The 55,384-nt window shown below is 66.2% G+C and carries 54 protein-coding genes and 1 tRNA gene (2 of these 55 cut by a window edge); 29 read left to right on the top strand and 26 right to left on the bottom strand.

Features of this window, described 5'->3' with window-relative positions:
- Positions 1-796, bottom strand: the 5' portion of a protein-coding gene (locus L2I41_RS14865; protein ID WP_237154355.1) for a helix-turn-helix domain-containing protein. The gene continues 86 nt to the left of window position 1, outside the view; only the first 796 of its 882 coding nucleotides appear in the window; its start codon is at positions 794-796; the stop codon falls past the left edge of the window.
- Positions 797-857: 61 nt separating this feature from the next.
- On the opposite strand from L2I41_RS14865, the gene pobA reads away from it, so the two are divergent.
- Entirely contained in the window at positions 858-2,027 is a 1,170-nt protein-coding gene (pobA, locus tag L2I41_RS14860; RefSeq protein ID WP_237154354.1) for a 4-hydroxybenzoate 3-monooxygenase, read from the top strand.
- Positions 2,028-2,047: 20 nt separating this feature from the next.
- Here pobA and L2I41_RS14855 read toward each other — a convergent pair whose 3' ends face one another.
- The 5 genes from L2I41_RS14855 to pcaD form a co-directional block, all read right to left on the bottom strand.
- A complete protein-coding gene (locus L2I41_RS14855) occupies positions 2,048-3,388 on the bottom strand; it encodes a lyase family protein (protein ID WP_237154353.1) in 1,341 nt (446 codons plus the stop codon).
- Between the two features lie 74 nt (positions 3,389-3,462).
- On the bottom strand, positions 3,463-4,080 hold the full coding sequence (pcaG, locus tag L2I41_RS14850; RefSeq protein ID WP_237154352.1) for a protocatechuate 3,4-dioxygenase subunit alpha: 618 nt from the start codon (positions 4,078-4,080) through the stop codon (positions 3,463-3,465).
- Positions 4,081-4,083: 3 nt separating this feature from the next.
- The gene (pcaH, locus tag L2I41_RS14845) at positions 4,084-4,809 is read right to left on the bottom strand and encodes a protocatechuate 3,4-dioxygenase subunit beta (protein ID WP_237154351.1); all 726 of its coding nucleotides are present in this window, start codon (positions 4,807-4,809) and stop codon (positions 4,084-4,086) included.
- Positions 4,810-4,831: 22 nt separating this feature from the next.
- Positions 4,832-5,215, bottom strand: coding sequence for a 4-carboxymuconolactone decarboxylase (pcaC, locus tag L2I41_RS14840; protein ID WP_237154350.1), 384 nt, complete (start codon positions 5,213-5,215; stop codon positions 4,832-4,834).
- Positions 5,208-5,990, bottom strand: coding sequence for a 3-oxoadipate enol-lactonase (gene pcaD / locus L2I41_RS14835; protein ID WP_237154349.1), 783 nt, complete (start codon positions 5,988-5,990; stop codon positions 5,208-5,210). The genes pcaC and pcaD overlap by 8 nt, the downstream gene beginning before the upstream one ends.
- Before the next feature lie 77 nt (positions 5,991-6,067).
- Here pcaD and L2I41_RS14830 point away from each other — a divergent pair, with 77 nt between their 5' ends.
- Entirely contained in the window at positions 6,068-6,985 is a 918-nt protein-coding gene (locus L2I41_RS14830; protein WP_237154348.1) for a LysR substrate-binding domain-containing protein, read from the top strand.
- A gap of 13 nt (positions 6,986-6,998) precedes the next feature.
- Here L2I41_RS14830 and pcaF read toward each other — a convergent pair whose 3' ends face one another.
- The 3 genes from pcaF to L2I41_RS14815 form a co-directional block, all read right to left on the bottom strand.
- Positions 6,999-8,198 carry a 3-oxoadipyl-CoA thiolase gene (gene pcaF / locus L2I41_RS14825; RefSeq protein WP_237154347.1) on the bottom strand — a complete coding sequence of 400 codons (1,200 nt, stop codon included), beginning with the start codon at positions 8,196-8,198 and terminating at the stop codon, positions 6,999-7,001.
- Positions 8,199-8,429: 231 nt separating this feature from the next.
- Positions 8,430-9,212, bottom strand: coding sequence for a CoA-transferase subunit beta (locus L2I41_RS14820; RefSeq protein WP_237154346.1), 783 nt, complete (start codon positions 9,210-9,212; stop codon positions 8,430-8,432).
- A gap of 15 nt (positions 9,213-9,227) precedes the next feature.
- Complete coding sequence (locus tag L2I41_RS14815) at positions 9,228-10,073, bottom strand: CoA transferase subunit A (protein WP_237154345.1); 846 nt, start codon at positions 10,071-10,073, stop codon at positions 9,228-9,230.
- Between the two features lie 128 nt (positions 10,074-10,201).
- Between L2I41_RS14815 and L2I41_RS14810 the strand changes: the two genes are divergently transcribed.
- Complete coding sequence (locus L2I41_RS14810) at positions 10,202-10,978, top strand: IclR family transcriptional regulator domain-containing protein (RefSeq protein ID WP_237154344.1); 777 nt, start codon at positions 10,202-10,204, stop codon at positions 10,976-10,978.
- A 94-nt stretch (positions 10,979-11,072) separates the two neighbouring features.
- Here the strand turns inward: L2I41_RS14810 and L2I41_RS14805 are convergent.
- Positions 11,073-11,148 (bottom strand) — tRNA-Ala (locus L2I41_RS14805).
- Between the two features lie 289 nt (positions 11,149-11,437).
- Positions 11,438-11,815, bottom strand: a complete 378-nt coding sequence (locus L2I41_RS14800) for a TIGR02300 family protein (protein ID WP_237154343.1) — start codon at positions 11,813-11,815, stop codon at positions 11,438-11,440.
- 204 nt (positions 11,816-12,019) lie between these two features.
- Here L2I41_RS14800 and aroA point away from each other — a divergent pair, with 204 nt between their 5' ends.
- The 7 genes from aroA (at position 12,020) to L2I41_RS14765 (ending at position 20,072) form a co-directional block, all read left to right on the top strand.
- Positions 12,020-13,363 (top strand): 3-phosphoshikimate 1-carboxyvinyltransferase, encoded by a 1,344-nt coding sequence (gene aroA / locus L2I41_RS14795; RefSeq protein ID WP_237154342.1) that lies wholly within the window; start codon positions 12,020-12,022, stop codon positions 13,361-13,363.
- A gap of 3 nt (positions 13,364-13,366) precedes the next feature.
- Positions 13,367-14,008 (top strand): (d)CMP kinase, encoded by a 642-nt coding sequence (cmk, locus tag L2I41_RS14790; RefSeq protein WP_237154341.1) that lies wholly within the window; start codon positions 13,367-13,369, stop codon positions 14,006-14,008.
- 277 nt (positions 14,009-14,285) lie between these two features.
- Entirely contained in the window at positions 14,286-15,980 is a 1,695-nt protein-coding gene (gene rpsA / locus L2I41_RS14785) for a 30S ribosomal protein S1 (protein WP_237154340.1), read from the top strand.
- A 223-nt stretch (positions 15,981-16,203) separates the two neighbouring features.
- Entirely contained in the window at positions 16,204-17,781 is a 1,578-nt protein-coding gene (locus tag L2I41_RS14780; RefSeq protein WP_237154339.1) for a hypothetical protein, read from the top strand.
- Positions 17,782-18,264: 483 nt separating this feature from the next.
- Complete coding sequence (gene sppA, locus L2I41_RS14775) at positions 18,265-19,224, top strand: signal peptide peptidase SppA (protein WP_237154338.1); 960 nt, start codon at positions 18,265-18,267, stop codon at positions 19,222-19,224.
- Between the two features lie 73 nt (positions 19,225-19,297).
- The gene (gene ihfB / locus L2I41_RS14770; RefSeq protein ID WP_237154337.1) at positions 19,298-19,579 is read left to right on the top strand and encodes an integration host factor subunit beta; all 282 of its coding nucleotides are present in this window, start codon (positions 19,298-19,300) and stop codon (positions 19,577-19,579) included.
- Positions 19,580-19,718: 139 nt separating this feature from the next.
- On the top strand, positions 19,719-20,072 hold the full coding sequence (locus L2I41_RS14765) for a LapA family protein (RefSeq protein WP_237154336.1): 354 nt from the start codon (positions 19,719-19,721) through the stop codon (positions 20,070-20,072).
- Positions 20,073-20,078: 6 nt separating this feature from the next.
- On the opposite strand, the gene L2I41_RS14760 is transcribed toward L2I41_RS14765, so the two are convergent.
- From L2I41_RS14760 to L2I41_RS14720, 9 genes are all read right to left on the bottom strand, one after another.
- Complete coding sequence (locus tag L2I41_RS14760; RefSeq protein WP_237154335.1) at positions 20,079-21,392, bottom strand: cobyrinic acid a,c-diamide synthase CobB; 1,314 nt, start codon at positions 21,390-21,392, stop codon at positions 20,079-20,081.
- Between the two features lie 147 nt (positions 21,393-21,539).
- Entirely contained in the window at positions 21,540-22,493 is a 954-nt protein-coding gene (coaA, locus tag L2I41_RS14755; RefSeq protein WP_237154334.1) for a type I pantothenate kinase, read from the bottom strand.
- Positions 22,494-22,686: 193 nt separating this feature from the next.
- Positions 22,687-23,010 (bottom strand): phosphoribosyl-ATP diphosphatase, encoded by a 324-nt coding sequence (locus L2I41_RS14750; protein WP_237154333.1) that lies wholly within the window; start codon positions 23,008-23,010, stop codon positions 22,687-22,689.
- 5 nt (positions 23,011-23,015) lie between these two features.
- On the bottom strand, positions 23,016-23,792 hold the full coding sequence (hisF, locus tag L2I41_RS14745; RefSeq protein WP_237154332.1) for an imidazole glycerol phosphate synthase subunit HisF: 777 nt from the start codon (positions 23,790-23,792) through the stop codon (positions 23,016-23,018).
- Positions 23,793-23,879: 87 nt separating this feature from the next.
- On the bottom strand, positions 23,880-24,647 hold the full coding sequence (locus tag L2I41_RS14740; RefSeq protein ID WP_237154331.1) for a hypothetical protein: 768 nt from the start codon (positions 24,645-24,647) through the stop codon (positions 23,880-23,882).
- Positions 24,632-25,177 carry a type II secretion system protein GspM gene (gene gspM / locus L2I41_RS14735; protein WP_237154330.1) on the bottom strand — a complete coding sequence of 182 codons (546 nt, stop codon included), beginning with the start codon at positions 25,175-25,177 and terminating at the stop codon, positions 24,632-24,634. The genes L2I41_RS14740 and gspM overlap by 16 nt, the downstream gene beginning before the upstream one ends.
- A complete protein-coding gene (locus tag L2I41_RS14730) occupies positions 25,174-26,253 on the bottom strand; it encodes a PilN domain-containing protein (protein WP_237154329.1) in 1,080 nt (359 codons plus the stop codon). The genes gspM and L2I41_RS14730 overlap by 4 nt, the downstream gene beginning before the upstream one ends.
- Positions 26,254-26,390: 137 nt before the next feature.
- Positions 26,391-27,740, bottom strand: a complete 1,350-nt coding sequence (locus L2I41_RS14725; protein ID WP_237154328.1) for an Nramp family divalent metal transporter — start codon at positions 27,738-27,740, stop codon at positions 26,391-26,393.
- A gap of 178 nt (positions 27,741-27,918) precedes the next feature.
- The gene (locus L2I41_RS14720; protein WP_390634264.1) at positions 27,919-29,604 is read right to left on the bottom strand and encodes a GspE/PulE family protein; all 1,686 of its coding nucleotides are present in this window, start codon (positions 29,602-29,604) and stop codon (positions 27,919-27,921) included.
- A gap of 331 nt (positions 29,605-29,935) precedes the next feature.
- Between L2I41_RS14720 and gspD the strand changes: the two genes are divergently transcribed.
- From gspD to L2I41_RS14675, 9 genes are all read left to right on the top strand, one after another.
- Entirely contained in the window at positions 29,936-32,074 is a 2,139-nt protein-coding gene (gene gspD, locus L2I41_RS14715; RefSeq protein ID WP_237154326.1) for a type II secretion system secretin GspD, read from the top strand.
- 46 nt (positions 32,075-32,120) lie between these two features.
- The gene (locus L2I41_RS14710; RefSeq protein ID WP_237154325.1) at positions 32,121-32,681 is read left to right on the top strand and encodes a prepilin peptidase; all 561 of its coding nucleotides are present in this window, start codon (positions 32,121-32,123) and stop codon (positions 32,679-32,681) included.
- Entirely contained in the window at positions 32,678-33,895 is a 1,218-nt protein-coding gene (locus L2I41_RS14705; protein WP_237154324.1) for a type II secretion system F family protein, read from the top strand. Before L2I41_RS14710 ends, L2I41_RS14705 begins: the two co-directional genes overlap by 4 nt.
- Before the next feature lie 9 nt (positions 33,896-33,904).
- Positions 33,905-34,354, top strand: coding sequence for a type II secretion system major pseudopilin GspG (gene gspG, locus L2I41_RS14700; protein ID WP_237154323.1), 450 nt, complete (start codon positions 33,905-33,907; stop codon positions 34,352-34,354).
- Complete coding sequence (locus tag L2I41_RS14695; protein ID WP_237154322.1) at positions 34,326-34,775, top strand: pilus assembly FimT family protein; 450 nt, start codon at positions 34,326-34,328, stop codon at positions 34,773-34,775. Before gspG ends, L2I41_RS14695 begins: the two co-directional genes overlap by 29 nt.
- Entirely contained in the window at positions 34,772-35,170 is a 399-nt protein-coding gene (locus tag L2I41_RS14690; protein ID WP_237154321.1) for a type IV pilus modification PilV family protein, read from the top strand. The genes L2I41_RS14695 and L2I41_RS14690 overlap by 4 nt, the downstream gene beginning before the upstream one ends.
- Positions 35,167-35,913 (top strand): hypothetical protein, encoded by a 747-nt coding sequence (locus L2I41_RS14685; protein WP_237154320.1) that lies wholly within the window; start codon positions 35,167-35,169, stop codon positions 35,911-35,913. The genes L2I41_RS14690 and L2I41_RS14685 overlap by 4 nt, the downstream gene beginning before the upstream one ends.
- Positions 35,910-36,776, top strand: coding sequence for a type II secretion system minor pseudopilin (locus L2I41_RS14680; protein WP_237154319.1), 867 nt, complete (start codon positions 35,910-35,912; stop codon positions 36,774-36,776). The genes L2I41_RS14685 and L2I41_RS14680 overlap by 4 nt, the downstream gene beginning before the upstream one ends.
- A gap of 255 nt (positions 36,777-37,031) precedes the next feature.
- On the top strand, positions 37,032-38,507 hold the full coding sequence (locus L2I41_RS14675; protein ID WP_237154318.1) for a methyl-accepting chemotaxis protein: 1,476 nt from the start codon (positions 37,032-37,034) through the stop codon (positions 38,505-38,507).
- A gap of 58 nt (positions 38,508-38,565) precedes the next feature.
- On the opposite strand, the gene L2I41_RS14670 is transcribed toward L2I41_RS14675, so the two are convergent.
- Positions 38,566-39,438: an SDR family oxidoreductase gene (locus L2I41_RS14670; protein WP_237154317.1), complete on the bottom strand. Its 873-nt coding sequence runs from the start codon at positions 39,436-39,438 to the stop codon at positions 38,566-38,568.
- Positions 39,439-39,586: 148 nt separating this feature from the next.
- On the opposite strand from L2I41_RS14670, the gene hslV reads away from it, so the two are divergent.
- The 3 genes from hslV to L2I41_RS14655 all read left to right on the top strand — a co-directional run bounded on the left by hslV (position 39,587) and on the right by L2I41_RS14655 (position 42,345).
- Entirely contained in the window at positions 39,587-40,144 is a 558-nt protein-coding gene (hslV, locus tag L2I41_RS14665; protein ID WP_237154397.1) for an ATP-dependent protease subunit HslV, read from the top strand.
- Positions 40,145-40,192: 48 nt separating this feature from the next.
- Positions 40,193-41,503 carry an ATP-dependent protease ATPase subunit HslU gene (gene hslU, locus L2I41_RS14660; protein ID WP_237154316.1) on the top strand — a complete coding sequence of 437 codons (1,311 nt, stop codon included), beginning with the start codon at positions 40,193-40,195 and terminating at the stop codon, positions 41,501-41,503.
- 86 nt (positions 41,504-41,589) lie between these two features.
- Positions 41,590-42,345 carry a molybdopterin-synthase adenylyltransferase MoeB gene (locus L2I41_RS14655; RefSeq protein ID WP_237154315.1) on the top strand — a complete coding sequence of 252 codons (756 nt, stop codon included), beginning with the start codon at positions 41,590-41,592 and terminating at the stop codon, positions 42,343-42,345.
- A 16-nt stretch (positions 42,346-42,361) separates the two neighbouring features.
- Here L2I41_RS14655 and L2I41_RS14650 read toward each other — a convergent pair whose 3' ends face one another.
- Positions 42,362-44,032, bottom strand: coding sequence for a hypothetical protein (locus tag L2I41_RS14650; RefSeq protein ID WP_237154314.1), 1,671 nt, complete (start codon positions 44,030-44,032; stop codon positions 42,362-42,364).
- 368 nt (positions 44,033-44,400) lie between these two features.
- Between L2I41_RS14650 and L2I41_RS14645 the strand changes: the two genes are divergently transcribed.
- Together L2I41_RS14645 and L2I41_RS14640 are read left to right on the top strand one after the other, a co-directional pair.
- Positions 44,401-45,561: a hypothetical protein gene (locus L2I41_RS14645; RefSeq protein ID WP_237154313.1), complete on the top strand. Its 1,161-nt coding sequence runs from the start codon at positions 44,401-44,403 to the stop codon at positions 45,559-45,561.
- Positions 45,562-45,741: 180 nt separating this feature from the next.
- Entirely contained in the window at positions 45,742-48,198 is a 2,457-nt protein-coding gene (locus L2I41_RS14640) for an ATP-binding protein (RefSeq protein ID WP_237154312.1), read from the top strand.
- A 74-nt stretch (positions 48,199-48,272) separates the two neighbouring features.
- Here L2I41_RS14640 and L2I41_RS14635 read toward each other — a convergent pair whose 3' ends face one another.
- Together L2I41_RS14635 and L2I41_RS14630 are read right to left on the bottom strand one after the other, a co-directional pair.
- The gene (locus L2I41_RS14635; protein ID WP_237154311.1) at positions 48,273-49,115 is read right to left on the bottom strand and encodes a fumarylacetoacetate hydrolase family protein; all 843 of its coding nucleotides are present in this window, start codon (positions 49,113-49,115) and stop codon (positions 48,273-48,275) included.
- Between the two features lie 77 nt (positions 49,116-49,192).
- On the bottom strand, positions 49,193-49,930 hold the full coding sequence (locus L2I41_RS14630; protein ID WP_237154310.1) for an SDR family oxidoreductase: 738 nt from the start codon (positions 49,928-49,930) through the stop codon (positions 49,193-49,195).
- Between the two features lie 313 nt (positions 49,931-50,243).
- Between L2I41_RS14630 and L2I41_RS14625 the strand changes: the two genes are divergently transcribed.
- From L2I41_RS14625 to L2I41_RS14615, 3 genes are all read left to right on the top strand, one after another.
- On the top strand, positions 50,244-51,035 hold the full coding sequence (locus L2I41_RS14625) for an IclR family transcriptional regulator (RefSeq protein WP_237154309.1): 792 nt from the start codon (positions 50,244-50,246) through the stop codon (positions 51,033-51,035).
- Positions 51,036-51,204: 169 nt separating this feature from the next.
- Positions 51,205-51,567 carry a cupin domain-containing protein gene (locus L2I41_RS14620; protein WP_237154308.1) on the top strand — a complete coding sequence of 121 codons (363 nt, stop codon included), beginning with the start codon at positions 51,205-51,207 and terminating at the stop codon, positions 51,565-51,567.
- Positions 51,564-52,043, top strand: coding sequence for a GNAT family N-acetyltransferase (locus L2I41_RS14615; RefSeq protein WP_390634261.1), 480 nt, complete (start codon positions 51,564-51,566; stop codon positions 52,041-52,043). Before L2I41_RS14620 ends, L2I41_RS14615 begins: the two co-directional genes overlap by 4 nt.
- A 225-nt stretch (positions 52,044-52,268) precedes the next feature.
- Here the strand turns inward: L2I41_RS14615 and L2I41_RS21495 are convergent, their stop codons facing one another.
- Positions 52,269-52,997: a cold-shock protein gene (locus L2I41_RS21495; protein WP_255720238.1), complete on the bottom strand. Its 729-nt coding sequence runs from the start codon at positions 52,995-52,997 to the stop codon at positions 52,269-52,271.
- Positions 52,998-53,427: 430 nt separating this feature from the next.
- Positions 53,428-53,874, bottom strand: coding sequence for a hypothetical protein (locus L2I41_RS14600; protein WP_237154307.1), 447 nt, complete (start codon positions 53,872-53,874; stop codon positions 53,428-53,430).
- Between the two features lie 407 nt (positions 53,875-54,281).
- Between L2I41_RS14600 and L2I41_RS14595 the strand changes: the two genes are divergently transcribed.
- Together L2I41_RS14595 and L2I41_RS14590 are read left to right on the top strand one after the other, a co-directional pair.
- Positions 54,282-54,620, top strand: coding sequence for a DUF2852 domain-containing protein (locus tag L2I41_RS14595; RefSeq protein ID WP_390634260.1), 339 nt, complete (start codon positions 54,282-54,284; stop codon positions 54,618-54,620).
- Between the two features lie 253 nt (positions 54,621-54,873).
- On the top strand, positions 54,874-55,384 hold the 5' portion of the coding sequence (locus tag L2I41_RS14590; protein ID WP_237154305.1) for a M48 family metallopeptidase. 242 nt of this gene lie beyond the right edge of the window; only the first 511 of its 753 coding nucleotides appear in the window; the start codon lies at positions 54,874-54,876; the stop codon falls past the right edge of the window.

Below are 55,384 nucleotides of genomic sequence, written 5' to 3'. Positions count from 1 at the left end.
CGAGGGCGAAGGCCACGGCTTGCACGGACATGCGGGTGTAGACCAGCAGCCGGCAGGCTTCGCGCAGCCGCTGTTCGTCCACATAGCGCTGCGCCGACAGCCCCGTCGCTGCCTGGCAGAGGCGGCTCAGATGGCGCGGCGACAGGCCGAGCGCGGCGGCGTGTTCGGCCACCGTCAGGTGTTCGCGCAGGCGCACGCGCACCCGCTCGAAAAAGCCGCGGAGTCTCGCGTCGCCGGCTTCGGTTGTGCCGCGATCCTGCTCCCGACCGATCAGGAGATCACAGACGAGCGCGGTCACCTCGGCCCGCAACCGGGTGCGCCGCAGGGGCGCCTCCGTCCCGTGCAGGCGATCGATCACGGCAAAGCGGGTGGCCAGATCCTGGCTGGCCGGCTGGACGAAGGCCGTGCCCAGCCCCGCGGACGCCTCGGCATCCGTATCGAACAGTTCGGGAAAATCGCCGGCCGGCAAGGTCAGCACATAGCCTTCGGTGCCGGCGGAGAAGCGGAAGTCATGCACGACCGAGCGGGGAATGTTGATGATCACCGGCGGCGTCAGATCATGCGGCACGCCATCGATGGAGGCGGCGATGGTGCCGGACAGCAAGAGGAAGACCTGATGCAGATGCAGGTGGCGATGCGGCGCGATGGTCCAGTCGAGCCCCACCGCCCGATCGCGGATGGTCTCGATATGCAGGAGATCGGGGAAGGTCCGGTTCTCGCCATAGAGCTGCCAGACCGGAATCGGCTCGCGCATGTTCATGTCCGATTTGTACCAGACATAATCCGGCCCGTCCATTTTCAGCCTCGGTGGCTCAGCTAATCTCCTCCGTGAAAATACGTGGAGGAGGAGGAACCCCATGCGTACCCAGGTCGCCATCATCGGCGGCGGTCCGTCCGGACTGACCCTGTCGCAACTGCTCAACAAGGCCGGCATCGCCACCGTGGTGCTCGAACGCAAGAGCCGGGACTATGTTCTGTCGCGCATTCGCGCCGGCATTCTCGAATGGGGGGCGGTGGAGCTGTTTCGCACCGCCGGAGCCGGAGCGCGCATGGACCGTGAGGGCATCGTGCACGACGGCACCTGCCTTGCCTCCGACGGACGCCTGTTCCGCGTCGATTTTCATGCGGCCTGCGGCAAGCAGGTGATGGTCTACGGCCAGACCGAGATCACCCGCGACCTCTATGACGCGCAGGACGCCATCGGCGCGAGCGTGATCACCGAAGCCGACAACGTGGAACTCCATGACGTCACCGGCGACAAGCCCTTCGTCACCTACAGCAAGGACGGGGTCACGCACCGCATCGACTGCGACTATATCGCCGGCTGCGACGGCTTTCATGGCGTCAGCCGACCGACCATTCCAGCTTCCGTGCGACGCGAGTTCGAGAAGGTCTATCCCTTCGGCTGGCTCGGCCTGTTGTCGCGCACGCCGCCGGTGCATGAGGAGCTGATCTACGCCCGCACCGAGCGCGGCTTCGCGCTTGCCTCCATGCGCAATCCGCTTCTTTCGCGCTATTACGTCCAGGTTCCACTGACCGACACGGTCGAAGCCTGGTCGGACGAGGCCTTCTGGGACGAGTTCCGTCGCCGCATGCCGGAGGCGATCGCCGACAGTCTCGTCACCGGCCCATCGATCGAGAAGTCGATCGCGCCCTTGCGTTCCTTCGTCTCCGAGCCCCTGCGCTGGGGCCGGCTGTTCCTCTGCGGCGACGCCGGCCATATCGTGCCGCCCACCGGCGCCAAGGGTCTCAACCTTGCCGCCTCGGACGTGCATTATCTCTTCGAGGCGCTGAAGGCGCACTATGAGCGCAAGGACGACGAGGGCCTTGATCGCTATTCGGAAAAGGCGCTCGCCCGCATCTGGCAGGCCATGCGCTTTTCCTGGTCGGTCACCATGATGATGCACCGCTTCCCCGGCCAGAGCGACTACGAGACGCGCATGCAGGTGACCGATCTCGCCCAGCTCGAGCAATCGGAGACGGCCCGCAAGCTGTTCGCCGAGAATTACACCGGCCTGCCCTACTGAGGCCGCGCGCGCCCGGCCGATCAGCTCTGTGCCGGGCGCTCCCGCTGCACTTGCAGCGAAAAAGCACGCGCCTCCGCTGGTGCGAGGCCCAGCGTGGCCGGGCCGGTGAGGCGGGCCTGCCAGCCTTCGCCGGGGAACTCCGCCTCCGCAAGAGCGAGGAGATCCCCCTCGCCCGCGAGCGCCTTGCGGCAAAGCGCGGCAACCCGCCTTGCCGCGTCCGGGCGCGGCATGCGCTCGGCGAGCGCGAAGGTCAGCGCCTCGGCATAGAGCACGCCGCCACCGCCGGCGAGATGGCGTGCCATGGCCTCGGCGTCCGGCTGGATCGCCGGCACGAGATCGAGCGCCAGCGTCAGCGATCGGCCCGTTGCGATCGCCGCATCCGGCAGCGCCAGCCATTCGGAGAACCAGGCCGAACCGTCGCGCTGCAGACGGTGCACCACGGCGCCGGTCATCTCGCCCGACAGCGCCTGCACATGGCGGGCCAGCGCCACCAGCACCGAGGGTGCGACGGGGTTCTGCTTCTGCGGCATGGTCGAGGAGCCGCCGGCACCGGCCAGGCGGATCTCGGCGGTATCAGATTGTGTCAGGGCCAGCAGGTCCTCGCCCATCTTGGCGAGACTCGCCGTCAGCCCCCCCATCCACTGGCCGAAGGCGGCGATGCCGTCGCGCTCGGCGTGCCAGGACGCACCGGGGTCGCCAAGACCGAGCTCCGCCGCCAGGGCTGCCCGTATGCCGGGACCGGCACTTCCCAGAACCGACAGCGTGCCGGCGGCGCCCGACAGTGAAACGCGCAGGAGGTCCGGCGTCAGCGCGTCCAGCCTCTGCCGATGGCGCAGCAGCGGCCGGCCCCAGCTTGCCACCAGGGCGCCGAAGCTGGTCGGCGTCGCCGCCTGGCCATAGGTCCGTCCGGTCATCGCAAGGTCGGCATGGCGCTCGGCGAGGTCGGCGAGCCCGTCGATGACCCGGTCGAGGCGGGCGCGCCAGAGCGCGATCACGTCGCGCAGGCGCAGGGCAAGCGCTGTGTCCATGATGTCCTGGCTGGTGGCACCCCAATGCAGCCAGCTCGAAGTCTCCGGATCGTCCGCCGCCTGGCGCAGCGCCGCCACCAGCGCCGGCACCGGCACGCCGTCCCGGGCGGCGCCGGCTGCGATCTCTTCCGGCGCAATGCGGACGCGCCCGATCAGGGCGCCGATCGCCTCCGCCGCCTTGGCGGGGATGACGCCGTGGCGTGCCTGCACCCGCGCAAGCGCCGCCTCCACCTTGAGCATGGTGGCGATCTCGGCCTCGCCGCTGAAGGCGTCTGCCGTCTCCGGATCGACCAGCAGGGCTCCATAGAGGCTGTAACGGGCCGGGCTCGTCATCTTCTCAGGCCTTTCAAAACAACAAGCGGCGAAGAGAGGCTCCCTTCGCCGCAGTCACTCTCCCACGAGACGTCTCAGACGTCGAGAAACACCGTCTCGCCCTCGCCCTGCAGGCGGATGTCGAAGCGGTAGCGGCCCGGCGCTGTCCTGGTTGCAATCAGCGTCGACCGGCGCTGCTGCTGCTCGATCAGCGTCAGCACCGGATCGCTGGCGTGCAGCGCTTCGTCCTCGGGGAAATAGAGGCGCGTGTTGAGGCCGATGTTGATGCCGCGGGCGACGATCCAGAGGTTGAGATGCGGCGCCTGCGTGCGGCCGGATCGACCGGGCACCAGGCCGGGCTTGACGGTCTTGAAGGCCCACAGCCCGGTGTCGAAATTGGTGATCACCCGGCCCCAGCCGCGGAATCCCGGGCTGACCTCGGCGGCGCGCGGATCTTCCGGATGGGCATGGATGCCATTGGCGTCCGCCTGCCAGACCTCCAGCAGCACGTCCTTGACCGGTGCGCCGGTCCCGTCGAAGACCAGACCTTCCACCTCGATGCGCTCGCCCGATGCCTCCAGGCCGGCAATGTCCCAGCCGAGCTCGCGGTCATAGATGTCGAAGCCGGCGGCGCCGGGCGCGAGGCCGATATGCACATAGGGACCGGCGGTCTGCGACGGCGTTTCCTTGAGATAGTCGAGAGCTTGCGCCATGGCTCAGTTCCCTGCGAGACGGTTTTCGAACAGCGTCGAGCGGCGTCCGCGCAGCACGATGTCGAACTTGTAGGCGAGGCAGTCGAGCGGGATGGCGGCGTTCATGTCGAGCGGCGCGATCAGGCGGTCGATGGCCTCGGGATCGGGAATGGTGTTGACGATCGGGCACTTGGCGATCAGCGGGTCACCCTCGAAATACATCTGCGTGATCAGCCGCTGGCTGAAGGACGAGCCGAACACCGACACGTGGATGTGGGCGGGGCGCCAGCTGTTGACATAGTTGCGCCAGGGATAGGCGCCCGGCTTGACGGTGCGGAAGTAATAGAAGCCGTAGGCGTCGGTCAGCGTGCGTCCGCAGCCGCCGAAATTGGGATCGATCGGCGCCAGATAGGTGTCCTTCTTGTGCCGGTAGCGGCCGGAGGCATTGGCCTGCCAGATCTCGACCAGCGTATTGGGCACGGGCCGGCCGGTCTCGTCGAGCACGCGACCGTGCACGATGATGCGCTCGCCGATGGGGTCGCCTGACTTGGCGTAGTTCTTGATGAGATCGTTGTCGAGCGCGCCGAAGTCATTGTGGCCGAACACCGGACCGGTGATCTCGGAAGAGCTCTGCTCCAGCGACAGGAGCGCCTGACGCGGCGAGCGCGACACCGAGGTCTTGTAGGTCGGCGCAAAGGCCGGCGGATGCCAGTCCCGGTCGCGCTGGTAGAATTCGGCAGGCTTGTCCATCATCGTCCTCCCAGACAGTGCGTCAGGCCGCGTCGCCGCGCATGGCGGCAAAGGTGTCCCTGGCGATCTTTATGGCATGGTTGGCGCGCGGCACGCCGGCGTAAATCGCCACATGCAACAACGCCTCCATCACATCCTGTTCGCTGGCGCCGGTGTTGGCGGTCGCGCGGATATGCATGGCAAGTTCGTGGTCGTTGCCGAGCCCGGCCAGCAGCGCGATGGTCAGCATGGAGCGTTCGCGCAGCGAAATGGTCTGCCGCGCCCACACATGCCCCCAGGCGGCATCGGTGATCAGCGCCTGGAAAGGCTCGTCGAAATCCGTCTTGGCGGCTTCGGCCCGGTCGACATGGGCGTCGCCCAGGACCTTGCGGCGAATGGCCATGCCCTTGTCGGCAAGATCAGTCATGAACGGCTCCCAGAAAGCGGGTCAGCAGGGCGGCGAGGGCCTTGGGATTGTCGATGGCCGGCAGATGGCCCGCCCCCTCGATCAGCGAGAAGAGCGCCCCGGGCACCGACCGGGCGAAGTCCTGCACGAGGTCGGGCGGGGTTGCCTGATCGGCCGAGCCGGCGATCACCAGTGCCGGGCAGGCGATGGTGCCGACGCGGGGGCGGAAATCGGCCTGCGCCAGCGCCCGGCAGGCGCCCTTGTAACCTTCCGGATCGGAGCGGCCCAGCAGGGTTGCCCAAGGCCGGGCCGCGGGGCTGGCGGCAAAATCGGCGGCGAACCAGCGCTGCATCACCGACGGCGCCATGGCCGCAAGGCCATCGCGGTCGACCATGGCGATGCGGGCCGACCAGCTCTCGGCACTGCCGATGGCCGCCGCCGTGTTGCTGAACACCGCCGCCGTCACGCGCGCGGAATGATCAAGACAGAGCGCCTGCGCCACGAGGCCACCGAGCGAACAGCCGATGGCCGTGACCTCGTCGATGCCGAGATGGTCGAGCAGCGCCACGACGTCGGCGGCCAGATCCTCGACGGTGTAATCGGCGATCGGGGTCGCCGAGAGGCCGTGGCCGCGCTGGTCGAGGCACAGCGTCCTGTAGCCTGGGATCGCCGCAACCAGATCGTCCCACATGCGGGTGTCGGTGCCGAGCGAATTGAGAAGCACGAGAACGGGCGCCGCCTCCGGCCCTTGCAGACGGTAGTGCAAATGGCCCCATGCAAGCTCAAGACACGACATCTCTGGTCCTCCCGGCTTGAAAGTGGCATAATCATAGAGCCAAAAAAAATAGATAATCGGTCTTGGAAGATAACCCCATGGTTATGAACCCGGCGATCAAGCTTCGACATATCCGCCTGTTCCTGCAGATCGCGGACACCGGCAGCCTTTCGGCGGCGGCGCGGGCGCAGAGCCTGTCACAGCCGGCGGCGTCCAAGTCGCTCGGGGAACTTGAGGCCCTGATCGGAGCCGAGCTGTTCAGCCGCAGCGGGCGGCGGCTGACGCTGACGGCCGAGGGCGAGCAGGTGCGCCGCCATGCGCGCGAGGCGCTTGCCAGTCTCGACGCGGCAGCGCGCGCGGTGCTGCCGGGATCGGAACGGCAGGTGCTGTCGGTCGGCCTGCTGCCGACGGTGTCGACCCGCTTCTTTCCGGAAGTGGCCGGGCGCTTCATCGCCGATCGGCCGGACGTGACACTGTCCATCGAGACCGGCACGCATCCCTATCTTCTCGCCAAGCTGCGCAATCGCGACATCGACCTGATGATCGGCCGCATGCCGCAGGCGGGCGAACTCACGGGGCTCGACTTCGAGTTCCTCTATGACGAGCCGATCATTGCCGTGGTGCGGTCGGGGCACCCGCTCGAAGGCGCGCCGATCGACGAGATCATCCGCCGCGCGCCACTGGTGCTGCCCAACCGCTTCACCGTCATCCGCAAGATGATCGACGACTTTCTCGGTGCACGCGGGCTGAGCGGCGTGGCCGCAGCGGTGGAGACCAGCACGCTGGCACTGGGGCGCGGGCTGCTGCTCGCCTCCGACGCCATCTGGTTCATCTCGCAGGGCGTCGTCGCCAACGAGATCGAGGCGGGCGTGCTGCGCTCGATCCCGCTCGGCGCCACCTATCTGTCGGGGGCGGTCGGCATGACTTCGGTGCGGGTGGCCGATCTGCCGGCCTTCCGCGCCGCCCCGCTGCTGGCCCTGATGCAGAAGACGCGGCAGGCGGCCGGGCGGGACTGACTGCCGGCGAAGGTCACACCCGTTCGATGGCCAGTGCCACACCCTGGCCCACCCCGACGCACATGGTGGCAAGACCGAACCGGCCGCCGCGCACCTTGAGCGCCCGCGCCAGCGTCCCGGCAAGGCGGGCGCCGGACATGCCGAGCGGATGGCCGAGGGCGATGGCGCCGCCATGCGGGTTGACGTGGTCGGCGTCGTCGGCAAGGCCGAGGCCGCGCAGGCAGGCGAGCGACTGGCTGGCGAAGGCCTCGTTGAGTTCGATCACGTCGTAGGCGCTGGCGGCGATGCCGAGGCGCGCGGTCAGCTTCTCGACGGCCGGCACCGGCCCGATGCCCATGACGCGCGGTGGCACGCCGGCGCTGGCCATGCCGAGCACCCGCGCCATGGGCGTGAGGCCGAGCGCCTTGACCGTCTCGCCCGAGGCGATCAGCAGCGCCGCCGCCCCGTCGTTGACGCCGGAGGCATTGCCGGCGGTGACGGTTCCATCGGGGCGCACGACCGGCTTCAGCTTGCCGAGCGTCTCCAGCGTGGTGTCGGCGCGCGGATGCTCGTCCTCGGTCACTTGGGTGACCGCGCCCTTCCTGCCGGCGATCTCGACGGCGGTGATTTCGCCGGCAAAGAAATCCCGGGAGGAGGCCGCCCGCTGCTGACTTCTGAGCGCGAAGGTGTCCTGATCGCCACGGGAAATGCCCTGCTCGTGCGCCACATTCTCGGCGGTCTCCGGCATGGAATCGACGCCATGCGCCGCCTTCATCGCCGGGTTGACGAAGCGCCAGCCGATGGTGGTGTCCTCGAGCGTCATCTGCCGCTGGAAGGCGCTTTCCGCCTTGCCCATCACGAGGGGCGCGCGCGACATGCTCTCGACGCCGCCGGCGACGGCGAGCCCGATCTCGCCGGACATGATGGCCCGCGCCGCCGTTCCCACGGCGTCGAGACCGGAAGCGCAGAGCCGGTTCATGGTGGTGCCCGGCACGCTCACCGGCAGTCCGGCCAGGAGTGCCGCCATGCGCGCCACATTGCGATTGTCCTCGCCAGCCTGGTTGGCGCAGCCGAACACCACTTCGTCGATCAACGCGGGATCGACGGCGGGATTGCGTTTCAGCAGCGCAGCAATCACCCGCGCCCCGAGGTCATCGGGCCGGACCGAGGACAGCGCCCCGCCGAAGCGGCCGATGGGCGTGCGGATATAGTCGCAGATATAGGCTTCGGCCATGGGTATGGGTCCTTGAGTGTGATCTATGGCTGGTTCAGCCTTGGAGATCGGGCCGGGGCGCTACCCCTCTCCCTCCCCTGCAAGGGGGGAGGGGACGATGACATCGACGTTATGACAAAGGGTCCAGGTTGCTCTCCGGTTCCCACCGCGTCCCCTCCCCCCTTGTGGGGGAGGGACAGGGAGAGGGGTAACCCACGGCAAAGACAAGCACGTCCCCACCTGAAAGCCCCCTCAGCCCCCCGCGTGCGCCCGCCTGGTCCGTTCGTGCAGCGCCCGCAAAACCTCGAGCTCTTCGGCCGTCGGCGCCGGAGTCTCCTTGAGATCGGCGGCGAACTTCAGCGGCCAGCCGCATTGGGCCTCGACGCCCTCGCGCGTTTCGCCCGGGTGCAGCGACACCACGGTCAGCTCCTTGCTGTCGGGATCGGGCTCCAGGATGCAGCGGTCGGTCATGACGCGGGTGGGGCCGAGCGTCTTCAGCCCCAGCCTTGCCCGGTGATCGCCGCCGGTGCCGTGGCCCATGGAGGTGATGAAGGGCAGCTTTTCGACGAAGGCGCGCGACCCCATGGCCATGGTGATGAAGATCTCGCGGCTGTGGGCGGCGATCTCGGGGGCACCGCCGCCGCCGGGCAATCTGACCTTGGGAGCGTCATAAGGCCCGACGACGGTGGTGTTGAGGTTGGCGAAGCGATCGATCTGCGCGCCGCCCAAAAATCCGACCGTGATGCGACCGCCCTGCAGCCAGTAGCGGAACATTTCCGGCACCGCGACGGTGGTGAGCGCGGTGTCGCAGAGTTCGCCGTCGCCGATGGACAGCGGCAGCACGTCCGGCTCGGTGCCGATGGTGCCGCTCTCGTAGATCAGCGTGATGCCGGGCGCGTGGGTGAGGCGGGCAAGATTGCAGGCGGCCGAGGGCGCGCCGATGCCGACGAAGCAGACGTCGTCGTTGCGCAGCACGCGGGCGGCGGCGATGGTCATCATCTCGGTGGCGGTGAAGCCGAGGCTCGGGGCGTTCATCTGGGCAGCTCCGGTTCAGGCGGCGGGACGGCGCGCGGCGAAGTCGGCGGGCGTCGCCCGCATCACATGCGCGTCGATCCAGGCGAGGAAGGTGTCGCGCTCGCGGGCGATCGGGTCCCAGGCGATGTAGAAGGCGTTGTCGCGCTTGTAATAGCCCTGGGCATAGGAGGGATGGGCGCCGCCGGGCACCGCGACGACGGCGGTGATCGTCCAGCCCGGCAGGATCACCGAGTTGGGAGAGGGCGCGCCGAGATCGTCGACGATCTCCTCAACGGTGACGATGGCCTTCTTGGCGGCCAGCACGGCCTCCTTCTGCACGCCGACGATGCCTTCCAGCAGCACATTGCCCTTCCGGTCGGCGCGCAGCGCGTGGATGATGGACACGTCGGGCCGGTGCGCCGGGACGGCGGCCAGCACCTCGCCGGTGAAGGGGCAGGTGACCGAGCGAATGTTCGGGTTCACCTTGGGCAGGTCGGCACCGATATAGCCGCGGAAGGTGGCAAAGGGCAGGTTGGCCGCGCCGGCTTCATAGGCGTTGGCCATGGCGGCGTGGCTGTGCTCCTCGATGGCGAGCTTGTGCGGCCAGCCGTTTTCCACCGCGTCACGCAGCCGGTGCAGCGAGCCGACCCCGGGATTGCCGCCCCAGGAGAAGATCAGCTTGTCGGCGGCGCCGACGCCGATCAGCTGATCGTAGAGAATGTCCGGCGTCATGCGGATCAGCGTCAGATGCTTGCGCCCCTGACGGATGATCTCGTGCCCGGCGGCATAGGGGATCAGGTGGGTGAAGCCCTCCATGGCCAGGGTGTCGCCGTCCTTCACATGGGTGGCGATGGCCTCGGCAAGGCTCAGGAAAGCGGGCATGGCGTCCTCCCGGGATAGGGCCGCAGTCTGAAGTGTCTTGACGGTTATGCGGGGTTTCCCGTAAACCCTCAAGGGCGCAAATTTGTGTCTTGTGCGCTATGCGAACACTTTGTGCGCGGAGTCCGCTGATGAGCGACGACGAAGAGGATCGGGACCGGGACTTCGTGGGCGGCCTCGCCCGCGGCCTCAAGGTGATCGAATGTTTCGATGACGAGCACGAGCGGCTGACCATCGCCGAGGTCGCCGGCCTCACCGGCCTCAGCCGCGCGGCGGCGCGGCGCAGCCTCCTGACGCTGGAACGGCTCGGCTACGCCCGCAGCGACGGGCGCGGCTTCTGCCTGACGCCCCGCATTCTCCGGCTCGGCTATGCCTTCCTCGAATCGACCGCCCTGCCCCAGTTGATGCAGCCCTTCCTCGAACACCTGAGCGAGCGGCTCAACGAGAGCTGTTCGGCCAGCGTGCGCGACGGCGACCAGTTGGTCTACATCGCCCGCTCGGCGACCCGGCGAATCGTGTCGGTGGGCCTGGCGGTCGGCTCGCGCCTGCCGCTGCATTGCACCTCCATGGGGCGGGTGCTGCTGTCGGGCATGCCGCGGAGCGACATGATCGCCCTCCTCAAGGCCGAGCCGCTCCGCCGCCTGACACCGCACACGCAGATAGATCTGGACGCGGTGGTCGCCGCCGTGGATGCCGCCCGCAGCGACGGCTATGCCCTCGTCGATCAGGAACTGGAAGTGGGCCTCATTTCGCTGGCCGTGCCGGTGATCAACTCGTCCGGCGAAGTGGTCGCCGCCCTCAACGCCGGCTCGCAGGCCTCGCGCATGAGCGCCCGGGACATGCTGGACAAATGCCTCGCCCCACTGCTCGCCACCCAGAAGAGCCTGCGCCCGCTGGTGCGGACGTGACGAAAGGCACAAGGCCGAACAAGGCATGGATCGAGCGTCGGCACGAAAGCTGAAAGCTGTCGTTCAGTGTACTGATTGTATTGGGAAAGAAAATTGGTGGAGCTAAGCGGGATCGAACCGCTGACCTCCTGCATGCCATGCAGGCGCTCTCCCAGCTGAGCTATAGCCCCACGATGTCGCAGAAACTTTCATTTCCAAACCACCGGTTCGCTTTCGCTTTTCGGTGTCGCCGGTTGGGTTCCGGCGTCGACGGAGCGGGGTATAAGGGGCATTCGTTCCGTGATCAAGAGGTTTTTTTGAGGAGACGCACATTTCGCTGCATTTTTTTGCCGGACAGCGATTTTTCCTTTTTATTGTAACGAGTTACACCATGATCATATTGAAGCCGCCGGCAAGCGGACAACAAAAAGCCCGGCGGGACGGGCTGTCCGGCCGGGCTTGAAGCGGGTTTGAAGGCGCTCAGCGCTCTTCTTCTTCGTCGACGTCGCCGATGATGTCGGACATGTCGCCGTCGTCTTCGTCTTCCTCTTCGAGGAACACGTCGTCGTCGGCCGCATCGTCACCGAGATCGGCATCCTCGATGTCGGGCACATCGTCGCCATCGGCGTCTTCGGCATCCTCGAGGCTGATGAACTCGGGAGCGATCCCGACCTCATCGACCTCTTCCTCCTCGGTCTCGTCCTCGTCGGCGGCCGTGGCCGGACGGGCCTTGGCGACCATGGAGGCATCGAAATGCGCACCGCACTTCGGGCAGAGAATCGGCGAGCGGTTGAGATCGTAGTATTTAGCGCCACAGCTCGGGCAGAGGCGCTTCAGCCCAAGTTCAGGTTTTGCCACGGGTTTGGCCTCGCGTTGCATGAAAATCGGGGTCGCACTTATAGGACAAACAGGGTGCCTGTCAAAGACGAAATGGCCTTGCCGTCGGTCGAGCGCGTGTTTCTTGGGCTTCGCGCCCGATGACGGATGCGTTTGGCTATGCTAGAGGGGCCATCAGACAAATCCAACCAGGCCCCGTCAAGGCCGAAATCGAGTTTGCGATCCATGGCTTCCCATTCCAAGAGCCGTCCGCTTGCCGCGGGCAAGTCCGGCGCGCTGACCGGCCGCGTGCGTGTTCCAGGCGACAAGTCGATCTCCCATCGCTCGCTGATGCTCGGCGCGCTGGCGCTTGGCGAGACGGTGATCTCCGGTCTTCTTGAAGCCGAGGACGTGATGAACACCGCCAGCGCCATGCGCGCACTCGGCGCGTCGGTCGTCAAGGGGGACGATGGGCTGTGGCGTGTCAAGGGTCTCGGCGTCGGCGGCCTGCTTGAGCCGACCGGCGTCATCGATTTCGGCAACGCCGGCACCGGCGTGCGCCTGACCATGGGTCTGGTCGCCAGCCAGCCGATCGCGGTGACCTTCACCGGCGACGCCTCCCTGGTCAAGCGCCCCATGGGTCGCGTGCTTGATCCGCTGGCCGAGATGGGCGTCGAGTTCATCGCCCGCTCCGGCGGTCGCCTGCCGCTGACCATGCGCGGCGCCCGCACGCCGCTGCCGGTCACCTATCGCGTGCCCATGCCCTCGGCGCAGGTCAAATCGGCGGTGCTGCTGGCCGGCCTCGGCACGCCTGGGGTCACCACCGTCGTCGAGCCGATCTTCACCCGCGACCATACCGAGCGCATGCTGAAGGGCTTCGGCGCCCATATCGAGATCGACACCGACAAGGACGGCGTGCGCACCATCCGCCTCGAGGGTCGGCCGGAGCTGAAGGCCCAGGCGATCGACGTGCCGTCCGATCCTTCGTCGGCCGCCTTCCCGATCGTCGCCGCCTCCATCGTGCCGGGCTCGGATGTCACGGTCGAGGGCGTGCTGATGAACCCGGCCCGCATCGGCCTCATCGAGACGCTGCTTGAAATGGGCGCCAACATCGAGATCGTCGGCGAGCGCGAGACGGGCGGCGAGAAGCTTGCCGACCTGCGCGTGCGCCACGCCGAACTCAAGGGCGTCAACGTTCCGGCGGAACGCGCCCCGTCGATGATCGACGAGTACCCGATCCTCGCCGTTGCCGCAGCCGTCGCCGCCGGCGAGACGCGGATGAACGGCCTCGAAGAGATGCGCGTCAAGGAGTCCGACCGGCTCGCCGCCGTCGCCGCTGGCCTCAAGGCCAATGGCGTCGATTGCACCGAGGGCAAGGACTGGCTGACCGTGCGCGGCGGCTTCGTGCCGGGCGGCGGCACGGTCGCCACCCATCTCGACCATCGCATCGCCATGAGCTTCCTGATCCTCGGCTTTGTGGCCAACAGCGCGGTGACGGTGGACGATGCCGCGATGATCGCCACCTCCTTCCCGACCTTCGAGAGCCTGATGACCGGGCTCGGCGCCGGCTTCACCGAGGTTGAGGACTGAGCCATGACCCAGCTGCCGCTCGTCATCGCCATCGACGGCCCTGCCGCTGCCGGCAAGGGGACGCTGGCCGCCCGCCTCGCGGCGCATTTCCAGCTGCCCTATCTCGACACGGGCCTGCTCTATCGGGCCATCGGCAAGCTGATGGCCGATCGCGGGCATGATCTCGACAATGCCGAGCTTGCCACCGAATTTGCCCGGCACCTTGATCCCGAGGATCTCAAGCGCGGCGATCTCAGAGGCCGTGAGGCGGGTGAGCTGGCTTCGCGCGTTGCCGTGCATCCCGGCGTGCGCGCCGCGCTCGTGGACTTCCAGCGCTCGGTGGCCGGCCGGCCCGAGGGCGCCGTGCTCGACGGGCGCGACATCGGCACGGTGATCTGCCCCGACGCCCGCGTGAAGCTCTTCGTCACCGCCAGCGCCGAGGTGCGCGCCCGCCGCCGCACCGACGAACTGGTCGCCAAGGGCCGCACCGTCGACTACGACACCATCCTCGCCGAAGTGCGCGAGCGCGACGCCCGCGATTCGGGCCGCAAGGAAGCCCCGCTCAAGCCCGCTGACGACGCCGTGGTGCTCGACACGTCCGATCTCGACCCCGATCAGGTGATGGCCAGGGCCATCGCCATCGTCGCCGCCCGCACGGCCGCCTGAGGCCACGCGGGCAGCGGAACCGTGGCGGAAGGCCCGAGCGGGCCGAAATCGCGCCTTTTCTGCATGATCGCGCTTGATGTGGGCGCGCGGGTGGAGTAAGGGAACCGCTCATGGAGGGGTGGCTTGTCTGCCCCTTCGCTTTTTCCATGCTCTCTCCGCCGGCTGTCTTGCGTCGGCGCGTTCCGCAAGGGGCGTGCATCGGTAGCTTACCGAGGCCGGAGGATGGGGGCCACTCTTACCCGCCGACGCCGCCGGACTTCCGGCTTCAGGAGTTTCAATGTCTTCTTTCAATCCCTCCCGCGAGGATTTCGCGGCCCTTCTGGCTGAGAGCCTGACCGCTTCCGACGTTGCCGAAGGCACTGTCGTCAAGGGCACCATCGTTGCCATCGAGAAGGACCTCGCGGTCATCGACGTTGGTCTGAAGGTCGAAGGTCGCGTTCCGCTCAAGGAATTCGGCGCCCGCGCCCGCGACGGCGAGCTGAATGTCGGCGACACGGTCGAAGTCTACCTGGAGCGCGTCGAGAACGCGCTCGGTGAAGCCGTGCTGAGCCGCGACAAGGCCCGCCGTGAAGAGAGCTGGGTCCGCCTGGAAGTCGCCTTCGAAAAGGGCGAGAAGGTCATCGGCCAGATCTCGAACCAGGTCAAGGGTGGCTTCACCGTCGACCTCGACGGCGCCATGGCCTTCCTGCCGCGTTCGCAGGTCGACATTCGCCCGGTGCGCGACGTCAACCCGCTGATGCACAATCCGCAGCCCTTCCAGATCCTCAAGATGGACAAGCGCCGCGGCAACATCGTCGTGTCGCGCCGCGTCGTCCTCGAAGAGACCCGCGCCGAGCAGCGCTCCGAGCTGGTTTCGAGCCTCGAGGAAGGCCAGATCGTCGACGGCGTCGTCAAGAACATCACCGACTACGGTGCGTTCGTTGACCTCGGCGGCATCGACGGCCTGCTGCACGTCACCGACATCGCCTGGCGCCGCATCAACCACCCGTCCGAGGTGCTGTCGATCGGCCAGCAGGTCAAGGTGCAGATCGTCCGCGTCAACCAGGACACCCATCGCATCAGCCTCGGCATGAAGCAGCTCGAGAGCGATCCGTGGGATGCCATCGAAGCCAAGTATCCGCTGGGCGCCAAGTTCACCGGTCGCGTGACCAACATCACCGACTACGGTGCCTTCGTCGAGCTGGAGCCGGGCATCGAAGGCCTGATCCACGTCTCCGAGATGAGCTGGACCAAGAAGAACGTCCATCCGGGCAAGATCGTTTCGACCTCTCAGGAAGTCGACGTCATGGTGCTCGAGGTGGATTCGGTCAAGCGCCGCATCTCGCTCGGTCTCAAGCAGACCCTGCAGAATCCGTGGGAAGCCTTCGTCGAGAAGTACCCCGTCAACTCGGTGGTCGAAGGCGAAGTCAAGAACAAGACCGAATTCGGTCTGTTCATCGGCCTCGACGGCGATGTGGACGGCATGGTCCATCTCTCCGACCTCGACTGGAACCGTCCGGGCGAGCAGGTCATCGAGGAGTTCTCCAAGGGTGACGTGGTCAAGGCCGTGGTTCTCGACGTCGACGTCGAGAAGGAGCGCATCAGCCTCGGCATGAAGCAGCTCGCCAACGACCCGCTCGAGAGCGCCGGCGAAATCCGCCGCAACTCCGTGGTCACCTGCGAAGTGGTCGAGGTCAAGGACGCCGGTCTTGAAGTCAAGATCGTCGACACCGACATCACCGCCTTCATCCGCCGTGGCGACCTGGCCCGCGATCGCAACGATCAGCGCGCCGAGCGTTTCGCCGTCGGCGAGAAGTTCGACGCCCGCGTGACCCAGTTCGACAAGAAGACCCGCAAGGTCGGCCTGTCGATCAAGGCTCTCGAGATCGCCGAAGAGAAGGAAGCCGTGGCCCAGTTCGGTTCGTCCGACTCGGGCGCCTCGCTCGGCGACATCCTCGGCGCCGCCCTCAAGGCCCGCCAGGACGGCGAATGATTGGCAGGCGGGATCCACGCCGATCCTGCCGAGCATGACGCATGAATGGAGCCCGCCGGTATCGCCGGCGGGCTTTTTCTTTGCGCATGGGCTGCCAGCGCGAAGCTCATTCATTGTAAATCCATATTTGATTGTGCAATTTCTCCCTGCATGTGGACTCCCATGCGCTATCCGGAATATGTGTCTGCGGTCTTTTCCTGCCCTCTGAGACACGGTGGCCACCATGAAGTCCTTGATCCCGGCTCTCGTCCTATTGGCGTCTACGGTCGCGGCAGGCGCCACGCCGCGCGCCTATGTGGAAACCTTCGATGGACCGGCTCGGCCCTATTTCCTGACCGATCCCCTGCGGACAAACCCCACCAGCGCGTGGAAGATCACCCAGGACAAAGGGGCCGCGACCTTTGAAAACCAGACAGACCCCAGCGCTCTGACCTATGTGACCATCGCCCTTGCACCCTATGGCGGCGCGGGCTTGTACGAGGCGACCAATGGCGCCGATATCGAGGTGGTCGTGGCAAGCGACGAGACGGCGAAGGGCGCCGCGGGCGTGGTGGTCAATCTCAAGCCCACGCCCAGCGACAATCACTATGTGTTCTTCGGCATCGGACCGGGCGGCACCTTCAAGTGCCTCGAAAAGGTCGGTGGCAAGCTGTCGGCTCTCAAGCAGGACACCCACCCCGCCATCAAGCGGTCCGGACCCAACACGTTGTCGACGGTGCATGACGGCGACGCCATCTCCTTCAAGGTCAACGGCACCGTGGTCTACACCATGCATCCGGCGTCGACCACAAAGCCCAACCTCGTCGGCTTGGCAGCCTTCGGTCAGGGGCGATACTCCTTCGACCAACTCACCGTCCGCGAAGACGAACACGGGCCGCGATTCGGCGGTTCCATTCCGATCTTCGCCCCTTCATCCCCCGCGACTTCCAAAGCGCCGCAGCCCTCTCTCTGCACCCTGAAGCCGATGGATGAGGGCCATCAGCTTGCCGTCTACACCGCGGTGTCGCCAGCCCGCCTGTCGACCGTCGGCTTCGACAGCGGCATCCAGCCGACCGGCCTTGTGGACCTGGAGGTGGAGGCTGGCGCAACTCCCTTGTCCCTGGTGCTCACACAGGTCGGATCGGTGATCTGGCGCCTTGGCGGCGCGACCGAACGGATCGGACGGGTGGACGTCATCGGTCGCATGGACGTTCCCTTCTCGGACGGCCAGAATGTGGGCGTCATCGGCGTACCGGCCGACAAGGTCAACTTCGTCCTGGCAGACGATTGTCCGCGCTTCGACGTTCAGCGAGATCAGTTCCACCTGTTGCGCGAAGCCGGCAAACTCGGCGCCTTGCTGAAGACAAAGCCCGTCACGCCGCAGGCGATCGACAAGCTGATGTTCGGCCGGCGCATTCCCTCTGGAGAGGTCCTGCCCCTGGTGCCGGTGGCGGCGCTGCCGCCGCCGGGCCTCGATGCTCTTGCCTGGACCAATGCGCTGCTGCGCTACCCCGGCGGCTACGAGGCGGTGCCGGTTGCCGGCATCGTCTCCCCCAAGACGCCCATCGCTTCCGACCTGCTGCCGTCCGAGTTCGGCATGGCGCAGCTCATTGGTGAGGGCAAGGCCGAGCTTGTCGACTCCGGCTCCACCTTGCACATCCTGGCGCCCATCGCCCGCCTGCCGGTCATCATCGGTCCGGAGCGCTATCGCATGATCCTGGCTCCGGACGTGCCGGCGCCGGAGGGCATTCCAAAGGAAGCCTGCGTGCTGCGAGACGGTAGCGGCGAAGTCATTCAGAACGCCATGGCCTGCAATAACTGACAAGGGCGTGGGAAGACCGTTTACCGGATCAGACAGCGGATGCAGTTTCAGCGCACTTGCAAGATTTCGATCTTGACCAAGACGCCAGAGAGTCATAGATTAGTTCTTGCCCACTCGATGAGAGCTTGGGATTTTAGACTGGCTTCAACCTTCGAAGCTGGCCGACCTCGAGCGATAGCAATATACGCGGGGTCAACAACCAAGGGCGTCGCTGAACACGACGCCCTTTTGTATTTCAAATACACCAATCATCTCCATCAATACGCATCCAATACTTGGACTGCCCTTTTCCCACGCGCCTCGCGCCCTGGTGCGGGTCTTCGCGCGCGGCGCACAACTCTTGCCCTTGCCGCACAGCCCTTCGGCTGCTACCCATCCACTCCAGCTTGGCACGGCGGGGCTTGAGGCACGGCCCCGCGTCGCCGCACAGATGTCCGGCCGCCCGTTTGTTGCAGGTGCGGCCCATTCGGATTGGAGAAGCCCATGGCCCTCGATGCCGACCTGATGGTGGATCGCCGGCGCACCCGTCGCAAGCTGGTCTTCTGGCGCGCCGCGGCCTTCGTGGTCGCCGCTCTGGCAGTGGTGGTGATCGCCCTGCTCAATGGCGGCGACGAGCTTGCCGGCCGGAACCGGCAGCATATCGCGCGCATCTCGGTCCAGGGCATGATCCTGTCCGATGCCAAGGTTAACGCCATGCTGAAGGAGCTGGCCGAGCAGGACGAGGTGAAGGGCGTGATCGTCGCCATCGACAGCCCCGGCGGCTCGACGGTGGGCGGCGAGGAACTCTATGACGGCATCCGCAAGATTGCCGCCAGGAAGCCCGTGGTCGCCACCATGGGTACGCTGGCCGCGTCCGCCGGCTACATGACCGCGATTGCCGCCGACCATATCGTCGCCGAGCGGTCGACCATCACCGGCTCGATCGGCGTGCTGTTCCAGTATGGCAATGCCGGACGGTTGTTGCAGACGCTCGGCATCGAGGTGAAGACGCTGAAGTCGGCGCCGCTCAAGGCGGAACCGTCGCCCTTCACCTATCCCGAGCAGCCCGGTGCCGCCGCCATGATCCAGCGGCTGATCGACGATACCTATGCCTGGTTCGTCGACATCGTCGCCGAGCGGCGCAAGCTCGACCGGGCGGAAGCGTTGAAGCTTGCCGACGGTTCGGTCTACTCCGGCCGTCAGGCGCTGACGCTGAAGCTGGTGGACGAGATCGGCGGCGAGGACGCGGCGATCGCCTGGCTCGAACAGCAGAAGGACATGCCCAAGGACCTGCCGGTGCTCGACTGGGCGCCCGCCCGTCCCTTCGACGGCTTCAACTTCGGCTCCATGGCGCTCGCCACCGTCGGAAACTGGATCGGCATCGATCTTTCGTCTCTCAGGACGCAACCGGCGCTTGACGGTCTCGTTTCGGTTTGGCACCCTCAAGGTCCGGACATACAATAGATTTTTGGCATTACAAAGTTTCGAGCCGGTGCTACCTTACGAGGAGCGTCGGGCGACAAAAGGAGTTGTCGGGATGATCAAGTCGGAATTGGTGGCCCGCATTGCGGCCCAGAACCCGCATCTGTATCAGCGCGACGTGGAGAACATCGTCAACACCATTCTCGGCACCATCGTCGACGCCATGCGCGAGGGTGACCGGGTGGAACTGCGCGGCTTCGGCGCCTTCTCGGTGAAGAGCCGCCCGGCCCGCACCGGCCGCAACCCGCGCACCGGCGAGAAAGTGCCCGTGAGCGAGAAGTTCGTGCCCTTCTTCAAGACGGGCAAGGAAATGCGCGAGCGTCTCAACGACGGTTGAGCCGAACGCTCGACCATAATTGCACCCGATTGCGGCGGCATGAGAGAGCTGGCGCCGCCGCAAGAGTGTTCGCGGATCGAGTTCGGTTCTCACGCGACACCTCAAGCCTCTCAATCTGGCGCAGCTGGAGTTTGCGGACGTGAAAGCCTTCCTGAAGCTTCTGATCCTCGGCCCGATCGCCATCGTCGTGATGGCGCTGGCGGTGGTGAACAATCAGCCGGTCCGCATCGCCTTCGATCCCTTCACGCCCGAGGCCCCGATCCTGTCGGTGACCGTGCCGCTCTATGCGGTGTTCTTCGTCGCGTTGATGGCGGGCGTGTTGCTGGGCGGCTTCGGCACCTGGACCGGCCAGGGTCGCTTCCGCAAGGCGGCGCGCGAGAACAAGCGCGAGGCGCAGCGCTGGAAGGTGGAGGCCGATCGCCTCAAGGAAGAGACCCAGCGCCTGCCGGAAGCCGAGGCGCCCGTCGCCCTGCCCGGCCGCAAGGCCGCCTGAGCGCCTTCAAGCCGGGTCGACCCGCGCGATCAGATGAAAGAAACTGCCCGTTACCTGGCCCCGGCGCGACCCGTCGGGGCTTTCGCTTTTGCCGTGGGCATCGGCAACCAGCGCAAAGGGCGCGTCGCCGCCGCGATCGAGCGTGCTGGCATAGTGAAATTCATGGCCGGTGAAGGTCGCCCCGTCAGGACCGAAGCTGGTGGCACCGGCAAGGCGCGCCTTGCGATAGCCCAGATGCAGCTTGCGCCGGGCATAGCTCGACTGCAGCCCCAGGAGGCCGGCCATGGCGTGGCGCGTGCCCTCGGCATCCTCAAGCCCCGTCCCCAGCACCATGTAGCCACCGCATTCGCCATGCACGGGGCGGGTCGTGGCAAAGGCGCGCAGGCCGTTCAGAAAGCGATCCGCCGCCGCGATGCGCCCGGCGTGCAGCTCGGGATAGCCGCCCGGCAGCCAGCAGCAATCGGCCGAGGGATCGGGCGCCTCGTCGGCAAGCGGCGAGAAGGGCAGGATCTCCGCGCCTGCCGCGCGCCAGCCGGCGAGCACATGCGGATAGGTGAAACTGAAGGCAGCGTCGCGGGCGAGCGCGATGCGCTGGCCAGGTGGGGCAAGCGCGCTGTCGCCGGCGTCCGGCAGGGTCCGCCCATCGGCCGCGGCGGCGATTCGGTCGAGATCCACATGGGCAGCCACCAGATCGGCCATGGCGTCGATGCGCTGCTCGATGCCGGCGATCTCGCCCGCCTGGACGAGACCCAGGTGCCGCTCGGGCAACGCAATGCTGTCCTGGCGCGGCAGGGCGCCGAGCACGGCGATGCCGAGCGCCTCGACGGCCTCTGTGGCCAGCCGCCGGTGCCGCTCCGAACCGACGCGGTTGAGCACGACACCCATGAGTGTCAGGCGCGGATCGAGCAGCTTCACCCCGAGCGCCACCGCCGCGACCGAGGACGACTGGCCGCTGACGTCGTGGATGAATAGCACGGGCAGGCCGAGGGCGGCGGCAATGTCGGCGGAAGAACCGGTTCGGCCGGGAACTGAGCCGACACCGTCGAACAGGCCCATCAGCCCCTCGGCGATCACCAGATCGGCAGCGCCGGTGGTGCGGGCGGCCAGCGTTTCCACCTGGGCCGGCGTCATGGCCCAGCTGTCGAGATTGGACCCGCTGCGCCCGGCCGCGATGGCATGGAAGGCGGGATCGATATAGTCGGGACCGCATTTGAGCGGTGCCACGCTCGCGCCCCGGCGGGCGAAGGCGCGCATCAGGCCCAGCGTCAACGTCGTCTTGCCGGACCCCGAGCGGATCGAGCCGACGAGGAAGCCTTTCATGACCGCCCTTTCCCTCTGCCTCTGGTTCGCTGGGACATGGAGCCTTCGTTCATCGATCAGGTCGTTTGGAAGGTGCCGCTAGTGGAGCGACTTTGACATTTGCTCGGCGGGTCGTATCGGGCGGATGCAAATGTCAGAATCGAACCACTAGAGCTTGCGCAGCATCACCGTATCGATGGAATGGCTGGCGCTCTTGCGCAGGATCAGGTCGGCGCGCGGGCGCGTCGGCTGGATGTTGTCGCGCAGGTTCGGCAGGTTGATGCCGTGCCACAGGCTCAGCGCGATGGCCAGCGCCTCTTCCTGGGGTATCTCGGCATATTTGCGGAAATAGGACTTGGGATCGCGGAAGGCGGTGTCGCGCAGGCGCAGGAAGCGCTCCACATACCAGCGTTCGAGATCGTCTTCGTTGGCGTCGATGTAGATCGAGAAGTCGAAGAAATCGGAGACGAAGGGGATGGCCTTGCCGTCGCGCGGCAGGCGGCTCGTCTGCAGCACGTTCAGCCCTTCGAGGATCAGGATGTCAGGCCGGTCGATGGTGACGCGCTCGCCGGGCACCACGTCATAGACGAGATGCGAATAGACCGGCGCGGTCACCGCGGGCTTGCCGGCCTTGATGTCGGTGAGAAAGGCGAGCAGGGCCGGCAGGTCGTAGCTGTCGGGGAAGCCCTTGCGCTCCATCAGCCCTTCCTCGCGCAGCACGGCGTTGGGCAGCAGGAAGCCGTCGGTGGTGATCAGGTCCACCTTGGGCGAGGAAGCCCAGCGCTGCAGCATGGTCTTGAGGATGCGCGCCGTGGTCGACTTGCCCGCCGCCACCGATCCGGCGATGCCGATGATATAGGGCATCTTGGCCTGGCTCGAGCCGAGAAACTGGCGCGTGGCGCGGTGCAGCCCTTGCGTCGCTTCCACATAGAGCGACAAGAGGCGCGACAGCGGCAGGTAGATTTCGCGCACTTCCTCGAGCTGAACCGGATCGCCGAGGGAGCGCAAGCGGACGACGTCTTCGAGCGTCAGCGTCATCGGCGCTTCACGGCTCAAGGTCGACCAGGCGGCCCTGGTATAGGTTTCGTAAGGGGACAGTGCCGCGCGTGCGATCTGATCCATCGATTTTCACATGCCACCCGGGTGACCGGCGAACCGGACGACGGATGCCCCTTGCTTTGCCTCGCCCCGAGCGGCCGCTGGTGTCTCAAGTCTCAACCACTTGAGCAGCTTCCGCTCTTGCACGACTTCCCGTCTTGCTCGCGGAAATCCGTCACGCGCCCGTCATATATCATAACAGCTAAAGAAGTTTCGCCTAGTCTTTAGCCCGACTGGCTTTTTCTTCGAGGCCGGAACGGCCCATGCGGCGACCGAGTTCGTCGAGCACCTCTTCAAGCGGCAGATCGGCCAGCTTCAGCACCACAAGGAGATGGTAGAACAGGTCGGCGCATTCGTTGCGCAGGCCCGTGCGGTCGCCCGAGACGGCGGCGATCACCGCCTCCACGGCTTCCTCGCCCACCTTCTGCGCCGCCTTGGGCATGCCGCGGGCGGCAAGCTTGCGGGTGTAGGAGGTCTCGTCGCCATTGACGAGGCGGTCGGCGATCACCGCCTCGAGGTCTTCAAGGGAAAATCCGCTCATCGCACTCATCCGTTGAGGCGGACCGGAATGCCCGCCGCCGCCATGTGCTGCTTGGCCTCACCGATCGTGAAGGTGCCGAAATGGAAGATGGAGGCGGCGAGCACGGCGGTCGCGTGACCGTCGCGGATGCCCTCCACCAGATGGTCGAGCGTACCGACGCCGCCCGAGGCGATCACCGGCACGTGCACGGAGTCGGCGATGCGGCGCGTCAGCTCGATGTCGAAGCCGGACTTGGTGCCGTCGCGGTCCATGGAGGTGAGCAGGATCTCGCCGGCGCCGAGCGACACCACTTCCTGCGCATATTCGATGGGATCGATGCCCGTCGCGGTACGGCCGCCATGGGTGAACACTTCCCAGCGCGGCGTCTCGCCGTCGGCGGAGACGCGCTTGGCGTCGACGGCGACCACGATGCACTGATCGCCGAACTTGTCGGCGGCGCGCTTGACCAGCTGCCGGTCATGCACGGCGGCGGACATGATCGAGGCCTTGTCGGCGCCGGCCAGCAGCAGTGCGCGGATGTCCTCCACCGAGCGCACGCCGCCGCCGACGGTCAGCGGCATGAAGCAGCGCTCGGCGGTGCGACGCACCACGTCGAGCAGAATGCCGCGCTTTTCGTGGCTGGCGGTGATGTCGAGGAAGCACAACTCGTCGGCGCCGGCCGCGTCATAGGCCGCGGCGGCCTCCACGGGATCGCCGGCATCGACCAGATCGACGAAGTTGACCCCCTTGACCACCCGGCCGTCCTTGACGTCCAGGCAGGGGATGACACGCGCTTTCAGCATGGGCAGGGTCCCTGTTGCGTTGCGGTCTGTCTTATACGCGGGCCGCCAAGGTTTCCAGTCCTTCGCCGCCTTCCGGCCGTGCGCCTCTCACTGAGCCGGATCGAAGCCCGGCGGATGGTGGCCCGGCTTCTGCGGCTTGTGGCCGAACAGGTTGCCGCTCGCCTTCTGCTGGGCCTCGCGCATGGCGCGGACCCGATCCAGCATGGTGCGGGGGTCCTGCCCCTCGGGTTCGGCGGCTTGACCATCGCCGCCATTGTCCTGGCCGGCGTCCATCGGCTCTGCGGGCGCGGCCGCGTCGGGGGTGTCGGCGGACGGATCGCCGCCGCCATAGGCGCCGGAATCGGGGGATGCCGCAGCGCCGTCGGTCGCAGCGCCCGCGGGTGCCCCGCCCGGCTGGAACAGCTGCAGATCCGAGGTCTGGTCCTCGAAGGACAGCGTCACCGAGGTATCGCCGATCTCGGCCACCTGCCAGTCGCCAATGCTGTCACCGACCCGGAGCGTCAGCGTCTGGCCGGCGTCCTGGTCCTGGATCACGGCGATGGCGTCGGCGTCGGTGCCGAGGATGCCGAGCAGCTTGGCATTGGGCGGGTTCGGGCTGTCGGGCGTGTCGGGCTCGGTGGGCGGCGCCGGCTCCGGATCGGTCGGCGGCGTGTCCACCTCGGCCTCGGGTGCGCGGCGGGACGGCGTGAACAGCGGGCGTTCGGCAAAGGCCTTCAGCCGATCCTCGCCGATCGCGGCCAGCGGATTGAACAGGGCCGGGTCGGCAACGGCATCCTCGGCGCGGCTCCAGCCGCAGCCGAGAACCAAGAGAGCCGTGGCCATGGCGAGAGGGCGGCGCATCACGGTGCTTTCCATGCGGCCCTCACCGTGCAGTCGACGCGCAGCGTCGGATCGGTCTCGGCACCGGCATCCCCGGTGCCCGGCACCTGGCGTACCGACAGCGCCTCGACGAACATCAGCGGCAGGCCGGTCTCCACATGCTGCAGGAAGGTGAGCAGGCCGGCGTTGTTGACGTCGAGCGCCAGGCGCACGACGATCTCGTCGGCGGGCGTGGTTTCGTCGGTGCGGTCGACCACCTGCGTCTCGATCACCTTGCCGCCGGCGTCGGTGGCGGCAGAGGAGAGCAGTTGCTGCAGATCGGCGGCGGCGAGCGGCGCGGCGGCGGCCTTCACATAGATGGACGACATGTCCGTCACCGTCCGGCCGGCGACGTCGAGCCGGGCAAGGCGGGCGTCGAGCTGGGCGAGCAGGGCGTCTTCCCGCGCGGACACGTCGGCATTGGCCTGATATTGCATGAGATTGGCGCCGGTCAGCGCGATCAGCGCCAGCGGCAGGGCCAGGAAGACGATGACGGCGGCAAAGCCGTAGGCGCGGGCGGGGTTCATGGCTGCACCTCGCTCGACGCGGGCACCGCGGCCTGAGCACCGGTCGGCGCCGTCTTGTCCCAGTGGACCGTGAGGTCGAAGCTGTCGCGACCGTCGTCGGTGCGGGTCACCGGCGCGGTGAAGCGGGCGTCGGACAGCACCGGATCGGCCTCGATCAGCCCGATCAGCGCCGGCGCGTTGACGGAGGTGCCGGCCAGATGCAGCTTGTCGCCTTCCAGCGACAGCTCGCCGAGATAGGTGTCGTCGGGCACCAGCGCCGACAGGCGGTCGATCAACAGCGCCACCGACGCAGGTTCGGTCTTGGCGGAAATGAGTTCGAGATCGCGCCCCTCGGCCTTGCCGGCACCGGCGGCGAGCGACAGCACCTGCCGCTTCACCTTGAGGCGCTGGTCGAGTTCGCTCACCCGGTCGGCTTCCTGGCTCGCCAGCATGTAGGAGCCGATGGCCGCCGGCAGCAACAGGGCGAAGGCGAGCACGAGCCCGATCACCGAGGCCCGGCGCAGGCGCTTCAGGGTGGGGTCGCCGCTGCCGCGCAACAGGTCGATGCGCAGCGGCGCGTCGATGGGCTCGGCGCCGCTGCCGACCGCCGTTGGCGTCAGACCGACGGCGGCAAGGCGGTCGAGCGCCTCGTTCAGCACGTCGCGCGAGGTGGCGGCGAAGTCGACGGCAAGGGTGCCGTCCGCCGCCGTCTCGCTGGCGGCGGCATAGCCGAACACCACCTTTTCCGGACGCCAGGGCGTCAGGCGGTCGAGGCGATGCTCGATGATCGGATCGAGATAGGCCTTGCCGGCGGCCGGCAGGCTCAGCGTCCGCGTCAGGATGCGCTGGGGATCGATGCGCAGCTCGATGCGACCGCCGCGCAGCTTGCGCAGGGCGCGCGCCGGGCGACCGTCGGCCTCGGTGAGCGCCCCGAGATCGGTGGTCACGCCGCGGGCGTTGACGGCATGCAGGCGCGCTCCCTCGGCGGTCTCGCTCACCACCCAGCGCGACCGCGCGCCAAAGCGGCCCGCCAACGGCGCGAGACCGTTGACGAAAGCGTCCAGCAGGGAGGCAAAATGCCCGGAAAGGCTCGTCATGACCAACTCGAAAGGAACCCGTTTGCACACCCGGCCTGGAGGACGGCGGCAATCGGATCGAGGTCTAGCACAAAGCCGTTAACACTCAAAAACGCAAAATTTGGGGCGACCCACAATTGAGGGCCCGCGTCTTGCGGTCACAGGATGAAATCGCTGAGCAGCTTGACGTTGAGCGCGATGATGATGACGGCGACGATGCCGGAGGTGATCGACAGCCAGCGCGGCGCCACGAAAGGCCCCATCTTGGCGCGATCGGCGGTGAAGAGCACCAGGGGCACCACGGCAAAGGGCAGTTGCAGGCTGAGAATCACCTGGCTGAGGATCAGCAGCTTTGCCGTGCCGCTCTCGCCATAGGTCAGCGTCACCGCCGCCGCCGGTACGATGGCGATCAGGCGCGTGATCAGCCGGCGCACCCAGGGCTTGAGGCGGATCGACAGGAAGCCTTCCATCACCGCCTGCCCGGCGAGGGTGGCGGTGACGGTCGAGTTGAAGCCGCAGGCGATCAGCGCCACGGCAAACAGCGTCGGCGCGATGGCGGAGCCGAGCAGCGGGGCGAGCAAGGTATGCGCTTCGCCCAGTTCGGCAATGGTGGTGTGGCCGGTGTCGTAGAAGGCAGCAGCCGCCAGCACCAGGATCGAGGCGTTGATCACCAGCGCGAACATCAGCGCCAGCGTGGAATCGAAGGTGGCATAGGAAATGGCACTGCGGCGCGAGGCGACGTCTTCGCCATAGGCCCGCGTCTGCACGATGGCCGAATGCAGATAGAGGTTATGCGGCATCACGGTGGCGCCGATGATGCCGAGGGCGAGATAGAGCATGTCGGGGTTGGTGAGGATCTCCGTCGACGGCGCAAAGCCCCCGAGCACGGCCGGCCAGTCGGGCCGGGCCATGGCGATCTGCAGCCCGAAGCAGATGGCGATGACGCCGAGCAGCGCGATGATCATCGCTTCCACATAGCGAAAGCCGAGGTTCTGCAGGCCCAGAACCAGAAACACGTCGGCGGCCGTCAGCAACACGCCGATCTCGAGGGGAATGCCGAGCAGCAGGTTGAGGCCGATGGCCGTGCCGATCACCTCGGCGAGATCGGTGGCGCAGATGGCGGCCTCCGCCAGCAGCCACAGCGGAAAGGCGAGCGCCGGATGATAGGCGTCGCGGCAGGCCTGCGCGAGGTCGCGGCCCGTGCCGATGCCCAAGCGGGCGCACAGCGCCTGCAGCAGGATGGCCATGAAGTTGGAGAGCAGGGCGACGAAGAGCAGCGCATAGCCGAAGCGCGACCCGCCGGCGAGCGAGGTGGCCCAGTTGCCCGGGTCCATGTAGCCGACCGCCACGAGATAGCCCGGTCCGAGGAAGGCGAGGAGGCGCTTCAGCCCCGGCTTGCCGGGAACGACGACGGACTTGTGCACCTCGGCCAGCGCCGCTTCACCACCGGTCTTGCGCCAACCGCGAAACCCCTCGGACCCTGCAGCCCCCTCAGTACGCTTCAACATCTTGTCTCGCCCACTTCCCGCTCGTCCCTTGCAAATTGGAAGCATTCTAATTGCAAGTCATTCGCAATTGCAAGAGCCCGCAGCCGATGGGCGGCCCTCCTCCGCCCGGCATCGCTGTGTTTCATGTGTCCGGTGCAGCCGATCAGGAAAGCGTCCGTCCCGCCTCCCACAGGCCAGCCTATCCCGTCGTCCGCAGCACCTCGTCCATGGAGGTGATGCCTTGGCCCGATTTGGCGAGCCCGTCTTCCAGCATGGTGGTCATGCCACCGGCGCGCGCCGCCTCGACGATGCGGAACTGGTCCGGCTCCTTGCGGATCATCTGGCGCAGCGTGTCGTCGACGCGCAGGGCCTCGAAGATGCCGATGCGTCCGCGGTAGCCGGAATGGCCGCAGGCCTCGCAGCCCACCGGGCCGTGGAACACCCAGGACGGATCGAGCCGATAACCGCGCGCTTCCGCCACTTCATGGGCGATCTGTGCCTCGCGCGCATCGGGCTTGCGACAGCGCTCGCAGAGGCGCCGCACCAGGCGCTGGCCGAGCACGCCACGCAGCGTCGAGGAGATGAGATAGGGCTCGATGCCCATGTCGGTCAGGCGCACGATGGCGTCGGCCGCGGTGTTGGTGTGCAGCGTCGTCAGCACCAGATGGCCGGTGAGCGCGGCCTGGATGCCGATGCCGGCCGTCTCGCGGTCGCGCATTTCGCCCACCATGATCACGTCCGGGTCATGGCGCAGGAAGGAGCGCAGGGCGGCGGCGAAATCGAGCCCGATGGCCGGCTTGATCTGGGTCTGGTGCACGCCGGGAATCTGATACTCCACCGGGTCTTCCACCGTCATGATCTTCACCGAGGGGTCGTTGATCATGGAGATGGCGGTCGCAAGCGTCGTGGTCTTGCCCGAACCGGTGGGGCCGGTGACGATCAGGATGCCGTGCGGCTCGGCCAGCAGGGCGCGGAAGGTCTCCTGGTCGCGGGCAGTCATGCCGACGCGGTTGAGTTCCAGAAGGCGCGTATCCTTGACGAGGATGCGCAGCACCGCCGTCTCGCCATAGAGCGTCGGAGCAAGGGCGACACGCAGGTCGGCCTCCTGATTGCCGATGCGGATGTTGGCGCGGCCGTCCTGCGGCAGGCGGCGCTCGGCAATGTCGAGGCTGGCCAGAATCTTGATGCGCGAGATGATGGCGGCGGCCATGTGGCGGGGGAACACCTGATCCTGCCGGAGGAAGCCGTCGACACGGAAGCGGACGCGCAGCTGGTCGCGACCCGATTCCAGATGGATGTCGGTCGCGCCCATCTCGATGGCCCGCTCGAGCATCTGGTCGATGATGCGCACGATGGGCGCGCCGCGCGCCAGGTCCTGCAGTGCTTCGACCGAGTCCGTGAAGGCGATGGTGTCGTCATCGCCGGCCTCGTCGGCCGTGGCGGGCGCGGCCTCGCCGGTATCGGCGCCGGCGCGCTCGAACAGCTGATCGATCTCGTCAAAGGAGAGCACGCCGAGCGGCGCGGCAAAGCCGACCGCCAGACGCACCGCATCGATGGCATCGGCCCGTCCGGGATCGGCGACCCCCAGCGTCACCGCACTGCCGTCGTCAAAGGGAAAGATGGCATTGTCGCGCAGGAAGCGGCGGGAAAGGTCGCCGAAGCGGGGTGTCGCGGCGGCGACACGCTCGGCGTCGAGACGCGGCAGGCCGTGGTAGGCGGCAGCGGCCTGCGCAAGTTCGGCGGCGGCAACTTGTCCCGAACGCCACAAGTCCTCGCCCGTTGCTGTGGATTTCCCCGCCTGCGCCGGATCTTTCAGGAGCTCGCGTTCCCGCAGAAATTCGACGAAGCTTCTTTGATTTATTTGTAAATTTTCACTTAAAGCCATGAATAACCCACTGGATGCCGCTTCGAGCGAAAGCCTTGACGAACAGTAGGCCGCCGGCCAGGAACCGGCAATGCTTCCGTTGCGCTTCAAAGCCCGCTATGGTGGCCTCTGGTCGGCATGGTACGACTTTTTTGGGGTATTTCGAGAGTCGGAACGTTTATTTTTCTCGTGGCTCGCCTTCCAAGATGTTACCAATCGTGGAGGGGCATCTGGCATTGACTGGTGTGGCATGTTGAGTTGGAGCAAACGGCTCCTGTTGATTGGTGCGTGTTTCGTTGCCTTGGCCGGATGTTCCGCCCTGGATACGGAGCCCGCCAATCGCGGGTCCATCATGGAGGGCGGGGTTTTCGGCGACCTGAGTGCGCGCCAGCCCAAGCCGACGCATGCGTCCGCGCAGGGGTTGATCCCCGTGGGCGGTTCGGGACGATCGCAGATCTTCGGGCCGGATGGCGCGGCGTTGACCGCGGCCGCCAACACGGCCGCCGCCGGTGGCAATGCCGCTTCGGGCGATGCCGGCGTCACCGACGGTGAGCCCGGCGCCTATCGGCTCAACTTCGAAAATGCCGAGATCAAGGACGTGGTGCACGCCGTGCTCGGCGAGGCCCTGAAGCTCAACTACACCATCAGCCCGGACGTGGGCGGCACCGTCACGGTTGCCTCGTCCCAGCCGGTCGGGCGCGACGCGCTGCTCTCCACGCTCGATGCCATCCTGGCGGCCCAGGGCTTTTCCATGACCAAGTCGGGCTCGGTCTACAAGATCGGCCCGCTGGCGCCCGGTGCGGGCAATGTGGACCGCGGCGGCCAGGCCCAGCCGGGCTACGGCATTTCGGTGGTGCCGCTGCATTATGTGTCGGTCAAGACCATGGTGAAGCTGCTCGGCGGCTTCGTCGCCGACGCCGAGGGGCTGCGCATCGACAGCACGCAGAATGCGCTGGTGATCTCCGGTCCGAGTTCCAAGCGCGACGACGTCATGCGCACGGCCGCCTCCTTCGATCAGGACTGGATGAGCGGCCAGACGGCGGGCATCTTCCAGCTCAACCAGTCCGAACCCGACGCCGTGGTCAAGGAGCTTGACCGCGTCTTCGATTCGAGCGGCGGCGCCGGGACCGGCCTCATCCAGTTCCAGCCGATCCAGCGGCTGAAATCCATTCTCGTCCTGTCCAAGAACCCGACGCTGATCCAGCGGGCCGGCACCTGGATCCGCCGCCTCGACGGGCAGGCGGCGTCGGTGCAGCAGAATATCTTCGTCTATCGCCCGCAATATCGCGACGCCTCCGAGCTTGCCAAGGTGCTTGCCTCGCTGTTCGGCGCTGGCGGCGACACGGGCAAGCCGGCGTTTTCGGCCAACCAGGGCATCACCAGCCAGGACAAGGTCACGTCCACAGGCGGTCCGGCGCAGTCGCAGGGCGCCGACAATGGTTCCGAGCCGCCCATCGACAATGTCACCGGTGCCGGTGAGGCCACCGACGGTTCCGGCACAGGCGGTGATGGCACCGATCCCAACGCGGGAGACGCAAGCGGCGGCGCTCCCGGCGTCATCGACCTGACGCAAGGTGGCGGCGACGCCAAGGGCCCCTCGATCCGCGTGTCGGCCGACCTCGCCAACAACACCGTGGTCACCTATACGGACGCAGAAACCTACAAGCAGGTGCTGGCCGCCCTGCAGCGGCTCGACGCCCAGCCCTATCAGGTGGCGATCCAGGCGACCATCGCCGAGGTGACGCTCAACGACGAGCTGGCCTATGGCGTGCAGTATTATCTCAAGAACACCAACCTCGGCATCGGCCAGGCCGGCAGCGTCGGCTTTCCGGGCTCCGGAGCTGCCATCAGCGCCGTCAAGGACAGCTTCAACTTCATCCTTGGGTCCAATTCCAACCCGGGTCTGATCGTCTCGGCGCTCAACAAGGTCACCGAAGTGGAGATCCTGTCGTCGCCGTCGCTGGTGGTCATGGAGAACCAGACGGCCAAGCTGCAGGTGGGCGATGACGTGCCGGTGGAGATCGGCACGACGTCCACGATCGGCGGCACGACCACCCAGACGCAGATGGAATATCGCAGTACCGGCATCATCCTGAAGGTGACGCCGCGCATCGGCGAAAACGGCTCGGTGACCATGAAGGTCGACCAGGAGATTTCCGCCGTCAGCTCGACCAGCTCGAAGTCGACCAATCCGACCTTCTCGACACGCAAGGTCTCGAGCCAGATTTCCGTCGTTTCCGGCCAGACCGTCGTGCTCGCCGGCCTGATCTCGACGCAGAAATCGGTGGACCGCTCGGGCCTGCCGCTGTTCAGCCGCATCCCCGGCATCCGCGATCTCGCCGGCAACAACGACAAGGGCGGCAAGCGCACGGAACTGGTGGTGCTGATCAAGCCGATGGTGATCCATTCGAGCGACGATGCGCAGACGGTGGCCGAGGAGCTCAAGAGCCGGCTGTGGGCCATCGGCAGTCGCGAGAACAAGGCCCCGTAAGCGGATGGGCAAGGCGTCAGAACTCCTTCTCATGGGAATGGCAGCGGTGTTCGCTCTTGCCGTTGCCCTGTCCTGGGTTGGCGTTTCGACTGCGTTGGTCGCAGGCACGGCCCTGCTGATGCTCATTGCCCTTCAGATCGTCTGGCAGGATATGCTGACGCTGACCATCGCCGATGGCGCGTCGCTGGCGCTCGCCATTGTCGGCGTCACGCTGCGCCTTCAGGCCGGGCTCGGCATCGGCTTTCCGCTCAAGGACGAGATCGTGGTGATCGCGATCGAGGCCGGCGCCACCTTTGCCGTCCTGTTCGGCCTGCGCGAATACTGGTATCGGCGGCGCGGCTTCGACGGGCTCGGGCTCGGCGACGTCAAGCTGGCTGCAGCCGGCGCCGCCACGCTCGGCGCACCGGCGCTGTCGGCCGCCCTTCTGATGGCGAGCCTTGCGGGGCTCGCGACCTTCGGTGCCCTCAGGCTCTGGCGCGGCCCTGCGGCGCTGTCCTCCAAGCTTGCCTTCGGCGCACTCCTGGCACCGGCCATTGTCGCCGTCGAGATCGTGATCAGCCGCAGCGGCTGGCTCGGCCCGCTCGCCGGTCCGGAGTGGCAGCCATGACGCGGCATTTCGCCTACAAGGCGCTCGGTCCCACGGGCAAGCTTCTCGCCGGCGGCATGGAGGCGGCCAGCCGGGCCGACGTGCTCAATCACCTGGAAAAGCTCGGCTATACGCCGGTGAGCGTCGAGGAGGCCGCGCCCAAGGCGCCGCCGCGCGGCTGGCGCGAGATGCTGACGCCGGAGCCGAAATCCGAGGACATCACCGGCTTCACCATCGATCTGGCCATGCTGCTCAAGGGCGGCGTGGTACTGGACGAGGCGCTGGCCATCCTCACCCAGATGGAATCGCGGCGCTGGCTGAAACGGCTGATCGCCGAGCTGCATGTGGAACTGTCGGGCGGCAAGAGTCTGAGCCAGGTGCTGGCGCTGCATCCCAAGCTGTTCCCGCCGCTCTACATCAAGATGATCGAGGTGGCCGAGACGTCCGGTCGGCTTGAGGAGGCCCTCGCCGACATCGCCCGCGAGCGCCAGCGCGTCGAGAATCTGCGCAAGAAGTTCTTCTCGGCCATCTCCTATCCGCTGTTCCTCGCCGTCGCCGCCACCGGCGTGCTCTGCTTCGTGCTGCTCTATGTGATCCCGCAGTTCGAAGGCGCGATCACCGGCTTCCGCGACAAGCTCGATCCGTCGGCGCTGCGCGTCTTCGAACTCTCGCGCATCTTCCGGGAGAATGTGGACCTGTTCGGCGCCGGCGCCATCGGCCTTCTGGTGTTGTTCATCATCATCGGCCGCCTCGGCCGCGGCGGCTCCTTCTGGGTCAGCCTGCTCGCGCGCCTGCCGCTCAGCGGCACGGTGATGACCTATGACCTGACGCTCACCTTCTGCCGCACCCTGGCGGTGCTGGCCAAGAATGGCGTCGACATCTCCACCGCGCTCCGCCTGATCAAGGGCGTGATCCGCATTCCCTCCGCCGCCGCCGAGCTCGACCATGTGATCTCCGACGTGCGCCAGGGTCGGCGCTTGTCCGAGGCGCTTGCCAAGCGCATACTGCTGCCTGGTCACGTGGTGCAGATGCTCAGGGTCGGCGAGGAGGCAGGCAAGCTTGCGGACAGCGCGGAACGAATCGGCGGATTTTATGAAGCCAAGCTCGAAACGGCCCTTGGCCGCATAACCGCCATCATTGGCCCCGCCATGATGATTGGCGTCAGCCTGATGGTGGCCTGGCTGATCGTCTCGGTCATGACGGCTCTCATCAGCATCAACGATCTTCTTGTATAGGTATTGCAAATGCGGCGTTTTCCTCGGTTTCTGTCCCGGTCTTCTCGGCGTGACGCGCGCGCCGGCTTCACGCTGGTCGAACTCCTGGTCGTGCTGGTGATCCTCAGCCTGATCATGGCGCTGGTCGGTCCGCGCGTGCTCAACTATCTGTCGTCCTCCCGCGAGAAGGCGGCGCATCTGCAGATCGAATCCTTCGGCGCGGCCCTCGACCTGTTCTTCCTCGACAACGGCCGCTACCCCACGGGGTCCGAGGGGCTGGAGGCGCTGGTCAAGCGTCCGGCAGCCGCCGACAAGTGGAACGGCCCCTATACCAACCAGGCCGAGATCCCCAAGGATCCCTGGGGCAATCCCTATCAATATGGAGTGCCGGGCCAGAAGAAGCCTTATGTGATCACCTCGCTTGGATCCGACGGCAAGAAGGGCGGAACCGATGACGGGGCCGACATTTCCAGCGAGTGAGACACGGAAGGTCGCCGGCTTCACGCTGATCGAGTTGACGCTGGCGCTCGCCATCCTCGGCCTGATCGCGGTGCTGACGCTGCCGCGCGTGCTGCCGTCCCGCTCGTCCACCGCCCTCCGCATCGCCGCCTACGAGATCGCCGCGCTGCTGCGCGACGATCGGGCGAGCGCCGCGCGCACGGGCCGGATCGTGACGCCGGTGATCGACGGCGGCGGCCATCGCGTCCTCTCCGGCGTGTCCGGCCGGATCGTCGACGTGCCCCCCTTTGCCGCCTTCGGCCTCAGGGGCAGCGGATTGCGCTTTCTGCCCGACGGCTCGGCCAATGACGCGCTGGTGGTGATCACCGGCGCGACCGCCGGCTATGGCGTGCGCGTCAACGGCTTCAGCGGCGCCATCGACATCGTGCCGGTGAAGCCATGAGAGCCCGGCGCGACGGCTTTACCCTCGTCGAGGTGCTGGCCTCGCTGGTCATCCTGTCGGTGCTGGCGCTGGCGGTGACGCGCGGCGTGGTGGCCGCTCGGCAATCGGGCGATGCCGGCAGCGCCACGCTCGACGCCGCGCGGGTGGCGCGCGAACTCATCGAAGGACCGGTTACGGCGACCTTCACCGGCCCGACGTCCAAGAGCGGTACGCTCTACGGCCATGCCTACAAGATCGTCGCCGCGCCGCTCGACCTGAACCTGCCCGGCACGACCAAAACCGACGACAGCAACGCGACCTGGACGCCCCTGCGCTTCACCGTCAGCGTGGAGACCACCGCAGGTCACACCCTCAGCGTCGAGACCGTGCGCCTCGTCAAGGGAGGGCCGCAATGACCGGTCGTCGTCCATCCCGCGCCGGTTACGTGCTCGTGGAAGCACTGGCAACGCTGACCCTGTCGGCGCTGGTGATCGCCGCGCTCGCCTCGCTGGTGGCGCTGCAGCTGCGCTCGGCCGACCGGGCCTCGGCGCTGCTCGACGCCCATGAACACCAGTTACGCCCGCTCGATGCCGTCGCCCGTGAAATTGCCGGCGCCGTGCGGGCGCGCTGGGCGGCCGACAACAGCCAGACCTTCATTTTCAACGGTCTGGCCGACCGCATCCTGTTCGTCGAGCGCGTCGGATCGCCGGGGCGGAGCGAACTCAGGGCCGTCGCCTTCCAGAACGAGGCGACCGATGCCGGCAATCGCCTGCTCCGGGCCGAGGCGCGTGTCCCGCCCGGCGCGATGACGCTGGACGACCTGCATTTCAGCCCGTCGGTTGCCGTGGACACCAGCCCCTATCAATATCGCTTTTCCTTCGTCCTGCCCGCCACGGCCGGCCAGGAAACGGTCAATCCCACCTGGACCGATGCGGGCAAGCTGCCACAGGCGATCTATGTCTCTCTCTATAATCCCGGTCGGCGCGTGGCGGTTGCCATGATCCGCGCGCCGCTGCCGATCGAGGCGGAACCTGCCTGCGTCGTGCGCAAGGACAAGGGCTTCTGTTCACTCGAAGGCGGCGACAAGCCCGCATCTCCGGATGGCGGGCAGGACACGACGGCGCCTGCGGACAACCCCTCGCCGGGAGCGCCGCGATGAGACAGATCCGGCGCCGCGACGGCGGCTATATTCTCGTCTCCGTTCTGGTGGTCATGGCGCTTCTCGCCGCGCTGATGGCCGCAACCCTGTCGCTCGGGCGCGTCAACGCCGGCGCGGCCATCGATGAGGTCGCTCGCCTCAAGGCCGACGCCCTGACTGAGGCCGGGCTGGAACTGGCGGCCTTCGAACTGTTTGATCGATCGCTCGACCCGCATGGCGTCAACGGTCAGCAGGTCCGCTTCGATGGAGGGACTGTCGTCCTGTTCGTTCGCTCGCCCGCCGGGCGCATCGATCTCAACGCTGCCGAGCCGGAGATGCTGGCGGCCCTCTATCGCCTGATCGGCGGCAAGGCACTCAGCCCCGATGCCTTTGCCGCTCGTGTGGTCGACTGGCGCGACGCCGACGGCGACACCGGCAAGGGAGGGGCCGAAGCCGCCGATTATGCGTCGATGAAGCTCGCCTGGCGCCCTGACGACCGCGAGTTCCAGTCGGTGGACGATCTCAAGGCCCTGGCGGGCCTGCCGGCGGACGAGTTTCAGCGGATCCTGCCCTATGTCACGGTGTTCAACCCCGGCGGCAAGCTCGACGTTCTCGAAGCGCCGGCCGAGGTGCTGCGGCTCGCCTCCGGGCTGCGCCCCGCCCAGGTGGAGCAGCTTGTCCGCCTGCGCAGCAAGCCGAACGAGGCCAATCTTGCCGCCATCGACGAACTCGTCGGCGGCGACAACAAGAGCCTTGCGGTGGCCGTCCGCAACATCTTCGAAGTCACGCTGGAAGTGCATCCCGCCACCGGCCCCGTGAGGCGCGACGTGGTGATCGTCGGCCGTGACCGCTCGGGCAACCGGCCCTTCCTGCGCCTCGGCTAATCCCTTAAACGGAAAAGACAACTTACAACTGATGAACGGCCTGGCGAAAACTTCCAGTCCTGTTGGTGCGAAAAGATGCCAACAGCAAAAAAGGCAGAATTATTTTCACAAACGCACGAAATTAACGGGCCATTCACAAAAAGAACAGATGATTGTTTCCGAACAAAAGCCGGGCTCTTCTACGGTAAAATACGTATTTGTTTGTCTAGAATTTGCTTCCGGTAAAGCCGACGAATACCTTCTGGGGGATAACACATGTGGCCGTTTTCGTCCGATTCCAATGCGATCTTGAAAGCCTTGGACCGTTCGCAGGCAATCATTGAGTTCGAACCCGACGGCAAGATTGCAACCGCCAACGAGAATTTCCTGAAGGTGCTCGGCTATCGTCTCGAGGAGATCGTCGGCAAGCACCATTCCATGTTCGTCGACCCCACAGAGGTGCGCGGCGACGCCTACAAGACCTTCTGGCACGATCTTGCGGCCGGCAAGTATCAGTCGGCCGAGTTCAAGCGTATCGGCAAGGGCGGCAAGGAAGTCTGGATCCAGGCCACCTACAATCCCGTCACCAATGCCTCCGGCAAGGTCTACAAGGTCGTGAAGTTTGCGACCGACGTCACCGACCGCAAGCTCAAGGACGCCGAGATCGCCGGCCAGATCGCTGCGATGCGCAAGGCACAAGCGGTCATCGAGTTCAATCTCGACGGATCCGTGGTCGACGCCAACGACAACTTCCTCAATGCGCTCGGCTATCGTCTCGACGAGATCAAGGGCCGCCATCACTCCATGTTCGTGCAGGCGCGCGAGCGTGACGGCGCAGCCTATCGCAAGTTCTGGGATGATCTCAGGGCCGGCCACTATCAGACCAATGAATATTGCCGCATCGGCAAGGGCGGCAAGGAAGTCTGGATTCAGGCCACCTACAATCCGATCTTCGACATGTCCGGCAAGCCGTTCAAGGTGGTGAAGTTCGCCATGGACATCACGCCGGCGGTCATCGAGCGCCAGCGCCGCATGGCGGCGCAGAAGGACATCGACGGCGAGCTCGGGTCCATCTCCGACATGGTCGGCCGCACCAGCAGTCAGGCCGACTCGGCAACGACGATCTCCGGCGAGACCTCGATCAACGTGCAGGCGGTCGCATCGGGTGCGGAGGAGCTGGCGGCCTCGGTCGCCGAGATCAGCCGTCAGGTCACCTTCGCCCTCAGCATTTCCGAAGACGCCGTGCGTCAGGCGGAATCCACCAACAAGGTGATCTCCGGCCTCGCCGCCGCCGCGCAGAAGATCGGTCAGGTGGTCGAGCTCATCAACAATATCGCCGGCCAGACCAACCTGCTGGCGCTGAACGCCACCATCGAAGCGGCGCGTGCCGGCGAGATGGGCAAGGGCTTTGCGGTCGTGGCGCAGGAAGTCAAGCAGCTGGCCGCCCAGACCTCCAAGGCCACCGACGAGATCGGTTCGCAGATCTCCGCGGTGCAGGTGACCACCAACGAAGCGGTGACCGCCATCGAGGGCATTTCCTCGACCATCGCCAAGATCAACGAGATCTCCTCGTCGATCGCCACGGCCGTGGAAGAGCAGTCGTCGGTGACGCAGAACATGTCGGGCAACATGCAGACGGCCGCCCAGGGCGTCGACACCATCGCCCGCTCCATGGCCGAGATCGCCCGCTCCGCCGAGGCCATCAACGACGCGACCCGCAAGGTGCGCGAAGCCTCGCGCGCCATCGCCTGACATCGATATCTTCAAGACCCTGCGAGCCGCGCCAGCACGATCCTGGCGCGGCTCTCGTTCATTTCCAGCTGCCGTCCGCCCACATGGCCGAGAGCGCGGCCCGATAGGTGGGATGCCGATAGACAAGGCCGAGGTCGGCCTTGCTGCGGCCGTTGGCCACCCGCTTGTTCTCGCCATAGAAGCTGCGCGCCATGGGCGACAGTTCGGCGGTCGCAAAATCCTGTTCCGGCGGCGGGGCTACCCCCATCAACGCGGCGGCATAGGCCACCACGTCCTGCGGCGGGGCCGGCTCGTCGTCGGAAATGTTGAAGACGCCGTCGGCCCGGCGGTCGAAGGCGGCGGGAATCGCGGCGGCGATGTCGTCCACGTGGATGCGGTTGAACACCTGTCCGGGCTTGACCAGCCGGCGCGCCGTACCTTCGGCGAGATTGATGAAGGCGTTGCGGCCGGGGCCGTAGATGCCCGACAGGCGCAAGACGGCCAGCGGCACACCGGCCGCGTCGGCAAGGCGGCGCCAGGCCTCTTCGGCGGCGAGCCTTGCCACCGATCGGCGGCTGACCGGCCGGCAGGGGCTCGTCTCGTCGACAAGGGCACCGCCGTGGTCGCCATAGACGCCGACGGTGGAGAGATAGACGATCGACTTGAGCTGCGGCAGCCTTGCCAGCCGGTCGCCCAGGCGGTTCAACACCACGTCGCCGCCGTCGGTGCCTTCGGTGGGACCGGCGGATATCAGGAGTTCGGTGGTCGTCTCCAGCGCGTCCAGCAGCTGGGGCGACGCGGTCAGACCGTCGAACAGCAGCGGTTCGGCCAGCGGCGCGATGGCGGCGAAGCGCTCGGGCTTGCGCGTCGTGCCATAGGCCCGGTCGCGCCCGTTCCTGTGGCGCAGGGCGGCGCTGGCCGAATAGCCGCAGCCGAAAACGAAGACTGTCATCGCAAGGTCCCTCTTGGTCACGGCCATTGCAAAGCCGGGGCGTCCGCTTACATAAGAGCGTCCTCCCCGAATGCATAGGGGTGGTGTTTACGGGGAATGGCCGGGCGCTGCGGGCCCGTTCCTTCCGCCAGTGGAGTATCATTTCATGATGGAACACAAGGATCCCAACGCCTGGTACGGCACCACCATCGTCACCGTGCGCAAGGGGAACCGCGTCGTAGTCGCCGGCGATGGCCAGGTCACCCTGGGATCGACCGTGATCAAGCATTCGGCCCGCAAGGTTCGCCCGCTCGGGCGCGGCGACGTGATCGCCGGATTTGCCGGCGCCACCGCCGACGCCTTCACCCTGTTCGAACGGCTGGAAGCCAAGCTGGAGCAATATCCGGGGCAGCTGACGCGCGCCTGCGTCGAACTGGCCAAGGACTGGCGCACCGATCGCTATCTGCGCCGGCTGGAGGCGATGATGATCGTCGCCGACGCCACCACCTCGCTGGTGCTCACCGGCACGGGCGACGTGCTGGAGCCCGAGGGCGGCGTCATGGGCATCGGCTCGGGCGGCACCTATGCGCTCGCCGCCGCGCGCGCGCTGATGGAGACCGATTTCGACGCCGAGACCATCGCCCGCAAGGCCATGAAGATCGCGGCCGACATCTGCGTCTACACCAATGAAAATGTCGTGGTCGAGAGCCTGACGGCCAGCGCCTGAGCGCGCCGCCGGCTTCCACCCCCCATTCTCCCTGACGGATCCAAGACCATGACCGATTTTTCGCCCCGTGAGATCGTCTCCGAACTCGACCGCTATATCGTCGGCCAGAAGGACGCCAAGCGCGCGGTGGCCATCGCGCTGCGCAACCGCTGGCGCCGCCTGCAGCTCGACGACAGTCTGCGCGAAGAGGTTCTGCCCAAGAATATCCTGATGATCGGCCCGACCGGCGTCGGCAAGACCGAGATCTCGCGCCGCCTCGCCCGGCTCGCCAACGCGCCCTTCCTGAAGGTCGAGGCCACCAAGTTCACCGAAGTGGGCTATGTGGGCCGCGACGTGGAACAGATCGTGCGCGATCTCCTCGAGATCGGCATCAGCCTCACCCGCGCCGCCAAGCGCAAGGGCGTGGAAGCCAAGGCGCATGTGCAGGCCGAGGAACGGGTGCTCGACGCCCTCGTCGGCGCCTCCGCCAGCCCGGCGACGCGCGACTCCTTCCGCAAGAAGCTGCGCGACGGTCAGCTCGACGACAAGGAAATCGAGATCGAGGTGTCCGCCGCCTCGGGCAACGCGTCCATGCCCACCATGGACATTCCCGGCATGCCCGGCGGGCAGATGGGCATCCTCAATCTCTCCGACGTCATGTCGAAGATGATGGGCGGCCAGAAGAAGACCCGCCGCGTCACCGTCAAGGCGAGCCACGACATCCTGGTGCAGGAAGAAGCAGACAAGCTTCTGAACCAGGAAGAGATCGTCGCCGAGGCGATCCGCGCCGTCGAGAACAACGGCATCGTCTTCCTCGACGAGATCGACAAGATCTGTGCCCGCGACGGTCGTGACGGCTCGGTGTCGCGCGAGGGCGTGCAGCGCGACCTGTTGCCGCTGATCGAAGGCACCACGGTGGCGACCAAATACGGTTCGGTGAAGACCGACCATATCCTGTTCATCGCCTCGGGCGCCTTCCATGTGGCCAAGCCCTCCGACCTGTTGCCGGAGCTGCAGGGCCGCCTGCCGATCCGCGTCGAACTGAGGCCGCTCGATCGCGACGACTTCCGCCGCATCCTCACCGAACCGGAGGCGAGCCTCATCAAGCAATATGTGGCGCTGATGGCCACCGAGGGCCTGACGCTCGCCTTCACCGACGACGCCGTCGACGCCATCGCCGAGATCGCCGTGCATGTGAATGCCACCGTCGAGAATATCGGCGCGCGCCGTCTGCAGACGGTGCTCGAACGCATTCTCGACGACATCTCCTTCACCGCCCCCGATCGCTCCGGCGAGACGGTGACCATTGACGCTGCGGCCGTGCGGGCCGCCCTTGGCGAACTTGCAAAGAACACTGATCTCAGCCGCTATATCTTGTAATAGGCTGGCATCAGCTTATCCCTGGAGCACCCGCCGATCAGGTTGAACCTGATCGGCAAGCGCCCTACGCCGGACCCACACCCACGATGACCACGTTATCTGAAGCCGAGATTGCCCGTTTTGCCCGCCACATCGTGCTGCGCGAGGTGGGCGGTCCCGGTCAGCAGAAGCTCAAGGCGGCCAGGGTTCTGGTGATCGGTGCCGGCGGCCTCGGCGCGCCGGTGATCCAGTATCTTGCCGCGGCCGGCGTCGGCACGCTCGGCCTTGTCGACGACGACATCGTCTCGCTGTCCAACCTGCAGCGGCAGGTGATCCACGCCACCGAAAACATCGGCAAGCCCAAGGTGGCGAGCGCGACCGAAGCGGTCGGCCACATCAATCCGCATGTGGAGATCGAGGCCCATCAGGTGCGCTTCACGCAAGACAATGCCGCCGATCTCGTCGCCGCCTATGACATCGCCGTCGACGGCTCGGACAATTTCAAGACCCGCTATCTGCTCGCCGACACCTGCGAGACAGTGGGCCGACCGCTGGTCACCGCTGCCATCGGCGCCTTCGACGGCTCGCTCACCACACTGACGCCGCATCTGAAGGATGAGGCCGGCAACCCGCTGCCCGGCTATCGTGACCTCTTCCCCGAACCGCCGCCGCAGGGCCTCGTGCCCTCCTGCGCCGAGACCGGCGTCATCGGCGCCCTGCCGGGCATTCTCGGCTCCATGCAGGCCATGGAGGTGATCAAGCTGATCTGCGGCATCGGCGAGCCCTTGATCGGGCGCCTGCTGCTGGTCGATTCGCTCTCCATGCGCTTCGAGACCATCCGCTACCGCCGCGGCAAGCGGTAGCGGCGCCTCCTTCGGATCAGGGGCTCTTGGTCTGCAGGCTGGCGGAACCGGCGATATAGGAGCCGTCCTTGACGTTGACGTTGAGGATGCCCTTCAGCGGATCGGTGATCGTCCCGCCGGTGTTGCTGATCTTCACATAGAAGGTCTTGGAGCCGCCCGCCGGAAAGGTGAGGCTCAGCGTGGTCGAAGGCGTGCCCTTGCAGGTGGAGCCGTTGGCCTCGCAGAAACTCGTCTTGTTGGCCATGGCAGGATCGGAAACCAGGAGGCCGTTGGTGCCGAACAGGGTCAGCTTGCGCGTTGCGCCGGTGTTCTTGACCACGACCTGCACCAGCTTGCTGCCGTTCTTGGGCACGGAGACGAGCCGCGGTGCCGGGAGCTTGGGAAAGCTCACCTGCGCATCCGCCGTTCCCTTGGGGTTGCCGGTATAGGTGGCAACGAGACCGTCGGTGTAGAGCGCGTCACCGGCGCCGACGCCTTCGGCGCAATAGGGCGTGATGATGGTCTTGCCGAACTCGCTGACGGCACGCACCCGGCCGGTGACATGGAACAGCTTCTTGGCCCCCGGTGCCAGCTCGAAGATGGCGTTGGCGCTGCCGACAGGCTCCTTGGTGACCGGGTCGAGGCGCTGATAGCTCATGCCTTCGATCTGATTGAGATTGACGAGATCATAGTCGACATTCGTGCCCACGCGACCAAGGAAGCAGCCGACGGACTTGGCCGTGCCGGGATTGGTCAGTGTCAGCTGAACGTCCAGCTTTTCGCCGAGCTTGCCGGCGACCGAACTCGGCTGGATGTCGATGACCAGGCCCTTGCCGGTCTGCTTTTGCCCCAAACGCATGATGGTCAGGGACCGGTTGACCTTGCCGCGCGACACCGAACCGTCGGCGAATTCGACGGCGAAGGAATGGCGGAAGGTGCCCACTTCGCCGTAATGCGGCCCAAAACCCTTGGATTTCAGCGTCAGCCGGACAGCATTGAGCGGCTTGACGAGGCCGTCAACGGTCGGCAGCGTGGCGTCACTTGCGGAGAGATTGTCTGAGGTGACCTTCAGGCTCAGTGCCTTGCTGTCCACATTCACCGCATAAAGGGCGCTTGAGGTGAGTAGAACCTTGGAATCGAGCGGCAGCACGTCGTTATAGGCACCGATGGCAAGGCTGCGGCCAAAGGGCGTCGTCAGCGCGGTCGCGGTGTTGCCGTCCGCCAGCGCCTGGATGTTGATGCCGAAGCTCTTGCTCGTATCCTCGGCCTGCGGCGCACGCCCGACTTCGATGTAGAAATCAACCGGCTTGGCCTTGTTGGAAAAGGCCAGGCCCGAGAGGACCGTGCCGCTCCCGCCGACGACCGGAATATCCTTGCTCTCGCCGATCTTGATCCACTCACCGCTGCCGTCCGGGTCCATCCAGACGCCGATGGCCACCTTGTTGTCGGTCTTGCTGTCGATGAAATACTTGCCGACCGGCAGGTTTTTCAGCCGGTACCAGACCGTGCGCATGTCGCTGCGGCCCTTGAGCGGGGCCTCCACCTCGGGCGTCGCTTCGTCGACGCTGCCGACGAAACTGAAGGTGGCCGACGGCAAATCGATGGCACCCGACTGCTTGTCATTGAACGGCGCGGCAAAGGCGACCGACGCCACGAATTGGGCGGCGGCAAGAGCACCCAGGGAGCAACAAATCTTCTTGAGCAACATGATCGACTCCAAATATCCGGCATATCAAGGTCGTTACGGTCCGGTTCTGAAAACATTTCCCAATGTATCATGAATTGCCGATTCCAAAATGCCGCGACGAGATGACCCAGATCGAAGATCTCGCGAGGATCCCGTAAGGGGAGATGCCTTTTCAACGAGAATGGCCTAACACTACAGTTGCAGATTTGTCAGGCCGTGGCGAAAGGGGTGATTTTCGAGCATCGGAGCGGAGCGTACGTTGGGGTACGTGAGCACCGAAGCGCAGAAAATTGCCCCTTGCAGACCGGCATCACAAATATTGCAACTGTAGTGCTAACCTCTCTTCGCTGGCCTTTGCGGCCATCGATCCAACCGAGTGTCGAGACGTCATGCGCCCCGTTGCCCGCCTCACCCTGTTCGCCGCCCTTCTGTTCAGCCAGGCCGCCCTTGCCGAGGATTTCACCCCGCCGGACGGCGAGCATTGGGTGACGGTGGCGAGCACCAAGGATCTCGATACCGGCGTCGGCATCGCCAAGCTCTATGGCGACAAGGCGCGTGTGGTGTCCTCGAAAAGCGGCTGGTATGCCGTGACCGTCGGCCCGATGCCGGGGGATCTGAAAGCGATCGCCGACGCCATCAGCTGGCCGGCGCTGCCACCCGACGCGGTGCTGTCCACCGGCAAGAATTACGTGGAGACGGTCTGGCAGCCGTCCGTCGCGGAGCCCGCGCAGGCGACCATCGAGCCGGGCAAGACCACCACGCTCAAGGACGGCGACCTCTCGGTCACCTTCAAGCGGTCGCCGATGAAGGACGAGTTCAACTGGACCGCCACGCTGGACATCGCCTCGGCGGGCAAGAAGATCGGCCATCTCACCTATGACATCCAGGATGTCGGCGACATGGAATCCAGCGTCGGCATCGTCGAGCTGGATACCTCCAACCCCTATCCGGAGATCGTCTTCGACGCCTTTACCGGCGGTGCCCATTGCTGCATCCGCACCTTTGTCGCCACCTCCAGGGGAAGCGACGGCTGGGAAGTGGTCGACCTCGGCGAGCTCGACGGCGGCGGCCCCACCTATGAGGACGTTGACGGCGACGGGGCGGCCGAGATGATCTCGGTCGACAATAGCTTCCTCTATGCCTTCGAGTCCTATGCCGGCTCCTTCGCGCCGATCCGCATCGGCAAGCTGAAGGGCACCGACGTGGTCGACGTCACGCGCGAACCGGCCTTCAAAGGGCGGCTCAAGCAGGATGTCGCCGCCATGGAATTCCAGGCCAAGCTCGACGACAGCCTGTGGAGTTCCAACGGCTTCCTTGCCGCCTGGGTGGCCGCGAAGGTCCGGATCGGGGACGGGGCGGACGCCTGGAACTGGGCCATGCAGCATTACCAGAAGGACAATGGCTTCGGCATCTCCACCTGTTCGGAGCCGGTGCCGGACGATCAGTGCCCTGAGGGAAAGATGATCGAGCTCTCCTTCCCCAAGGGCCTGCGCAAGCAGATCGAGGAGCAGGGCTACGGCCCGCTGCCCGACGGCCTCTCCGACGGCTGATCGCCTGTTCCGATCCTGGAGCGAAAGCGACCTTTGCGCGCCGCGCTGTAGCCGGTGGATGCAAATGTCGGGTCCGATCCACCGGGCCATCAACCCTATGGCAACCTCGCCGCGCTACAAGGAAGGCTTGAAGGCGAGGGGTGGTGTTTGCACCCTCGCCAATGCGCACAGGTGCAGGCGATGGTGGACAGGGATCACGGGCACACAGGATCGACCGGCGAGGCGAGGCCCGCGGCGCGCGCCCGGCAAGTCGTCCAGAACGGCGCGCTGGCGCTTGGCGGCGCCGGAGCGCTCGGCCTGTTGTCCTGGCTCGCCGCCGGTCAGAACGGTTTGCCCGGTCCGGTAACTGCCGCCGCGACGCTTGCCTTTGCCGTCGGCCTTGCCGCCACCGCCCATGTGGCGGGGCGTCTGTCCGGCGAAGCCAGGGCGCTGGCCCGCTTTTCGCGCAACGTGCCCCTGCCCGGCTATGGTCCCGCGCCGCGCGACGGCGTCGACGACGTGCTGATCCGCCGCGATCCCGCCGGCCGCATCGTCGCCGTCAATGACGCGCTGGCCCAGTTGATCGGCCAGAACAGTGAAACGCTGGTCGGGCTGGAATTTGCCGTGTTTGCCGCCGACCTCCGGGCCGGTCGCTATTGCGCGTCGGCGGACGGCGAGCCGCGCGAGCGCATCGACGGCTGGACCTTGCTGCGGCGACGGCTCGGCGCGCTCGGTTTCTCGCAGGAGGGCGAAGCGGAAACCGTCGGCCTCGAAGGCGACATGCTGTTGCAGACCGTGCACGGTCCGCGCTGGTTCTCCTGGTCCGAGGAGGCGATCGTCGAGCGTGGCGTCGCCGTCGGTACCCGCTCGCGCGGCCGCGACATCACCGACCGCAAGGCGATCGAGGCGGCCCTGACCGACGCCCGCGATCAGGCGGAGGCCGCATCGGCGGCCAAGAGCCGCTTCCTCGCCATGGTCAGCCACGAGATCCGCACGCCGCTCAACGGCATTCTCGGCATGACGGGCCTGCTCAGGCAGACCCAGCTTTCGGCCGAGCAGAAGACCTATGCCCAGGCGATCGAGACCTCGGGCGAGGCGCTGCTGCTGCTGATCGAGGATCTCCTCGACTTCTCCAAGATCGAGGCGGGCCGGCTCGACCTGCAGCCTTCGCCCATGTCGCTGCAGACCACGGTCGAGGAACTGGTGGAGCTGCTGGCCCCGCGGGCGCATGCCAAGGGCATCGAGCTTGCCGCCTATATCGATCCACGCCTGCCGGCCACCGTGCTGGCCGATCCGGTGCGCATCAAGCAGGTGCTGTTCAATCTCGCCGGCAACGGCATCAAGTTCACCGCCGAGGGCGGCGTCGCCATCGAGGTGCTGCCGGGCGGCACTGCCGGCGACGAGCAGGTGGCCGTGCTGTTTCAGGTGCGCGACACCGGCATCGGCATCGGTGCGGCCGACCAGCAGCGCATCTTCGGCGAATTCGAGCAGGCAGACCCCGGCCCGGCGCGCGCCTTCGGCGGCACGGGTCTCGGTCTTGCCATCGCCCGCCGCCTCGTGCGCCTGATGGGCGGCGACATCGAACTGGAATCGGCGCCCGGCTCGGGCGCCTGCTTCTCCTTCACCGTCTCCCTGGCACTCGAAGGCGGGCTGGCCCAGCCGGTGTCCGCACCGATCATCGAGCCGGAGGCGGGCGATCCTTCCGATCTGATCGGAGAAACCGGCGCCCGTGCCGCCTTCGCGCTCCTGGAGGCGAGCTTTGCCCGCAAGCATGACGCCGATCTGCCCGTCGAGGCGCCCCTGCCGCCGCAACGGGGCGATCGACCGCTCAACGGCCGGCGCGTGCTGGTGGTTTCGCATGCCCTGATCGAAGGTCCCCTGGTGCTGCGCCGCCTGTTCGATGCCGGCGCCGACGTGACGCTGGCGACGCAGAAGGACATCGAGGTGGAAGTCTCCGGCTCCTGGCGGCCGGACGCGGTGCTGGTGGACGCGGCGGCCGGCGACGCCATCGCGCTCATCGAACGCATCCGTTCCGTGTCCGAAGTGCCGGTAGGCGTGCTGATCGACCCGCGCGAGCGGCCGCGGCTCGGCGAGCTGCAGGTCGCCGGCTACAAGGCCTATCTGGTCAAGCCGGTGCGGGCGCGCTCGCTGATCGCCGTGGTGGAGACGCTGGTGGGGGACAGCAGCTTTGCCGCCGCCGGCGACCTTGCCCCGGCCAGCCTGCCGGCCGACGTCACCGAACCCGCCGCCAGTCTCAACGTGCTGCTGTGCGACGACAACGAGATCAACCTGCTGCTCGGTCGCGGCCTTCTCGAAAAGCTCGGCCATCGGGTCACCGTCGCCGCCGACGGGCGCCGGGCCGTCAGCCTTGTCGCCACCGCGCTCGACAATGGCGAGGCGCTCTATGACGTCATCCTGATGGACCTGCACATGCCCGAGATGGACGGCATCGAAGCGGCGCGGCAGATCCGTCGGCAGATCGCCGGCCATGGGGTCGGCCGCGGTCCGCATATCGTTGCGCTCACCGCCGACGTGATGCCCGAGACGCGCGCCCGCTGCGAGGCGGACCTGTTCGACGACTGGCTGCGCAAACCGCTGGAACCCTTCGATCTCAGCCGCTCGCTGGCGGGCGCTTCCGTCGAGGCGCATGCCTCCTGATCGCGCAAGACGAAAAAACCCCGGCGCCCTTCGGCCCGGGGTTTTTCTTGTTTGTGATCCGCGGATGCCAGGTCTTACGACTGGCGCACCAGCTGGTTCTGCTCGCCGAGACCGGCGATCGACAGGCGGATGCGGTCGCCATCCTTGAGATAGACCGGCGGCTTGAAGCCCATGCCCACGCCCGGCGGGGTGCCGGTGGTGATCACGTCACCCGGGTCGAGGCGCATGAAGCGCGAGATGTAGGAGACGAGATGGGCAACGCCGAACACCATGGTGGCGGTGTTGCCGGTCTGGCGGCGGGTGCCGTTGACGTCCAGCTCCATGGCGAGCGCCTGGATGTCGGCGATCTCGTCGAGCGTCACCAGCCAGGGGCCGAGCGGTCCGAAGGTGGGGCAGCCCTTGCCCTTGGTCCACTGGCCCGTGCCTTCGATCTGATAGGCGCGTTCGGAGACGTCGTTGCAGAGCGCGGCGCCCGCCACGTGGGACAGCGCGTCCTTCTCCTCGACCTGCCAGGCGGTCTCGCCGATGACGATGGCCAGTTCCACTTCCCAGTCGGTCTTGAGCGAACCCGGCGGGATCAGCACGGTGTCGTTGGGGCCGACGATGCAGTTGGGCGCCTTGTTGAACAGTACCGGCTCCTTGGGCACGGCCATGCCGCTTTCGGCGGCGTGGTCGGCATAGTTGAGACCGACGGCGATGAAGTTGCGCGTGCCGGCAACACAGGCGCCGATGCGACTGTCCTTGGGCACCAGCGGCAGGCTCGCCGGATCGATCGCCTTGAGGCGGGCGAGCGAAGCGCGCGACAGCACCTCGCCGGCAATGTCGGGCACCACGCCCGAGAGGTCGCGCATCTGACCCGAAGCATCGACGATGCCGGGCTTTTCCTGGCCGAGCGGGCCGTGGCGGAGGAGTTTCATCTCATAGATCCCTGAATGGAAGGCCGCTCACCCTAATCGACGGAGCCGGCGGCCGGAAGCGTGAAATGGACAGACGGTCAGATGGTCCAGCCGCCGTCGATGGCGATGGCCTGGCCGGTGGTGTAGCTGGCGCCGGCGAGATAGACCACCAGTTCGGCGATCTCCTCGGGCTGGCCGATGCGGCCCATGGGCTGGCGGGCGATGAAGGCGGCGCGGGCCGTCTCATAGTCGCCCTGCGCCTTCATGCGCTCCTGCAGCGAGGGGCTTTCCACCGTGCCGGGGCAGATGGCGTTGCAGCGGATGCCCTTGCCCACATAGTCGGCGGCGATCGACTTGGTCATGCCGAGCACGGCGGCCTTCGAAGCCTGATAGGCGAAGCGGTTGGGCACGCCCTTCAGCGAGGAGGCCACCGAGGACATGTTGATGATGCAGCCGGCGCCGCGATCCAGCATGCCCGGCAGGAACGCCTTGATCATGCGCATCATGGCGGTGACGTTGAGATCGAAGGCGAAGGCCCATTCGCTCTCGCTGCAGTCGAGGATCGAGCCGTTGTGCACCACGCCGGCGCAGTTGAAGAGAATGTCGACGCTGCCCGCATGTTCGGCGGCAAAGGCGGCGATGGCGTCCGGCTTCAGCACGTTGAGTTCGGCAGTGGTGACACCGGCGACGCCCTTCAGCTCGTCGAGCTTGTCGCGCGCGATGTCGGTGGCGATCACCCTTGCCCCCGCGGCGGCCAGCGCCAGCACCGATGCCTTGCCAATTCCCTGCGCCGCGGCGGTCACCACGGCGGTCTTGCCCTCAAGCGATACGCTCATCTGTTCATCCTCCCAAGGCGAGGTCGCCCCGCCCAATCCGGTAGCCTGGAACCGATTCAAAGCCCCAGGTTGAATCGGTCCAGACCACGATGGCCGATCCTGTCGAAAGCGCGAACCGACTGGCCTTTTTCTGTTGCGACGACCTGCACCTATCGCATAAGCATCGTCAAAATTACCAGTAGCCGGAGATCGATAGCGCAGGCATCATCATATGTGAAGAGTGTATTCACCCATAAGTATGACGCAAGGCGGCGTCAAGATCATCTCCCCTGTTCGGGGCGGAGACGTCCGCTTCAAGACGAGGCTTTTCATCATGTCCGAGCTGCCGCCGGGCGACAAATACCGCGCTCCTGCCCTGGACAAGGGGCTCGACATTCTGGAACTCCTCGCCGCCGTCGAAGGCGGATTGACCCAGGCCGAAATCGCCCGTCATCTCGGACGCTCGCCCAACGAGTTCTATCGCATGCTCGACCGCCTGGTCCGGCGCGGCTATGTGGCCCGCAGTGCCGACGATCGCTATCAGTTGACGCTGCGCCTGTTCGCGCTGTCGCATCTGCATCCGCCGGTCCGGCGCATGGTCGCCTTTGCGACACCGCAGATGCGCGAGTTCGCCGAGGCCGCGCAGCAGTCGATCCATCTTGCCGTCTACGACCGGGGCAGCGTGGTGGTGATCGCCCAGATCGCCGCGCCGGGCTATTGGGGCCTCGGCATTCGCATCGGCGCCCGGATCGGCCTCACCAACACCGGGTCGGGCCATGTGCTCCTCGCCTTCTGCACCCCAGCCGAACGGGCGCTGATGCTGGCCGAATATGAGCCGGTCAGCGACGAGTCCCTCGAGGACGAGGACTTCCTGCGCCGCCTCGCCGACATTCGCGAACGCGGCTACGAGCTGCAGCCGTCGCTGCAGACCGCCAACGTGCAGAACATCTCCGTGCCGCTGCTCGGTCCCGACGGCAAGGTGCTGGCGGCACTCACCTGCCCCTACATCCTGCCGCATCCGTCGGTCCAGGCCCCCAGCAGCAGCCAGGCGCTCGACCTGCTGCGCAAGGCCGCGGGCACGATCATCGAACAGATGGGGACCGGCCCGCAGGACGGCTCGGCCTGAGCCGCAGCTGAGGGTCGCCGCATCCACCTGGGATCGGTGGAAAAACGCCATTCCTGTGGAGCGCGAGATGGTCTACGATCGGGGAAGCGAAACCCGAGGCGGCGCCTTTGCGCCGGACCCATGCGGACGATCGCGCGACGCAGTTTCGCACCGCCCGCTGGAGGCGACCATGGCAACAGAACCCCTGTTCGTGCCTTTCGACCTGGCAACCGTCGAGCCCGATGACGGCGGCCCCGATCCGGCCCGCGTCGTCAAGGGCAACCCGCGCACGCGCACCTGGCTGATCGAGGAGCGCGACGGCGACAAGATCTATTCGGGCATCTGGGAAGCCACGCCCGGCACCTGGCGCGTCGTCTATGACGAGTGGGAATATTGCACCATCCTCTCCGGCGTCTCGATCCTGCATCAGGACGGCACCGAAGCGCCGCGCATCCTGCGCGCCGGCGACACCTTCATCATCCGCCCCGGCTTCACCGGCTTGTGGGAAGTGGTGGAGACCACGCGCAAGACCTTCGTGATCCATCTGCCGTGAGCCTGGACACCGCAAGCCCGCGCATCGCGCTCGCCCGCTGGGAGCATATGCCTGAGCTCGTGGCGCTCTACAAGCAGCTGGACCCGGCCGAGCCGGATCTCTCCATGGACGCCTACCGCGCCGCCTGGGCGCGCATAGCAGAGCAGGACATCCGCGTGGTCTGCGCCTTTGTCGACGCGGTTCTGGTCAGCACCTGCACGCTTGTCGTCGTCGCCAACCTCACCAAGGGCGGCACGCCCTACGGTTTCATCGAAAATGTGGTCACCCACGCAGACCACCGCAAGAAAGGTTATGGCCGCGCCGTGCTCAAGGCCGCCGTAGCCATGGCCTGGGAGCAAGGCTGCTACAAGGTGATGCTGCTGACCGGTTCCAAGAGCCCTGCAACGCTGGCCTTTTATTCAGGTGTCGGCTTCGCGCAGACAAAGACGGGCTTTCAGATCCGGCACCTGCCGCCGCGCCCCAATTCAGACGACTGACGGCGATGGCCGTCTCGGCAACGGTCGCAAGAGTTCGGAAACCGCAGACTGAGATCGTCCCGCCCCCTCCGTAAGGACAGGCCTTCCAGGGCCACACCACCGCCTTCGGGAATGCGGTCGCCCCGGTCTTGCCTGAGGTTAGGTGAGGCAAACATGCAAACACCCCACTTCCTCGCGGAAGCGGGGTGTTCTTCAACTCATGTGGCGCCGAGCGCCAGTCCCGGATCAGTCAAGCAGGCTGATCTGAACGGCCTCACGGCCCTTCGGGGTCTCGACGACCTTCATGGCAACGCGCTGGCCATCGGCCAGCGGGCCCATGCCGGCCGACTGCAGCACGGAGATGTGCACGAACACATCCTTGCCGCCATCTTCGCCGGCCACGAAGCCGAAGCCCTTCTCCGGGTTGAACCACTTGACGGTGCCGTCGAGCGGAGCAGCGGAGCCGACGTCAACGGTACGGCGCGGCGGACGCGGAGCGCCACCAAAGCCGCCGCCGCCACCACCACCGAAACCACCGCCGAAGCCCTGACGATCGCCAAAGGCGGGACGGGGACCAGCCGGACGCGGAGCACGCGGGGCCTGGGGCGTCGCCGTCGATTCATCGACGTCAATCACCTTGACGACCTGCTTGCCCTTGGCGCCCTGAGCGACCTGCACACGCAGGGTAGCACCGGGCTGCACGCTGTCACGGCCAACGGCCTGGAGCTGCCCGATGTGCAGGAAGGCGTCTCCCGACCCGTCGGTCAGGGAGGTGAAGCCAAAGCCCTTCTCCGGGTTGAACCAGGACACGGTGGCTTCGACAGTCGGGCCCGAAGGCGGGGCGCTGTCGAAAGGCGACGGACCGCCAAAGCTGCTGCGCGCTGGCCGCTCCGGGCGCATGTCGAACGACGGCACCATGTCGTCATCAAATCCGCCGCGCCGCCGCGACGGGCGGAAGTCCTTACCCTTACCCATTCTGTGTTCTCGTCTCCGCCAAATCTTAGCTCCGGATCCGTGCCCGCGGAGGCAACACGCGACCCGTCTGTTAACAGAGCTTTTCCACCGCAGAATTCGTTGAAATAAGCAAGGTGCAATCACCCGCCCAAGGGTTTTTGCTCCAGCCCGACCGCATTCCAGAACCGCTCCGACCCTACTCTTAACACAGTTCTCGGCTTTTCTAATGCCTGAATTTTGCCTTTTGGCGGCTGAAATCGTTTTTTTTGATATTCGAATGGCTATCCGGCGGCCTCATTCATGGGCGGCGGACGAAAATCAGGCGGCTATCTGCGGCCGAGAGACAAGAAATGACTGACCGAAGAGCGCGTGAGCTGCATCTCGACCGTAGATCAGGGCAATGTCTGGCGCCCCAGGGGCGGGGCTGCGAGCAATTCTGTACTTTTGGCGCTCAGGACTTGCGCGAACGGAGCTGGCGGGCGGTATCGTGGAAAGCACGACTGCTGCCGGGCAACACGACAACGTTGTCAGCGACGCGCACGTCACAGCCGGCATCGGCCAACGACGCCTTGACCAGCGACTCCACGTCGAAGGCCATTTCATTGACCGAACGGCGGCGAGCCTCGTTGAATGCCCCCACCGTCATACCCATGGACCGTGCGCGGCCGATGGCGGCATGGAACAGCCGATCGGCGTCCTCGCATTCAACCGTCATCTGGAGCGTTATGGCAGTCGACAATTTCTTTCTCCTTAAATCACTGGGCTGGCTTATGCCGCAAGTCTCCGCCTTTGACCAGTTGATAAAAAAATTGGCTGAAATGCATTTCACGCATAAATGGATACTGCCTGCTTTGCCGGCAAAACGCACCGGCAGCAGCACGAAAACAATTCTGAACACGCAACGAGCGTCTTCATCCTCACATCATACCACAAAATCTTCGTACCAACATGAAAATCGGGAAAAAATCTCGATCTGATTTCTGCATATCGGCCTGTGCCTGTCGGCCCGGACAGCGGATCGGATGCGGCAGCTGTCGGTCTTGCACAGCGACGGCCGGCATCCCACATGAAAGCACTGCCTCGCCGCAGATCTGGCGACGCGCTGTGCGCAGCCCATAAAGACGCGACAGAAAATCAGACTTCGTTTTCAGCTTTCACTTTCGTCCAAAAAATAATGGCAAAGATCTTGAACCTGGCCATAGGCGGGGCCACTTCGATGTCGTCACTGTAACCCGCTTCCTGAAAGGAAACATGATGCACGGTTGCACGCTGAGACCCGGATTTCATCCGCTTTCGATTGGACTCATGGTCCTGGGTTTCGTGCTGTTCTGGCCGATCGGACTGGCTGTTCTTGCCTATATGCTTTGGGGGGATCGCATGCGCAGCAAATGGAATACGCTGAAGCCGCAGTTCGAGCAGGCCGCTCGCCAGGGTGGTTTTCAGGGTGGTTTTTCCGGCGGCTTCAGCCGCACCGGCAACACCGCCTTCGACGAATACCGCGAGGCTGAGTTCAAGCGCCTCGAGGAAGAGCGCGCCGCACTGGATCGCATGCGCGACGAGTTCGACGAGTTCCTTCGCAACCTTCGTCGTGCGAAGGACCAGGAGGAGTTCGACCGCTTCAAGAGCACCCGCCACACAGGTTGATGCCCACGACCCAAGACTCTGGAGCATTTCCCTGTCGATCAGATTCATTCATCTGATCGGGAAATGCTTCAGGCCAGCCGGAACACCCCCACCAGCTGACATGGCTTTGAGCGAGCCACCTTCTCCCGATCTCCAGGCGATGCGGGCGTTCCAGACGGGGCGCCCGCATCGTCATTTTCATCTGCCGTCAAACCCGGCGCGAGGCGCTTCGGATTCCTGGGAAGCAGCCGGATCCTCAGGTAAGCTCCGGTGGATGACGATTCGCTTGCCCTTCCTGTTCGCGCCGCCAAAGCCGCGTCCGTCCGTCTCGGGCTTTGCCCTGGCGATCGACGGGCGCGAGGTGCCGGTCACGGTGCGCCGCAATGCGCGGGCGCGGCGCTATACCTTGCGCGTCACCACCGACGGCAGTGGCGCGACCGTGACCATTCCCAAGCGCGGTACGATCGCCGAGGCGCGCGCCTTTGCCGAGCGGCACCGCGACTGGATCGCGGCGCGGATCGGCACGCCTCAGCAAGCCGATGCTGCCGTGCCGCAAAGCCTTCTCTATCGCGGGGAGATCTGCCGCGTCGCGCCCACCGGTGCCGCGCGCGGCGTGGTCCGGCTCGACCGGGACGCCGACGGCGCGGTGCTGCACGTCTCCGGCGCGCCCGAGCATCTGCGCCGCCGCCTCGTCGACCATTTGCGCAAGTCCGCCCGCCTCGATCTCGAAGCGGCCGTCGCCCGCCACGCAGCGAGCCTCGGCGTCAGCCCGAGCGCCATCCGCC

The organism is Oryzibacter oryziterrae, assembly GCF_021864535.1.
GTDB lineage: Bacteria > Pseudomonadota > Alphaproteobacteria > Rhizobiales > Pleomorphomonadaceae > Pleomorphomonas > Pleomorphomonas oryziterrae.
The sequence above is the reverse complement of the archived record's forward strand: the minus strand, read 5'-3'. Positions and strand labels throughout refer to the sequence as shown.

Excerpts from the sequence above, each read along its gene's own strand:
- pobA (WP_237154354.1), top strand. The coding sequence starts at position 858 with ATGCGTACCCAGGTCGCCATCATCGGCGGCGGTCCGTCCGGACTGACC.
- L2I41_RS14855 (WP_237154353.1), bottom strand. The coding sequence starts at position 3,388 with ATGACGAGCCCGGCCCGTTACAGCCTCTATGGAGCCCTGCTGGTCGAT.
- pcaG (WP_237154352.1), bottom strand. The coding sequence starts at position 4,080 with ATGGCGCAAGCTCTCGACTATCTCAAGGAAACGCCGTCGCAGACCGCC.
- pcaH (WP_237154351.1), bottom strand. The coding sequence starts at position 4,809 with ATGGACAAGCCTGCCGAATTCTACCAGCGCGACCGGGACTGGCATCCG.
- pcaC (WP_237154350.1), bottom strand. The coding sequence starts at position 5,215 with ATGACTGATCTTGCCGACAAGGGCATGGCCATTCGCCGCAAGGTCCTG.
- pcaD (WP_237154349.1), bottom strand. The coding sequence starts at position 5,990 with ATGTCGTGTCTTGAGCTTGCATGGGGCCATTTGCACTACCGTCTGCAA.
- L2I41_RS14830 (WP_237154348.1), top strand. The coding sequence starts at position 6,068 with ATGGTTATGAACCCGGCGATCAAGCTTCGACATATCCGCCTGTTCCTG.
- pcaF (WP_237154347.1), bottom strand. The coding sequence starts at position 8,198 with ATGGCCGAAGCCTATATCTGCGACTATATCCGCACGCCCATCGGCCGC.
- L2I41_RS14820 (WP_237154346.1), bottom strand. The coding sequence starts at position 9,212 with ATGAACGCCCCGAGCCTCGGCTTCACCGCCACCGAGATGATGACCATC.
- L2I41_RS14815 (WP_237154345.1), bottom strand. The coding sequence starts at position 10,073 with ATGCCCGCTTTCCTGAGCCTTGCCGAGGCCATCGCCACCCATGTGAAG.
- L2I41_RS14810 (WP_237154344.1), top strand. The coding sequence starts at position 10,202 with ATGAGCGACGACGAAGAGGATCGGGACCGGGACTTCGTGGGCGGCCTC.
- aroA (WP_237154342.1), top strand. The coding sequence starts at position 12,020 with ATGGCTTCCCATTCCAAGAGCCGTCCGCTTGCCGCGGGCAAGTCCGGC.
- cmk (WP_237154341.1), top strand. The coding sequence starts at position 13,367 with ATGACCCAGCTGCCGCTCGTCATCGCCATCGACGGCCCTGCCGCTGCC.
- rpsA (WP_237154340.1), top strand. The coding sequence starts at position 14,286 with ATGTCTTCTTTCAATCCCTCCCGCGAGGATTTCGCGGCCCTTCTGGCT.
- L2I41_RS14780 (WP_237154339.1), top strand. The coding sequence starts at position 16,204 with ATGAAGTCCTTGATCCCGGCTCTCGTCCTATTGGCGTCTACGGTCGCG.
- sppA (WP_237154338.1), top strand. The coding sequence starts at position 18,265 with ATGGCCCTCGATGCCGACCTGATGGTGGATCGCCGGCGCACCCGTCGC.
- ihfB (WP_237154337.1), top strand. The coding sequence starts at position 19,298 with ATGATCAAGTCGGAATTGGTGGCCCGCATTGCGGCCCAGAACCCGCAT.
- L2I41_RS14760 (WP_237154335.1), bottom strand. The coding sequence starts at position 21,392 with ATGAAAGGCTTCCTCGTCGGCTCGATCCGCTCGGGGTCCGGCAAGACG.
- coaA (WP_237154334.1), bottom strand. The coding sequence starts at position 22,493 with ATGGATCAGATCGCACGCGCGGCACTGTCCCCTTACGAAACCTATACC.
- L2I41_RS14750 (WP_237154333.1), bottom strand. The coding sequence starts at position 23,010 with ATGAGCGGATTTTCCCTTGAAGACCTCGAGGCGGTGATCGCCGACCGC.
- hisF (WP_237154332.1), bottom strand. The coding sequence starts at position 23,792 with ATGCTGAAAGCGCGTGTCATCCCCTGCCTGGACGTCAAGGACGGCCGG.
- L2I41_RS14740 (WP_237154331.1), bottom strand. The coding sequence starts at position 24,647 with ATGGAAAGCACCGTGATGCGCCGCCCTCTCGCCATGGCCACGGCTCTC.
- gspM (WP_237154330.1), bottom strand. The coding sequence starts at position 25,177 with ATGAACCCCGCCCGCGCCTACGGCTTTGCCGCCGTCATCGTCTTCCTG.
- L2I41_RS14730 (WP_237154329.1), bottom strand. The coding sequence starts at position 26,253 with ATGACGAGCCTTTCCGGGCATTTTGCCTCCCTGCTGGACGCTTTCGTC.
- L2I41_RS14725 (WP_237154328.1), bottom strand. The coding sequence starts at position 27,740 with ATGTTGAAGCGTACTGAGGGGGCTGCAGGGTCCGAGGGGTTTCGCGGT.
- L2I41_RS14720 (WP_390634264.1), bottom strand. The coding sequence starts at position 29,604 with ATGGCTTTAAGTGAAAATTTACAAATAAATCAAAGAAGCTTCGTCGAA.
- gspD (WP_237154326.1), top strand. The coding sequence starts at position 29,936 with ATGGAGGGCGGGGTTTTCGGCGACCTGAGTGCGCGCCAGCCCAAGCCG.
- L2I41_RS14705 (WP_237154324.1), top strand. The coding sequence starts at position 32,678 with ATGACGCGGCATTTCGCCTACAAGGCGCTCGGTCCCACGGGCAAGCTT.
- gspG (WP_237154323.1), top strand. The coding sequence starts at position 33,905 with ATGCGGCGTTTTCCTCGGTTTCTGTCCCGGTCTTCTCGGCGTGACGCG.
- L2I41_RS14695 (WP_237154322.1), top strand. The coding sequence starts at position 34,326 with ATGACGGGGCCGACATTTCCAGCGAGTGAGACACGGAAGGTCGCCGGC.
- L2I41_RS14690 (WP_237154321.1), top strand. The coding sequence starts at position 34,772 with ATGAGAGCCCGGCGCGACGGCTTTACCCTCGTCGAGGTGCTGGCCTCG.
- L2I41_RS14685 (WP_237154320.1), top strand. The coding sequence starts at position 35,167 with ATGACCGGTCGTCGTCCATCCCGCGCCGGTTACGTGCTCGTGGAAGCA.
- L2I41_RS14680 (WP_237154319.1), top strand. The coding sequence starts at position 35,910 with ATGAGACAGATCCGGCGCCGCGACGGCGGCTATATTCTCGTCTCCGTT.
- L2I41_RS14675 (WP_237154318.1), top strand. The coding sequence starts at position 37,032 with ATGTGGCCGTTTTCGTCCGATTCCAATGCGATCTTGAAAGCCTTGGAC.
- L2I41_RS14670 (WP_237154317.1), bottom strand. The coding sequence starts at position 39,438 with ATGACAGTCTTCGTTTTCGGCTGCGGCTATTCGGCCAGCGCCGCCCTG.
- hslV (WP_237154397.1), top strand. The coding sequence starts at position 39,587 with ATGGAACACAAGGATCCCAACGCCTGGTACGGCACCACCATCGTCACC.
- hslU (WP_237154316.1), top strand. The coding sequence starts at position 40,193 with ATGACCGATTTTTCGCCCCGTGAGATCGTCTCCGAACTCGACCGCTAT.
- L2I41_RS14655 (WP_237154315.1), top strand. The coding sequence starts at position 41,590 with ATGACCACGTTATCTGAAGCCGAGATTGCCCGTTTTGCCCGCCACATC.
- L2I41_RS14650 (WP_237154314.1), bottom strand. The coding sequence starts at position 44,032 with ATGTTGCTCAAGAAGATTTGTTGCTCCCTGGGTGCTCTTGCCGCCGCC.
- L2I41_RS14645 (WP_237154313.1), top strand. The coding sequence starts at position 44,401 with ATGCGCCCCGTTGCCCGCCTCACCCTGTTCGCCGCCCTTCTGTTCAGC.
- L2I41_RS14640 (WP_237154312.1), top strand. The coding sequence starts at position 45,742 with ATGGTGGACAGGGATCACGGGCACACAGGATCGACCGGCGAGGCGAGG.
- L2I41_RS14635 (WP_237154311.1), bottom strand. The coding sequence starts at position 49,115 with ATGAAACTCCTCCGCCACGGCCCGCTCGGCCAGGAAAAGCCCGGCATC.
- L2I41_RS14630 (WP_237154310.1), bottom strand. The coding sequence starts at position 49,930 with ATGAGCGTATCGCTTGAGGGCAAGACCGCCGTGGTGACCGCCGCGGCG.
- L2I41_RS14625 (WP_237154309.1), top strand. The coding sequence starts at position 50,244 with ATGTCCGAGCTGCCGCCGGGCGACAAATACCGCGCTCCTGCCCTGGAC.
- L2I41_RS14620 (WP_237154308.1), top strand. The coding sequence starts at position 51,205 with ATGGCAACAGAACCCCTGTTCGTGCCTTTCGACCTGGCAACCGTCGAG.
- L2I41_RS21495 (WP_255720238.1), bottom strand. The coding sequence starts at position 52,997 with ATGGGTAAGGGTAAGGACTTCCGCCCGTCGCGGCGGCGCGGCGGATTT.
- L2I41_RS14595 (WP_390634260.1), top strand. The coding sequence starts at position 54,282 with ATGGTCCTGGGTTTCGTGCTGTTCTGGCCGATCGGACTGGCTGTTCTT.